Origin of the sequence: Pantoea sp. USHLN298 (genome assembly GCF_037149395.1) — a bacterium.
Lineage (GTDB): Bacteria > Pseudomonadota > Gammaproteobacteria > Enterobacterales > Enterobacteriaceae > Pantoea > Pantoea astica.
Map to the genome: position 1 here is coordinate 628,057 of NZ_JBBCRO010000002.1, position 56,053 is coordinate 684,109.

The window sequence follows — 56,053 nt, forward strand, 5'->3', positions numbered from 1 at the left end:
CTCGGGATTGCCGGCGCGCCCTTTATTGCGGAAAACGGCGCGGTGGTTGACATGAATGGGCAGCGGACCCGTCTGCCCGACACTACCCTGACCTACGACGCCCTGTGCGCCCGGCTGGCTGAACTGCAGACCACCTTCCGGTTTACCGGCTTCCACGATTTTTCCGATCCGGAGGTCTCATCGATGACCGGGCTGACGGAGTCGGAGGCCGCCCTGGCGCGGCAGCGTGACGCCTCTGAAGTCGTGGTTTGGCGTGACAGTGACGAGGCGTTTGATCGTTTTCGTCAGGCGCTGAGCGCGGATGGGCTGATGCTGGCGCAGGGCGGACGCTTCTGGCATGTGATGCCGGCAGGCAGCGGCAAAGGGGAAGCCGTACGCTGGCTACTGGCGCAGCAGCCCGAGGAAGGACGCACCACCATCGGATTAGGAGATGGCCCTAACGACGCGCCGATGCTCGACGCCGTCGATTATGCCGTTGTGATTAAAGGCTACAGTAAAACACCGGTCACCCTCAGCCGGACCGATCAGCAGCAGGTCTATCATACGGCGCACTATGGCCCTGAAGGCTGGCGTGAAGGGCTGGACTATTTTTTGACTCAACCTCAGTGAGCTGCCCACGGGCATTAAAAGGATGGTGCGATGAGTGACTTCTATCAGAATGGCGTAATCACCAATTTTCATAATCTCACCCACCGCAGCGTGGAATCGCTGGAAAAAGAGATGGTGCGATTTGCCCGCAAACGGAAAATGGGACTGATCCTGCCGTCGCTGTTTTCAGAATTAGAAGGGCCGGCGCTGACAAAAATTGTCGATGAACTGGCTAAAGTGCCTTATCTCGATGAGATTGTGATTGGGCTGGATCGCGCTGACCGCGATCAGTTTCTGTTTGCCCGCGAGTTCTTCTCGCGCCTGCCACAGCGGCATCGCATTTTGTGGAATGATGGCCCACGCCTGAAGGCAATCGACGCCGAACTGGATAAAGAGGGTTTATCGCCCACTCATCCGGGCAAAGGGCGCAACGTCTGGTTCTGTACCGGCTATACGCTCGCCTCTGACCGCACCAGCTGCGTCGCACTGCATGACTGCGATATCGTCACCTATGAGCGCGGTATGCTGGCGCGGCTGCTCTATCCGCTGGCGAACCCGGCGTTCCAGTACGAATTTTGTAAAGGCTTTTACGCCCGCGTTGCGGATGGCAAGCTGAATGGCCGCGTCGGTCGTCTGCTGGTCGGTCCGCTGCTGCGTTCGCTGCAGAAGGTCTATGGTCATTCAGAATATCTCGATTATCTCTCCAGCTTCCGCTATCCGCTCTCGGGTGAGTTCGCGATGCGTACCCATGTACTGAACGGGATAAAAATTCCCGGCGACTGGGGTCTGGAGATTGGTGTGCTGTCGGAGATCTATCGCAACTACACCACCCGTCAATCCTGTCAGGTGGAGATCGCGGATAACTATGACCATAAACATCAGCCGCTGGCGGAAGATGATGGTACCGGCGGGCTGAAGCGCATGAGCAGCGACATTGTGCAGTCACTGATGCGCAAGCTGGCGACGATGGGCGTGCCGCTGACCAGCGATTCGTTCCGGGTGCTCAAAGCCACCTACTATCGCAATGCGCTGGATATGATGGAGATCTACAACCATGAAGCCGCGATGAATGGCCTGAAGTTCGACCAGCACGTTGAAGAGGCGGCGGTGGAAATGTTTACTCAGTCGATTCTCGAAGCGGGACAGGCGTTTATTGAACGTCCTAATGATAAGCCGTTTATCCCGAGCTGGAGCCGCGTGCAGTCAGCGTTTCCGGACATTCTTCAGCGTATTTATCAGGCGGTGGAAGAGGACAACGACGGCAACGTCTGAGGCGAGCAGCGGCACAGGGAGCGTGCCGGATAGCGTTGAGTCAGGCGAAAGAGGATGGCAAAGCCGGGCCTGTCAGGTATCGGTACCTGCAGGCCTGCTGCCAGGCCATTTAGCTGGCCAGCTGCTGCGGGGAAGAGCGCGCGCTCAGCTCATCGCTGCGAAACGCTTCGCGACGCACCGCATAACCATCGTACCAGCGACACTCCACCATGCCACTGGCATAGCCGGTGACCACCATCGTCTGACCATCTTCTTTGTGCTGAACTTCTTCACTGATTGCAAAAACCATGTTGCGCCCTCCTCATTGACCTTGTGTGATTATTTTCTTTATAGCAGCCGAAAAGGGTTCCTGCCTGTTAAGGCACACAAATAAGCGGCAAATTCAGAATTAAGCAGTTGGATATGTTGAAAATAAAAAAAGCGGATAATAAATATTATCCGCTTTGAAGAGACGTTCAGGCTGAAGTCAGATTTTGCAGCCTTCGCAATCCGCTTCGTCGCTCAGATCATCCGGCACTTCGCTGGCCTTTTTCTCTGCTTTCGCTTCCGCCTGCTCAAGTTGCGCGTCGATATCAAATTCAAACATGTCGTCGTTCATCATCATTCTCCTGACCGTAATAACAGTGCGCTTTATACCGATTTCCCGCGCAGTTTGGCAATAAGGTTCACCACTAACAGCACGATCGACCCAATGATAAATCCGAGCACCAGATTGGCGCCGTTGCTCAGCAGCGTGGCGATCCAGCCGCTGAATCCGCTGCTGGCTTCCTCAATCAGATGATGCAGTGGCGCGATGCCGTGTACCACAATGCCGCCGCCCACCAGGAACATGGCAATGGTGCCCACCACCGACAGAATCTTCATCAGCCACGGCGCTGCCGCCAGCAGGACGCTGCCGATGCCCTGGGCGATGCGCGACGATTTCTCCCGCAGCCAGAAGCCCAGATCGTCAATTTTGACAATCGCCGCCACGATGCCATAAACACCCACGGTGACCAGAATCGCAATACCCGCCAGAATAATCACCTGGTTCAGCAGCGGCGACTCCGACACGATGCCCAGCGTGATCGCCACAATCTCCGCCGACAGAATAAAATCGGTGCGCACCGCGCCTTTGATTTTCTTCTTTTCAAACTCGGCGGCATCCTGGTTTGCCAGCGCATCGAGACGCTGCTGGCGCGCTTCCGGCGATTTATGCTGCTTGTCGTTTTGCAGGCTGTGCATCACCTTCTCTACCCCTTCGTAGCAGAGATAGGCCCCCCCGATCATCAGCAGCGGCGTAATCAGCCACGGGGCGAAGGCGGAGATAATCAGCGCCAGCGGCACCAGGATCAGTTTATTCAGAAATGACCCTTTGGCGACGCCCCACACCACCGGCAGCTCCCGGTTGGCTTTCACGCCGGTCACCTGCTGGGCATTCAGCGACAGATCGTCACCCAGTACACCAGCGGTCTTTTTCGCCGCCAATTTTCCCATGACGGAAATATCGTCCAGAAGTGTTGCAATATCATCAAGTAAAGTCAGTAAGCTGGTTCCCGCCAAAATCGTATCCTTAGTCTGGTTCGTTATGTTGACAACATGGGCAGCGCTCGATCTCCGTGACTGTCATCTCGGCGATGCCCTCACAATCCCACTCCACCCGTACCGCTTCGCCTGCCGTCCCTTCAGCGTGCAAATACTTACTGACCGGGCTTTCGGTCATGCCGGTAATCTCTTCCGTGGCGATCAGCCTGTCGCCCTGATAGACGCGCGCGGTCGCTTTGGTATTCACCATCCGCTCGTCGCGAAGCTGGTAAAGGCGTTTTACCGTCAGTTTAATGCTGCTCATGTCAGGCTCCTGGCCACGGAGAAAGCGCAGATCTAACCAATTATGTTGCTGATTAGCAAGGTTCACTCTGCGTGATAATGATGAATGCCCTGGTGGTCAATCTCGGCGCTCTGCGCCATTGCCAGCAGCCACTCTTCCAACCGCTCCAGCAGATCGTCATCCGCCAGCCGGAATTTCCCACGCAGCGCGCATTCCCAGATGATCAGCACCTTCCAGCCGCTCTCCTGTAGCTGACGGACATACCGCCGATCGCGTTCGACATTACTGTTGATCTTGCCGGTCCAGAATTCGGTACGGGTGGCAGGCAGCTTAAAAAGATAGCAGTGATGCCGATGCCAGAAGCAGCCATGAACAAAAATGATCGCCTGCTGCTCCAGCAGCACGAAGTCGGGCCGTCCCGGCAGATTCTTATCCTGTACCCGATAGCTGAATCCGCGATCCTTCAGCAACAGCGCCACACGCTGCTCAATAGCAGTATCCTGTGCGCGAATGGCACGCATATTTTTGCTGCGTATTTCGCTGGAGTGAACGTCAGCCATAAACTCTCCTTTTTTGCTGGTCCTTCAACTTTAGCCTGCGCCACGAAAAGCGAAAGCCGCGAAGCGGCGCTATCAGATTGCTGCGGTAAAAATCTGGCTGCCGCGCAATCTGCATAGCGGCACACGCCGCCAATTTCCTCGCTGCGCCAGGAGTGATAGCATAGGCGCCTCACTGTTAAGGAAAAACGCATGCACCCCGCCGCCATCGCTGAACCACACTCCGCTGCCCTTTCCTCTTCTGAGGCGTCTCAACTGTTACAGCAAGTGCTCTCCATCTATTCGGTCCGGGATATCACCACCCGTTTGCAACAGGCCGGTTTTCTCAGCTGGACGCCTGCCCTGCTCAACCGGGTACGCCAGGGCAAAAGCGCGCTGCCGCCGCTGTGTGATGCAGAGCTGGCACTGTTGCAGGCGCTGCTGCCCAACCGGCCAGCCCATTATGATGCGCCTGAGTTTCGCTTTATCGATCTGTTCGCGGGCATTGGCGGCATTCGTAAAGGCTTTGACGCCATCGGCGGCAAATGCGTCTTTACCAGCGAGTGGAACAAGGAAGCGGTCCGCACCTACAAGGCCAATCACTACAGCGATCCGCTGGAGCATCACTTTAACACCGATATTCGCCAGGTGACGCAGCCGGAAGGCTTGAGCGATGACGCGGATATCTATCGCGCCATTGATGCGGCGATCCCCGACCATCAGGTTCTGCTGGCGGGCTTTCCCTGTCAGCCGTTTTCGCTGGCGGGCGTCAGTAAGAAAAATGCCTTAGGCCGCGCCCACGGCTTTGAATGTCAGGTTCAGGGCACCTTATTTTTCGATGTGGCCCGCATTCTGGCGGCGAAAAAGCCGCCGTTCTTCGTGCTGGAAAATGTGAAGAACCTCAAGAGCCACGATAAGGGCCGGACCTTCGCCATCATTATGGAGACGCTGGATGAGCTGGGCTATGAAGTGGCCGATGCCGCCGCCAGCAGCCCGGATGCGAAAGTGATCGATGCCCGTCATTTTCTGCCGCAGCATCGCGAACGCATTGTGCTGGTCGGCATTCGCCGTGACATTAAAGGCTGTCAGGATTTTACTCTGCGCGATATCAAAAAGTTTTTCCCGCCGGTGGTGCCGAGCCTGCAAAGCCTGCTGGAGCAGCAGCCGGATGAAAAATATATTCTGTCACCGGTGCTGTGGCGCTATCTCTACCAGTACGCCAAAAAACACAAGGCCAAAGGCAACGGCTTTGGATTCGGGCTGAACGATCCGCGTAATCCGGCGTGCTGCGTGCGAACCCTTTCGGCGCGTTACTACAAGGATGGATCGGAAATCCTGATCGATCGCGGCTGGGACAGCGCGCTGGGCGAAGCGGAGTTTCACAATGCGGCCAATATGGCACGCCGTCCGCGCCGTCTCTCCCCGCGCGAGTGCGCCCGCCTGATGGGCTTCGACGTGCCGGGCAGTGAGCCGTTCCGCATTCCGGTATCGGATACGCAAGCCTATAAGCAGTTCGGTAACTCGGTGGTGGTACCGGTTTTTGCCGCGGTCGCTCAGCTGCTGCTGCCCCATATTCGTCAGTTACGCGCGGATTAAGCTGCGCGGTTTAGGTTAAGAAAACCGATTCTGCTGTTCTCCCGCGATCCGGCGGGATTGTCACAAAGATGTCACGCAAGCCCTTGATACTGCCGTTTTTCTTTTTTCGGGTTGCGTGATGTCACTGCTTACTCTGCTGCCGCTCAGCGGCGCTAAACGCCGGTTTTCCCCTCGTCTGCCTGGCTGGCTTACCAGCCTGCGCGGCCAATTCATCCTGTTTGTGACGCTGTTCTGCCTGTTGCAATCGGCCGGCATCCTGCTGCTGACGGCCCAGGTCAGCCAGGCGCAGGTCAACCTGACGCACTCGCAGGCCCTGCGTGAGCGACTGGCGCTGCTGGATCGCGCCCGTATCGAACTGCTCACCGCCAGCGATAACAGCCACCGCGCCGGCATCTATCTGATGCAGGATCAGCTGAGCGGCTCGGTCGACAGCTGGAAAAGCCTGGCGGAGAGCGCGAACGCTTCGCTGCGCGAGGCCGAACAGCTGTTCAGCCGCTATCAGGCGGCCCCGCAGAGTGCGCTGCAACAGAGTTTCACCCTGTTAACGCAGGGGCTGGACGAGCAGCTAAAAGGCCTGGCCGCCAGCCAGATCGACGCCTTTTTTATGGTGCCGATGCAGGCCTATCAACAGCAGTTTAACGATGCCTGGTTTCAGGCGATCAGCGAGGCGAACCGCCAGCTGGCGGCCGTCAATCACCGTTCACTCTCAACCTTAACTGAAACCCGTAATGCCTCACTGCTGGTGACCGGGCTACTGTTCGGGCTGCTGATCGCGGGCGGAGCCTTGCTGGTGCGGGGCGTCATTACGCCGCTGCAGCAGGCCAGCCGTCAGCTCCAGGCTATCGCCACCGGCGATTTGAGAGTCTCTGACGCGCCAGCCCGGCGGCAGTCGCGTGAGACGCAGCAGCTGTTTCACGCTATGGATGAGATGCGCCTGGGTCTGCACCACATCATTCATGAAATTGATCGGGTGGCGGCCAGCGTGACCTCGGCGGCTGGCGAGATGCAGCACTATAATCAGCAGGCCCGTGAGCAGCACCAGGCACAAAATGCCAGCTTCAGTCATCTGTCACAGCGTCTGCATCGGGTTTCGGAAGAGGTGGAAAACAGCACCCGTTTTTCACTGCAGGCTACCGATCAGGCGCAATCCGCCGATCGTCTGATGCAGCAGTGCGCCGGTCAGGTCGATCAGATGGAAAGTCAGATGCGGCAGATCGTGCAGGCGTCGGGCGATATTGCCGGAATTGTCGATTTGCTGGATAGCCTGTCGCTGCAAACGCGGCTGCTGGCGCTGAACGCCGCTATAGAATCGGCCCATGCGGGTGTCTATGGCCGCAGCTTCTCCGTGGTGGCGAAGGAAATTGGACTGCTGTCGAATAAAAGCGGTGATTCGACCCGCCAGATTGACCAGTTGATCCAGCATACCCGACAACATGTGGATAGCGGATTCAGCAAAGTGAAGTCGCTGGAAGCGCTGTTCGGGCAGATTGGCGAGGCGGTCAGCGCGGTCGTCACCCGGCTAAATGAGCTGCAACACAACGCCAGCGCGCAAAGCGCGCGGGTATCACATATTGCCGCCGAGGTGCTGGCGCTGAATGAACAATTACAGACCAATGAAGGATTGAGTGCGCAGCAGCGCAGCGCGGCAGATGCGCTGCACCAGCAGGCCAGCCGGCTGGCACAGACGGTGCAGCAGTTCCGTCACGGTGATCTGACGCAATAAAACAAAAAACCCGTCAGGCGACGGGTTTAGTTTTACTTCTTCTTCTTGCCCTGCTTCTTCAGCAGCAGGCGAATTTGCTTCACTTCCGCACTGGTCAGCCCCTCTGATGACGCTTCGGGTGACGCCTCGGTCAGATCCTGATTATCAATGGCCGGATGCGGATGCGTTTCCAGACTGGCCTGCAAACGCTGCACAATTTCCTGGCTCATCGAAATCTGGTTCTCCAGCGCCAGCTGTTTAATATTTTCTTTCAGTGCGGGATCAATTTTAATCGTCAAATTAACGGTTTCGGTCATCGTGCTGCTCCTTTTTGTTATTGCTTCCACGCTACCGGATGACCGTTTCGATTAACATACTGTCACAAAAATTTAATATTCGGCCCGAAGCGGCGTAAAGTCCCGCAGCACGCCCTCGTCCATCCCGGTCAGATTGCCCTGTAACTCCGCATAGAGCTTGGCCATATAGCGCACCAGGAAGTCCGCATTGTGTTCAGCCAGCATCCGTCCGGTATCGGTGTGCATGGTTTCCGGCAGACGCAGCAACTTCTTCTGGAAGTGATCCAGCGTCCATTTCACATCATTCAGTTCACGATCTTTGCCCAGCGGATCGACGCTGTCGAACAGCGGACGATTCAGCGCCCCGGCGGTATAGAACACCCGCGCCAGCCCAATGGCACCCAGTGACTCCAGCCGGTCAGCATCCTGGACGATTTTTGCTTCCAGCGTCTGCGGCGGAATGCCGGCGCTGAAGCTGTGGGTTTTTACCGCGTGCATTACTGCTTCGGTCAAATCCTCAGGAAAATCGAGGAAGTCCTGCTGCAATATGCGCTGCGTTTCGGTGGCGGCATAAGTCGAAGCCAGATGGCGTTCAGGATGGTTTTTCGGCAGGTTAACCACATCGTGAAAATAGCAGGCGGTTAATACCACCAGCGGATTGGCGGCAGTGCCGGTCATGATGCGCTGTGCGCTCATCCAGACGCGGCGTAAATGCGCAATATCGTGTGCGCCATCATCATGGACCCAGTTGGCCTGAAACCAGCTTTCATAGCGAGATTGCCAGAGTGTGAGTGACATTATTTATCTCCCTGTAGTGATCGATGCGCAAACTTTGGTCGCGAACGCTGCGCAACAGCAAGACATCATAGCGAATGGCTAATGACACTTTTCTTACCGTGCTGAGGAAAAGAGCGGCGCTGCCAGGGATTTCCGGCAGGAAAATGAGATCTGGATCATTTTTATAGCACCTCTGATACAAAATAACCGCAATTTAAGCACTTTTCGGTCTTTCCTCAGCGGATGGCGGCTAAGCGCATTAGTTTAATGTGTGTAATGTTTGCTCCAGCAGAAAAATTTTCCAACGGGCCGATTTCAGGCGACCAGATTCCCGAAATAACTGTAAAACTGTCAATAATGACAGGTGAACAATTCTGAAAAGGTTCCTATTTTTACCGTTATAACGTACTGTAACCGGGCTGTTCAGCGCTTTATCTGACCAGCGTGATAAGCTTTGGTGCGGTTTTTGCATTTTGCTGGTTTTTAACACGAAAAGCGGCCATTTTCGCCTTCAGACCCACCGACAAATTATTAAGCAAAATGATTTATACCCTTTATGATAATCCCCTGAGGTGAGCAAGGGGATGTTTACAGCAGTAACCGGGTTCTACTAATAAAAAGAGGTAATCCATGAAAGAACGGCCGATTCTTTTTTCCGAACAGCGTGTTCGTGCCCTGTTGGTTGGCCAGCAAACGCAAACCCGGCGCATTATGAAAACTCAGGCTTTCGGACCGGGACAGGATCATCACGAAGGTGTGCATGCTTTCGATGTGAGTGCTAACCATCTGCATGGCTACAAAATGATGTCGATGACTGATATCAGTTATCACTGTCCGTATGGCAAACCCGGCGATGTGCTGTGGGTGCGTGAAACCTGGCGTGGTCCAATGGTGCCCGAGAACGATCTGGCAGAATATGAGCGCGATCCAACGCCCTTTCGTCAGCCAGCCTATTGCCAGTATCGGGCGGACAGTAACGAACTGGGTCAGCATGTGATGAGCAGCCCGGAAGCGGAACAGTTTGGCTGGCAGACCGCCATCCACATGCCCCGCTGGGCCAGCCGTATCAACCTGGAAATTACCGGAGTGCGGGCAGAGAAGATTCAGGACATCAGTGAAGATGACATTATGGCGGAAGGCGTTCAGACCGATTCGCACTTCCTCAATAACTTCTTCACTATGAACGTTAACTCAGAATCGCCGAAAGAAGCCTACCGCAAAGCCTGGGAAAAACAGTATGGCGCGACCAGCTGGGAAGTGAACCCGTGGGTCTGGGTGATAGAGTTTCAGCGCATCGAGCGTAAATAAGCTGTCAGCCCTGCGCTTTGCGGGCTGAATCACAGACAACGGCTGCGCTAACGGGTTGAATAGACAGCCTTAAGCCCTGCAGCCAGATTAATGGTGCCAGCATGCTGTTTTGGATGCTGGCATTTTTGTATCTGGCGCGCCAGGATAGCGAGATAGTCCGGTTCTGTGCGGGAGTGATGATGTTTAAATGGCCCTGGAAATCGCATAACGACTCGACGCTGGCCGCGCTGCCGTGGCAGGCAGGTCTGGCACAGCCGATTTTCACCCTGCTCAGTGAGGAGGAGCAGCAGGCGCTGGTGCAGCTGGCACAGCGCTTCCTGCAACAGAAAAAGCTGGTGCCGCTCGATAACGTTCAGCTTGATGAGTTGCGCAGCGTCCGCATCGCCCTGCTGTTCTCTCTGCCGGTGCTGAAACTGGGTCTGGAGTGGCTGGATGGTTTTCACGATGTGCTGATCTATCCGGAGCCGTTTGAGGTTGACGATCACTGGCAGGACGAAGATGGACTGGTACACAGCGCCGCCGCAGTGCATGCGGGTCAGAGCTGGACTCAGGGGCCGGTGGTGCTGAACTGGCTCGATATTCAGGACTCGTTTGATCTCTCCGGCTACAACCTGGTGATTCACGAAGTGGCGCATAAGCTCGATGCCCGCGGCGGCGGCTACACCAGCGGGATTCCGGTGATGCCGTTGCGTGACGTCGCCAGCTGGGAGAAAGATCTGCGGGCAGCGATGGCGGCGATCGAAAGCGAAGTCGAGCTGGTGGGCGAACAGGCGGCAAGCATTGATCCTTATGCCGCCAGCGATCCGGCCGAATGTTTTGCCGTGCTGTCGGAGTACTTCTTCACCGCGCCGGACCTGCTGGCCGAGCGCTTTCCGGCGATGTATCAGCATCTTCGCCAGTTTTACCAGCAGGACCCGCTCACGCGGATCGCGACGCTGTCGGCGCAAACTGCTTAAATCGCGATCGCTTTGCGCTAAAGCTAGCCAGTTGAATGATAATGTATTTTTTGCTGTTGACACCTTAGGGCGACGCCGTTAATATTCGCCTCGTTCCAACGATTCCTCTGTAGTTCAGTCGGTAGAACGGCGGACTGTTAATCCGTATGTCACTGGTTCGAGTCCAGTCAGAGGAGCCAGATTTAAAGAAGCCTGCTTTCGAGCAGGCTTTTTGCTTTTCAGAGGAGCGCTTTCAGACGCATTCTCATCTCCATTCTCAGTCATCTATACCTTCAGCATTGCTTTAATTCCCGCCAGCACGTCACTCTCTTTACCCTCAGATGCCCGTTCCCTGCGCTCACTGTGGCAGATTTTCGATTTGATGGAGCCCGCCCGGCGATTTATGCCCACTGGAAACAGAGGTCACGCGCCCACAGCAAAGCGGACCGGAAACTGATTTTCCAGCCCGCTGCGAATAGCTTCACCAGATTACTCAGGAATGTGTAACACCTGACCCACCACGATCTTGTCCGGGCTGCTTAACAATTCTTTGTTGGCCTCGAAGATCTTCATATATTTTGATGCGTCATTGTAATACTGCTTAGCGATCGCGCTTAACGTATCGCCTGACTTCACAGTATAAGTACGCTGATCCGACGATTCCGGCGATTCCGGTGTTTTTTTATTTTCAACATTATTATCTACAGCATGTAACAACTCGCCACCAATATTTTTTATGCTATCCAAAATGCTCATGGTTGACCCTCTTACGTTTGTGGAATGTTTACTTAGCCTGATTGCCAGGGACCTTTAACGCAGCGTACGATACGCTTGCTTTTACGCTAACAATTAAACCAACGCTAAACGCTGCGATTATAAAACTGAGAAAGGAAGAGAATAGATGGGCATATTGTCATGGGTTATATTTGGTCTGATTGCGGGTATTATTGCCAGATGCATTATGCCCGGCAAAGAACATATGGGCATTTTCATGACCATCATTCTTGGCGTCGTCGGTGCTCTGATTGGCGGGGTAATCAGTACAGCGCTGGGCTTTGGTAAGGTCAGTGGTTTCAATCTCTACAGTATTGCCATCGCGACAGCGGGCTCGATTGTCGTGCTCTTTGTGATGCATAAAATCAGGGCCTGTAAGCAGTCCTGAATCGTTTAAATTTAAAGGTAATAAAATGAGTTTACTGGAAAAAGTGCTGGGAATGTGTGGCCTGAATAGTCAAACCAGTCAGGAAGTCAAAGGTGTGCTGGAGTGGGTTGAGCAGCAAGGTGGCCTGCACGCCATCGTCAGCCATATCCAGAACGGCGATTTTAATGCGGTGGTAAACTCCTGGCTGGGTGATGAACAGAATATTGCTGTCAGCAGCGATATTGTGGAAAAAATGATTCATTCAGAGGCCATTCAGCAATTAGCCGAACGGATGGGTATTAATACTCAGGATGCGCTTAACCTGCTGGTGAAATATTTACCTCAACTGGTTGATAAAGCCTCCTCTGCGGGTTCACTGGAAAAGAATGCCGATCTCAGCGCCCTGGTCAGTCAGTTAATGCACTAAGCCGTCATCAATAAAAAGATAAAAGCCTGCTATTTAAGTATTGGGCTTTTATCTTTTAGATTAGTCAGGATAAATTAGGACGATTGCTGGCAAGCTCTTTTAAACGTTGATGGAAACTATTGAGATATTCCTGTAGAAAATAGCACAAACAGACTTTACAGCCTCACTTATATCCCCTGCCAGATAAACTCTAAAAACAATCGTCATCACGCGATTAAATGAAAGTGATTAAAATTATCTGAGTCACTCCCCTGTATCAGGAAATTATATTTAATCATTTTGCGGAACCAGCACAAGACACCCCTGCTCAATTTTCACCGTAATAATGCTTCCGGTATCAAATCCTGCCTCACGCAGCCATTTTCCGCTCAGATGTATTGCAGGTGTAGTGCAATCACCGCGTTTAGGCAGATAGCCGATGGTATAGCGACGTTGTGTTTTAGATGGCGCGCCTTCAGATGAGAAGTGGCATTGATCGAGGTTCGTGGTCATGGGGATGTCTCCAGTATGCTTTTAAACCGCACCCTGAGGTGCCCTCGCCCAGCCCACCATAGAGGTGAAGCGAGACGTACGACAATAATACATTGTCGCCAGCATGCTTAACCGGAGTTCCAATTCCGTCGCCTGATTTTGCAGGCGCTGAAAAAGAATAGGTCGATTAACGCTGGACGACAACAGGCAGAACTGGAACACAACTCGCAGATATTAAACGAAGTTTCCTGACATGCCTATCAGAGCTCTCTATCCTGTATTCATCGGAGAAATGATGTCCACACCCCATCCTGGCCCAAACGTAAAAAGGCCCGCGCAAAATGGCGGGCCTTTAATCCGTTAACGCACAACAGGGATTATTTTTCATGGTAGCGATGCAGTGCCGGATAATACTCCATGCCGTAAAGCTGGCTGAGGGGAAACAGCAGTTCAATGTTGATATCGCGTTCTGCCTCAGTCGCCGCAGATCCACTCAGCAGTTGTTCAAACCAGGCTTTCAGTTTCTGTTTCATCGTACGCGCTCCGTATCGGTTGATAAGACGAGTAAACCCGTTCAGGCGCGTAAACTGAACCAAAAATTTCTGCACTGCTATGCCAGAAATTAACTATGCGATCCGCCCTGCACGACCTCTGCGGGCAGCAAAGCGAACCGCATGGTCTTATCCGGCGATCAGCGTCACCCAGTTAGCGCCCTTGCCGACCGGCGCTTCAGCGACCCGTTTCAGTTCGCCACTGACCGGATCAATCGCGTAACTGCCAATCACCGCACTCTTCTCGCCGCTGGCAATCAGCCATTTCCCGCTGGCATCAATCGCAATGCTGCGCGGCTGCTTCTCGACCCGCCAGCTGCCTATCAGCGTCAGCTCGCCCGAGGCGGGATCGACCCGGTAGCCGCTCACCGTGCTGGAGGTCCTTTCGGTCACGTAGAGAAAGCGGCCATTCGGGGTAATTTTGATGTCCGCCGCCCAGATACGTGGCGTTGGATCGCTGTAACCTGCCGGACGCTGCTCACCGTGCTGCAGACCATATTTTCCGGCCACCGCATTCGGCCAGCGTTTCAGCTCCGTCAGCGATCCATCGGCCGCGCGCCTGAACTGGGTTACGGTGCCGCTCATCTCCGCCAGGTTATAGAGAAAGCGATTATCCGGCGAGATCACCGAATGGCGCGCACCGCTGTTCTTCTCGCCCTGGACAAAACCCTTGCCCAGCGGAGTGATCACACCGTTGTCGGCGAAGGAGTATTCCAGCACCCGATCGGCACCGAGGTTACCGACATAAAGCGAATGATTGCTGACGTCGGTGATCACCGAGTGGGCGTGCGGCCCGGTTTTGACCCGACCGGTCACCTGCGGCGTCACCACGCCCTGTGCGTCGATGCGGTTGCTGGTGACGATATCACTGTCATACGAGGCGGCGAGCAGATAGCGCCCGCTTCTGTCGGTGGTGATCCACGGAAAACTGGCTTCAACCGGCGTTACCGCCAGCCGCTGCAGGTCGCCATGCTGTCCCGTCACCCGCCAGCTGATGATGGAATAAGGCGGACTGCGCAGCGCGCCATACAGCCGCTTGCCATCCGGACTGGCCGCCAGCGGCATTATCTTTTTACCGGCTGGCGTGTCGCCGCGCCACTGCAAACTGCCGGTGGTGTCGTTGAGTTGATAGCGGGAAACGGTTCCGGAGTCGGCGTTCGAGACATAAACATAGCTTGTCGCCCACAGCGGGCTACTGCACAGCAGCGGCAGCAAGGCCAGCGCCGGTTTGAGACGGATCATAGGGTCACCTTCACTCTTATTATTAGCTGCTTCAGTTGGCAGGCGTTTAACGCTAACGGCAGAAATGCCGGCTGGCTTTGTGCAACTGACTGAAGATTGAGCCGGAAGCCTGGAGATGTGACGGGGATGGGGTTTTTGACGGTAGTGCAGCACGCCGTAACGCCTTCCCCGGCTAAAGGGAAGGCGTTTTGCGCGGCGCTAGCCTGATTTGGCGATCATCCGGCGGTAGTTATTCAGCCATTTGCCGCTGTTAAGTCGCCACCAGAAAAAGACGCCGCGCACCGTCCAGTCGAGGAACATCCCCAGCCAGACGCCGATGACGCCCATGCCCAGCTCAATACCGAGCAGATAACCGGCGACCACGCGCGCGCCCCACATGCTGAACATCGAGACGTACATGGTGTAACGCGCATCGCGCGCACCTTTCAGACCGGCGGGCAGCACCCAGGAGGCGGCCCACAGCGGCATAAACAGCGCGTTAAGCCAGATCAGCTGCTTCGTGACGTTAATCACTTCCGGGTCGCTGGTGTAAAACCGCGCCAGCAAACCGGCCAGCGGCACCGTCAGCAGCGCCATCGCGGTCAGACAAAGCGTCGCCAGCCAGAAGACATGCCGCACCTGACGCTCCGCCTGAAACACCTGATTTCGTCCTAAGCGGGTCCCGGTAATGATGGTTGACGCCGATCCCAGCGCATTGCCCGGCAGGTTAATCAGCGAGGCGATGGAGAAGGCGATGAAGTTACCGGCGATCTCGCTGGTACCCATCCCGGCGACGAACACCTGGGTGAGTAATTTGCCGCCGTTGAACAGCACCGACTCGATGCTGGCCGGCACGCCGATACCCAGCACCTCCATCAGAATGCTGCTGTTCCAGCGCCGGAAATAGCTCGACAGAGTAATCTTCAGCGAGGCGTTGAACCCAATCATCAGTACGTAGATCACCGCAATTGCGCCGATATAGCGGGTGATGGTCAGCCCGAGCCCGGCACCGATAAACCCTAAACCGTCCCACGAGAAGCAGCCATAAATCAGTACGCTACTGATGATGATATTGAGTATGTTCATCCCGCCGTTAATCAGCATCGGAATTTTGGTATTGCCTGCGCCGCGCAGTGCGCCGCTGCCAATCAGGGTGATGGCCGCCGCCGGATAGCTCCAGGCCGAGGTTTGCAGATAGCTCAGCGCCAGCGCTTTCACTTTGGGATCGGCGGCACCGGCTATCGCATCAATGATCAGATGGCCCCAGAACTCGATCGCGATCACCAGCACAAAGGCCAGTATCGTCATCATCCCCAGCGACTGACGCGTGGCGGCGCGGGCGCGCTTGCCGTTGCGTTTCGCCAGGCTGAACGCCACCACCACCGTGGTACCGAGGTCGATGGCGGCAAAGAATGAGATGATCACCATATTGAAGCTGTCTGCCAGGCCCACGCCCGCCATCGCCTCTTTACCCAGCCAGCTGACCAGGAAGGTGCTCAACACGCCCATCAATAACACACAGGCGTTCTCAAAAAAGATAGGCACGGCTAATGGCGATATTTCACGCCAGTAGAGCGTGCGGTAAGCGCGACGTTTTGGATACCACGCCGTGCGCTTGATCGCCTGCATCACTGCTACGCCAGGATTTTGCAAAGGATTACCAAATCAGAAGAGACTGGACAGGAGATCTAATGATGATAGTGGGCAGAGAAATATGCAAAGTCTTTCCTGCCCAAATTAATCATCGTTACAAACTTTTTAGCCCAACGACGGCAGGCACTGCTGCGCCGCCCAGATAAGCGCTGCGAACTTCTTCATTGTTCAGCAGTTCTGCGCCACTGCCGCTTAAACGAATTTCACCATTGACCATCACATAACCCCGATTGGCCAGCTTCAGCGCGTGGCGCGCGTTCTGCTCCACCAGAAAAAGCGTCATTCCCTGCGCCGTCAGTTCGCGCAGAATAGTGAAGATTTGCTTAACAACCAGAGGTGCCAGACCGAGGCTCGGTTCATCAAGCAGCAGCAGCGCGGGCCGGCTCATCAGCGCACGCGCAATCGCCAGCATCTGCTGTTCCCCGCCGGACAAGGTCATGGCACGCTGACGCCGACGCTCCAGCAGACGAGGAAACAGGCTGTACATCCGCGCCAGATCCTCTTTCTGATAACGATTGCCGATGGCGATGGTGCCCATCTGCAGATTCTCTTCCACGGTCATGTCCGCAAAGATCCGGCGGCCCTCCGGTGCCTGAGCGATGCCGTTGGCGGCAATAAAATGGGTCGACTTCTGACTGATGGGCTGGCCGCGAAACAGAATCTCGCCGCTGGCGATACGCGGCTGACCAAAGATGGACATCAGCAGGCTCGATTTCCCGGCACCGTTGGCACCAATCAGCGCGACCGTTTCACCGGCGTTAACCGTCAGCGAAACATTTTTCAGCGCCTGTAGCGGACCATAAAAGAGATCGACGGCCTCAAACTGCAACAGTGGTTCCGCCATCATTTACTCCTCTTCGTCACTGCCAAGATAGGCAGCGATGACCCGCGCATCCTGGCGAATCTGCTGCGGCGTGCCTTCGGCGATAACCTCGCCGTGATCCAGCACCACGATGCGATCGGAGATACTCATCACCATCGGCATATCATGTTCAATCAGCAGCACGCTGATGCGGTGATCGGCCCGCAGGCGATGCAGAATAGCGCTGAGCGCCTCCGTTTCCACCGGGTTCAGTCCGGCGGCGGGCTCATCCAGACAGATCAGCTCCGGCTGGGTACACATGGCGCGCGCAATTTCCAGCCGTCGCTGCTGACCATACGACAGCGTACCCGCCAGCCGGTTGGCGGTGGTGGCGAGGTCCACCGTTTCCAGCCAGTAGAACGCCCGGTCGAGCGCGCGGTTTTCCGCCGCCCGGTAGCTTCGGGTATTGAATACCCCTGCCAGCAGGTTGCGGTTCACCAGCATGTGCTGCGCCACCAGCAGGTTCTCAATCACTGACATCTCACGAAACAGCCGGATATTCTGAAAGGTACGCGCCAGCCCGGCGCGATTAACCAGATGCGCGCCGCCAAACATCTTGTACCAGAGACGGGAGCCGAGTTGCGCCGGATGCAACCAGTCGCTGGCATGGATTTTTTCGCCCAGCACCTGAATCACATCGGTAGAGCGCTGGTTGGCGTTGAGCTGTATCCGCCCGCCGCTGGCGCGATAAAAGCCGGTCAGACAGTTGAAGACGGTGGTTTTACCCGCCCCGTTCGGCCCGATTAACGCCGTGACTGACCCGCGTTCAACCCGGAGGCTGACCTCGTTGAGCGCCCGGATACCGCCAAAGCGCATCATCAGTTTTTCAACCTGCAAAATCGCATCACTCATGGCGGGCTCCCTGGCGCAGCGGGACGCCGACACGGCTGGTGCGCACCAGCCCGCGCGGTCGCCAGATCATCATCAGCACCATCAACATGCCAAACAGCAGCACGCGATATTCGGCAAAACTGCGCAGCAGTTCCGGTGCCACGGTCAGCACAAACGCCGCCAGCACCACGCCCAGCGTTGATCCCATGCCGCCCAGCACCACAATCGCCAGGATCAGCGCGGACTCAAAGAAGGTGAATGAGGTGGGATTGACGAATCCCTGATAGCTGGCAAAGAAGACGCCAGCAATCCCGGCGGTTGAGGCCCCGAGCATAAAAGCCGACAGCTTAACCAGCACATGATTCAGCCCCATCGCCCGGCAGGCGATCTCATCTTCCCGTAACGCTTCCCAGGCCCGGCCAACCGGCATACGCGTCAGGCGATGCTTGATAAACAGCACCAGCAGCACGACCAGCACCAGCACGGTGTAGATAAAGATAAACTTCATGTTGGGGTTGTAGCTGAGGTGGAAAAACTCGTGGAACGGCACGCCACCTTCGCGCGCACGGCGGCCAAACTCCAGCCCAAGAAAGGTCGGAGATGGCACCGAGACGCCATTCGGCCCGCCGGTAAACGACAGCCAGTTATTCAGCACCAGCCGGATAATTTCCCCGAAGCCAAGCGTCACAATCGCCAGATAGTCACCGTGCATTCGCAGCACCGGAAACCCCAGCAGCGCCCCGGCGCAGGCCGCCATCAGCGCAGCAATCGGCAACATGCTCCAGAATCCCAGCCCAAGATACTGGTAGCCCAACGCCAGGCCATACGCGCCGATGGCATAAAATGCCACGTAACCGAGGTCCAGTAATCCGGCCAGCCCCACCACAATGTTCAGACCGAGGCCAAGCAGCACATAGATCAGCCCCAGAATCGCCACTGTCAGCAGGTATTTGGTTGAAAACAGCGGGAACAGGCAGGCGGCGATCAACAGCAGCGGGAGTATCCAGCGCAGCCGGGAACGGTAACCCGGTTCACGTACGTAAACGCCGCCGCCCTCGCCGTCAAAGGTGCGCAGCAGCGCCTGACCACGGCGGGTTTGCAGAAACAGGCTGAACAGCAGACGACCCGCCATCACGATGCCCACCAGCACCGCCACCCGCAGCGGTTGTAACCGGAACTGATAGCCTTCCAGCACAATGCCAACGATCGGGCCAAAGACGATCAGTGCAATTAACCCGGCCAGCACCGTTTCCCGCAGCGCCTCAGCCACATTCACTCCCTGACGGGTTTGATTCATTGCAGCGCCCTCATACTTTTGCCACCAGCGGGCGGCCCAGCAACCCCTGCGGGCGGAAGATTAAGATCACCACCAGCAGCGCAAAGGAGAAGACATCTTTATAATCGGAGTTCACCAGCCCGGCGAACTGCGCCTCTGCCACGCCCAGCAGCAGGCCGCCGAGCATCGCGCCCGGCAGCGAACCTATCCCGCCCAGCACCGCGGCGGTGAAGGCTTTGATGCCGATAATGAACCCGGCGTAAAAATCGAAGGTGCCGTAATTCATCGTCACCAGCACGCCAGCCAGACCGGCCATCGACGCGCCAATCATAAACACCAGTGAAATCACCCGATCGGTATTAATCCCGAGGATCGCCGCCATCCGTCGATCCTGCTGTACCGCCCGGCAAATGCGCCCCAGCCGGGTATACTGGATGATCCAGGTCAGCAGCGCCATGCCGCAGGCGGCCGCGATTAAGATAAAGACTTTGGTCCAGGTGATCTGCACCACGCCGCTTTCCAGCTCCAGCCGCAACACGCCGGTTAACAAGGTGGGGACGCCTTGCTGGTTAGGTCCCTGGCTAAGCTGCACATAGTTTTGCAGGATCAGTGACATGCCGATGGCGGAGATCAAGGGTGCCAGCCGCGTGGAGTTGCGCAGCGGACGATAGGCGATGCGTTCGATGGTCCAGCCATAGACGGCGGTAATGACGATGGTGAACAGCAGCGTACCGAAAATCAGCAGCGGAAAAGAGTGAATACCAAACGCGGAGAGCAGCGCCAGACCAATGGCGCACAGATAGGCAGACAGCATATAGACTTCGCCGTGGGCGAAGTTGATCATGCCGATTATGCCGTAAACCATGGTGTAGCCAATCGCGATCAGGCCGTAAACGGCGCCCAGCGTCAGGCCATTCACCATTTGCTGTAAAAAGAAGGCATCCATAGCAGAAGTCTCACTGCGGGAGCCAGTGATACCGGCTCCGGAAAAGTCGTGCCTGAGTGATGCGCTTGCATCCCCCGGCTGTCGTCCGACGGTTTCAGGCTGCAATCGCGGGGATTACAGCCTGGCGGTTTACTCAGAGCTGATGATATTTCCCTTTATCATCCCATTGATAAACCACGTAATCAGAGACTTTTAAATCCCCTTTGCTATCCCAGGATTTTTTGCCCATCACGGTATCCACGCTGTTGGCCTTCAGCCATTCGCTGGCTTTTTCATTGTCCTTACCGGCCCCTTTGTAGGCCGCGGCAATGGCCTGAATCGAGGCATAGGCGTAAAGGGTATAGCCTTCAGGTTCGAAGCCCCCGGCGCGGAACTTTTCAATCACCGCTTTGCCATCGGCTATCTGGCGTGGATCGTTGCCAAAGGTCATATAGACCCCTTTGGTGTATTGCGGTCCGCCGGCGGCGGTCACCATCTCTTCCGTCACGATACAGTCGCCGGAGAAGAAGTCCGCTTTCACGCCCTGCTCACGCATCTGACGCACCAGCGGTCCCGCTTCGGGATGACAGCCGCCGAAGTAGACCACATCCGGTTTGAGCTGGCCGATCTTGGTCACCAGCGCGTTAAAATCTTTCTCGCCGCGCGACAAGCCTTCATACATCGCTTCCTTCACGCCGCGTTTTTCCAGTGCCGCTTTGGTGGCATCCGCCAGCCCCTGGCCGTAGGTATCTTTATCGTGGATCACCACGACTTTCTTCGCCTTGAGTTTGTCGATGATGTAATTCGCGGCAATAGCACCCTGCTGATCGTCACGGCCACACATCCGGAACATCGTCTTCATGCCGCGCTCGGTGATCTGCGGATTGGTGGAGCCTGGCGTAATTGCCAGCACGCCCGCTTCGTCATACACCTCTGAAGCGGGCATGGTGGAGGAAGAACAGAAGTGGCCAACCACGGCATTCACCTTGTCCTGATCCACCAGCCGGTTCGCGACCGACACCGCCTGCTTGGGCTCACAGGCATCATCGCCCTGAACCAGCACGATCTTCTCGCCGTTAATGCCGCCCGCCGCGTTGATATCCGCCGCGGCCTGCGAAGCACCTTTCCAGTACTGCGCACCATAGGTGGCGTTCGGACCCGAGAAAGGTCCGGCGACGCCAATTTTAATATCGGCGTGCGCCGATAAGGCGGTCATTAAACAGCCAGTCATCATCAGTTTGATAGGGAACTTGATCACTTTCACAGACATGCGGTCATCCTCAACAGGGTTAAGAGCCAATGCCAATCAGGAGAAATCAGTTTCTGAACAGAGCGTGGAGAGCGGTTTTCCGGGTACGGCCTGCGGTACCACAGAGGATCTAAGCAATAATCTCGCCATAATTTCTGCGGATAAGAAAATCATCTGCACGGCGGGCGAAGGTGACCGGCCACCAGATCAGCGAGTCACCGCTCACTAACAATAGAGCGACGCAGCCAACACACCAGCACCAGGTTGGTGCAAAATGCGGTCGATCACAGATTCTTCACCAATCTCTGCAACAAACCCGCTAAGCTTGGGCAAATTACGGTAACAAATGGAAGGAGAAACCATGCCGACACAACGGAAAAACCTGACCAGCCAGCAAGCGCTGGATGAACTTGAGCGCCTGTATGAGGGCGCGGTTGATGCGCTGCGCGCGGCAATCAAAGCCTTCACCGAAAACGGCACGCTGCCGGATGCAACCCAACGCGCAGAAGGGCTATTTGTTTACCCCGAGTTGCGCATCAGCTGGCACGGCGAAGGTCCTCAGCAGAACCGTACCCGCGCCTGGGGACGCTTTACCCACACCGGCAGCTACAGCACCACCATCACCCGTCCTGCGCTGCTGCGTCACTATATTGCTGAACAGTTGGCGATGCTGGAGAAGGAGTATCAGCTGGAGATCGATGTCGGTCCTTCCAGCCAGGAGATCCCTTATCCTTACGTGATTGACGGTTCCGATCTGTCGCTGGATCGCACCATGAGCGCCGGCATTGCCCGTCACTTCCCGACCACCGAACTGTCGCAGATTGGCGATGAGACCGCCGATGGCCTGTTCCATGCCGATGCAAAGTTTCCGCTGTCGCACTTCGACGCGCTGCGTACTGACTTCTCGCTGGCCCGTCTGCGTCACTACACCGGCACCTCGGTCGATCATTTCCAGCCGTTTGTGCTGTTCACTAACTACACCCGTTACGTCGATGAGTTTGTTCGCTGGGCGATTGAGCAGGTGCGCGATCCCAATACGCCGTATGACAGCCTGGCCTGCGCCGGCGACGTGGTGCTGACCGCTGAAACGGCTAACAGCGAGACGATGCTCTCTGATCTCGCCTGGAAAAAGCACCAGATGCCCGCCTGGCATCTCACCTCGCCGAACCGGCGCGGCATTACGCTGATCAATATCGGCGTCGGCCCGTCAAATGCCAAAACCATCTGCGATCATCTGGCGGTGATGCGTCCACACGCCTGGCTGATGATTGGGCACTGTGGTGGCTTGCGTGAGAGCCAGCGGATTGGCGATTATGTGCTAGCGCACGCCTATCTGCGTGACGATCATGTGCTCGACAGCGTGCTGCCGCCGGACATCCCGGTCCCGAGCATTGCGGAGGTGCAGCGCGCCTTGTATGACGCCACCAAGACGGTGAGCGGTATGCCAGGGGAAGAGGTGAAGCAGCGGCTGCGTACCGGCACCGTGGTCACCACCGACGACCGTAACTGGGAGCTGCGTTATTCAGCCTCGGCGCTGCGTTTCAACCTGAGCCGCGCGGTAGCGGTCGATATGGAGAGCGCCACCATTGCAGCTCAGGGTTATCGCTTCCGCGTTCCTTACGGCACCCTGCTCTGCGTGTCAGATAAGCCGCTGCACGGCGAGATCAAGCTGCCAGGCCAGGCGAATCGTTTTTATGAAGGCGCGATTTCGGAGCATTTGCAGATTGGGATTCATGCGGTGGAGTTGCTGCGTGCCGAAGGCGATAAGCTGCATTCGCGTAAGTTGCGGACGTTTAATGAGCCGCCTTTCCGGTAGGGGTTGGTTCGCCAGCTGGCTGGTGGGGGTTCGCTGCGCGAACGGGCTGGGAGAAGGTTTCGTTCGCCGGATGGCTGGTGGGGTTCGCTGCGCGAACGGGCTATGAGAAGGTTTCGTTCGCCGGATGGCTGCGGCAGTTTCAGCTTCGCCGCTGCCGGCGACCGACAAGGGGGCGCCAGTCGCCGCGCCCCCTTGACCCCGGGCTCCGGCCTGCTTCACCGCCGCTTCGCGGTCCCTTCGCTTCTTCCGGATTTCTTACGGACCGGCCGGGACGCGCCATCCCTGGCGCGGCCCCGCCTCTTCGCGACATCCCTGTCGCTCGTCCTGAAATCCCTCATCCGCTCAGCGCTTCAGACGGCCTCCCAACCCCTCGCTGTTATTTCTGTGTTTCCTGGTGAGTTCTTCGTCGCTGTATGTCTGAGCACAATGACTGTCGGTGCTGCTGTTTTTTTTCAGGGCCGTCAATAATCAGACGACATCAGGACAGACAGCAATCTGAGAATCCGCTGTCATGCAGATGCTGCGCAGGATGCAGCCGTGCGAAGCGCGCCTGACTATCAGGCTCAAACCATCAGCAGGCAGACAATATCAGGCCATAAAACAAAATAGCGGGTTTGCAGGCGGGGGTTTGCCAGAGGCGTCCGAAGCGCTGAGGAGTGAGCGGAGGCCAGGAAGAGCCGACAGGACGTCGGCGAAAGGACGGCCTCGCCAGGGACGGCGAGTCCGGACGGTCCGTCGGCCGCAGTGAGTGACGAAGGCACCGCGCGCAGCGTGGCGCGAAGGCAGCCGGACGCCGGGATTGTTAAGGGGCGGGCGGCCGCCCCTTGACGCGTCCGCCCGCTCCGGCAATCTGAAACTCCCCAGCGCCTGGCGGGCGAAACCTTACTCTGTGCCAGCCCGCTGCCAGGCGAAACCTGCTCAATGCCAGCCCACTGCCATGCGAAACCTGCCATGTCAGACCGCAGCCATGCGTAACCAGCCCCAGCCCGCCGCCAGGCGTAATCACCCAGTCATCAGCCAGCTCCGGACAGCATGAAAAATGTAAGAAATCACAGGCGGGGGTTTGCCAGAGGCGTCCGCAGCGCTGAGGAGTGAGCGGAGGCCAGGAAGAGCCGACAGGACGTCGGCGAAAGGACGGCCTCGCCAGGGACGGCGAGTCCGGACGGTCCGTCGGCCGCAGTGAGTGACGAAGGCACCGCGCGCAGCGTGGCGCGAAGGCAGCCGGACGCCGGGATTGTTAAGGGGCGGGCGTCCGCCCCTTGACGCGTCCGCCCGCTCCGGCAAACTGAACTCCCCAGTGCCTGGCGGGCGAAACCTCACTCTGTATCAGACCACCGCTAGCGTAACCTGCTCTCTCCCAGACCACACCTCAGCGCAATTACTCTGGAAAGTAACATTGTTAAATAATGACAGGTGAAAAAAGCCCATAACCTTTCGGCTATGGGCATAGTTTTTATTTTTTATAATTGCAGGCAATTTCCCTGGTGATTAGCCGCATTAATACTTTTATGATATTTTCTTTCTGTTATGAAGGTATGATTGCAGTACGGTATTTTATCTGCAGCGTGCTTTTTCAGTAGGGTTATTACGATGTAAGGTCAATTTAATGTAGGGTAATTTAAATGTAAGGATACGTTTATGAAAACAATTCCATTATCTGCCAGCTTGATCGAAATGTTTGAACACGATCCGATCGTTGGCTGGGCAGTTAAAGACAATAACTCCCGCTTTGTTTATGTCAATAACACGTTCAAAACCTGGCAAACCCTTTCAAATCGATATAACTATGAAGGCAGGAATATCAGTGAGATTCCCGTTCCCGTTGCCGAATTTTCAGAGCTGTTTAACCAGCAGGAAAGGGAAATAGAGCGCACGGGTCATCCAGTAAGGGCTATCACTACGCACATTCAGGGCAAAGAGAAAATCATGCAGCCCGCTTATAATGTTCAGGAACCGCTCTATGACGACGAGCATAACTGCATCGGCACCGTTATCAGCGTCAGGCACGTCAGAATCGTTACACCAACCTCGTTACTGGATGGAAAAATAATTCAGCATGCGACCTTCAAATCCCCCTCATCCGTATTTACCGAAAAAGAATGGGAGGTGGTATATCTGCTGGTCTGTGGAATGAACATCAAAGAAATAAGCAGTGTACTGGCAATTTCAATTGATGCCGTTAACGGCAGGCTCCGAAGCTGTTACCGAAAAACGGGTCTCAACTCCGTTTTTGCCCTGACTGACTATTGTCGCCAAAGCCAATTTGATAACTATATACCGGCGTTCTTTCTGAAGAAGGGACATATCATAATCAGAGGCTAAGCTGATGAATCAAGAACTCAATCATCTCGGATGCTATTTTGACCACTCCCTGTTTGGCTGGGCAATAAAGGACAGTGCTTCACGCTATGTTTATGGCAATAAACTTGCCTGCCTCTATTTCAACGTATCAGATGACACACTAGTAGGTTCCCTCGACACTGACCTGACGCCGGATATCGGCGATTATTATCGCCATATACGCCATGATGACAGAAAGATAGTGACCACTGGCCAGATGAGCCTTGTACTCAAAACGTTCGAGTATGGTAGGCGTAATAGGCTCAGATCATTTTTGGTGGAGAAACGCCCCTGGCCGTTCAGAGAGGGGGTTAATGGCATCATTTGTACTTACATGGAGATCAGCAATATTTACTTTTCTACCTTTCTGAAACCGAGCGGCAGGAAGCCTTTTGTTTTTACCCGACCAGCCAGTATTTTTACTGACAAAGAATGGGAAGTGATTCTGTTGCTGTTCTGTGGTGTAAAACAGCACAGCATGCCGGAGATTCTTGGCATCAGCCCGTCGGCCCTTCGCAACCGATTGACACGCTGCTACAACAAAAGCGGCGTAATCAATAATGCCGCACTGCAGCAGTACTGCTTCCTGAGAGGCTGGGACAACTACATTCCGCCATTTTTCCTCAGTAAAGGACATGTCCTGATTAACTGAAAGGTGGCTTACCTGATTTGTTCGCTGCGCGAACGGGCTGGGAGAAGGTTTCGTTCGCCGGCCGGCTGTGGCAGTTTCAGCTTCGCCGCTGCCGGCGACCGACAAGGGGCCGCCAGTCGCCGCGCCCCCTTGACCCCGGGCTCCGGCCTGCTTCACCGCCGCTTCGCGGTACCTTCGCTTCAGACGGCCTCCCTACCCCTCGCTGTTATTTTTTGTGTTTCCTGGTGAGTTCTTCGCCGCTGTATGTCTGAGCAGAATGACTGTCGATGCTGCTGGTTTTTCAGAGCCGTTGTTGTCAGAAAAAAGAAAACATCCAGCCCCAGCACGCCGCCAGGCATAACTACACAAACCACCAGACAGCACCGGACCATTAAAAAAACAGAGATACTTCAGGCGGAGGTTTGCCAGAGGCGTCCGAAGCGCTGAGGAGTGAGCGGAGGCCAGGAAGAGCCGACAGGACGTCGGCGAAAGGACGGCCTCGCCAGGGACGGCGAGTCCGGACGGTCCGTCGGCCGCAGTGAGTGACGAAGGCACCGCGCGCAGCGTGGCGCGAAGGCAGCCGGACGCCGGGATTGTTAAGGGGCGGGCGGCCGCCCCTTGACGCGTCCGCCCGCTCCGGCAAACTGAAACTCCCCAGCGCCTGGCGGGCGAAACCTTACTCAGTGCCAGCCCGCTGCCATGCGAAACCTTACTCTGTGTCAGCCCGCCGCTAGCGTAACCTGACCCCAGCCCGCAGCCATGCGAAACCAGCCCCAGCCCGCTGCTAAGCGAAACCTCCTTCAACCGCCGCCAGGCGAAACCTCCCCGATCAGGCGCTCAGCCACCCCAACTTAATCACAAACAGAATCGACAAAATCACCAGCGCCGCGTTGACCTCTTTAGTACGGCCACTCAGCAATTTCACCAGCGTCCAGGTAATAAAACCAAACGCGATGCCGTTGGCGATCGAATAGGTCAGTGGCATCGCCAGCGCGGTCACGGTGACCGGTGCGGCGGTGGTGATATCTTTCCAGTCAATCTCCGCCAGACCTGATGCCATCAGCACGGCGACAAACAGCAGCGCTGGCGCAGTCGCATAGACCGGCACGCTGGAGGCCAGCGGCGAGAAGAACAGCGCCAGCAGGAACAGTACCGCCACCACAATCGCCGTCAGACCGGTACGGCCGCCGGCGCTGACGCCCGCCGCAGATTCCACGTAACTGGTGGTGGTCGAGGTACCCAGCAGCGAACCAAATAACGCGGCCGCGCTGTCAGCGATCAGCGCCCGGCCCATTTTCGGCACGTTGCCCTGCTCATCCGCCAGACCGGCACGTTTGGTCACGCCCAGCAGCGTCCCGGTGTTGTCGAACACATCAACAAACAGGAAGGCAAAAATCACGCTCACCAGGCCAACGTTAAAGGCACCGGCAATGTCCAGCTGCATAAAGGTCGGGGCGATCGACGGCGGTGCGGAGAACACGCCGGCAAACGGTGACAGTCCAATGCCCATTGAAATAAAGGTCACCAGCAAAATGCCGATCAGCACTGCGCCGGTGACGCGACGCGCTTCCAGCACCACAATCACGATAAAGCCCAGCATCGCCAGCAGCGGCCCCGGCTTGGTCAGATCGCCAATCCCCACCAGCGTCGCCGGGTTATCGACCACAATCCCCGCCCCTTCCAGCGCAATCAGCGCCAGAAACAGCCCGATACCGGCACCAATCCCGGCACGCAGCGGCAGCGGAATGCTGGCAATAATCCATTCGCGGATTTTGAAGATCGACAGCGCAAAGAAGATCACCGCCGACAGGAAGACCGCGCCCAGCGCCACCTGCCAGGTGTAGCCCATGTGCAGCACCACCGTGTAGGTAAAGAAGGCGTTCAGCCCCATGCCCGGTGCCAGCGCAATCGGGTAGTTCGCAATCAGCCCCATCAGCACGCAGCCAATGGCCGCCGCCAGACAGGTGGCAACAAATACCGCCCCTTTGTCCATGCCGGTGGCGCCCAGAATGCTCGGGTTAACAAACAGGATGTAGGCCATCGCCAGGAAGGTGGTGATCCCGGCGATAATCTCGGTGCGAACCGTGGTGTTGTGTGCTTTGAGTTTGAATAATTTTTCTAACATCATCATCTCTCGATACAGGAGACGTCACGAATGTGCGTTCTCGCTTGCCAAAGGGGTTTGCATGCTGATTATTCTGTTCCCGGAACAGCGAAACGGGCTGCTGCATACTCGCGAGCCTGAATGGGGTAAAAAAACGTGTCTGGGCCCACTGCCCTAAGCAATTGCCATGCCATAAGCCGACGCAATCGATTACCTGGCGGGTCAATACACGGCTAAGACAATTCCGAACCAAAACAAGGCGCGATTATGGTGCAATGCACTGATTCTGCGCAATCGTTTTCCTGCGGCGACATCGGGGGTCAGAAAAACTCTGCGCCAGCGCACGATTCCGCACTCTGCCAGGCGAAGCTGGTCACGTTTCAGCAGGCTGAAACAGCAACCGTCATTAGCCTGTGTACACTCCAGAATTAACTCTTTCGTAACATTGAGGCCGCGCAATGAAGCCAGCAATTTTGGTGGTGGATGATGATCTTGCCGTCTGCGACGTGTTGCAGGACGCGCTAAGTGAACATGTGTTCAGTGTTTACAGCTGTCATCAGGGCAAAGAGGCCTTGGCGATGCTTCAGGATCACCCGGAGATCGGGCTGGTGATGCTGGATATGATGCTGCCGGATACCAATGGCCTGCTGGTGTTACAGCAGTTACAGCGCCAGCGGCCCGACGTGCTGGTGATCATGCTGACCGGGATGGGATCGGAAGCGGAGATGGTGGTCGGGCTGGAGATGGGCGCGGATGATTATATCGCCAAACCCTTTAACCCGAGAGTGGTGGTGGCGCGCGCCCGGGCTGCGCTGCGTCGCGGTGGTCGTCTGCTGCCTGCAGCCGAGGACCAGGCGGGCTGGCGCTTTAACGGCTGGCAACTTGACGATGCCCGCGCTCAGCTGTTTAACCCGCAACGCGAACTGATACCGCTCACCCAGGGTGAATATAGCCTGCTGCGGGCGCTGGTGCGTCATGCCCGCAAGGTGCTGACCCGCGATCAGCTGCTGGAGCTGACCCACAGCGAAACGCTCGACGTCTTTGATCGCACCATCGACGTACTGATCATGCGGCTGCGGCGTAAAATTGAAACTAACCCGCACCAGCCCAGCCTGATCCGCACCATTCGTGGCCTTGGCTATGTTTTTTCGGCCGATGTGGTCAAACCCGATGCCGTAACGCGTACCAGCCAGATCGCCTGAGTGACCGCGCCACGCCTGCCCTGCTCAGGGCAGCCAGTGCGCATAATCGTTGCACAGCAGCCAGCGCGGCGACTCATCCTCCTGCAGTGGATTGAAGCGCGCCAGCGGCGTCAGAAATACATTGTCGTTTTCGTCATCATTCGGCATCGATACCTCGCCCACCAGCACATCACCGAAGCCGCTTTCGCCCCAGAAACTGTGCCAGATGCCCGTTTCCAGCGTCACGCTTTCGCCCGGCGAGAGCCGTATCTGCGAACCGGCGGCGTGCGACTGGCGTATGCCGTCGAGCGACACCTGCACGGGCGAATGCGCCAGCCCGTCGCCATCGCGATTATGTAATTCGATAATCAGATTGCCGCCGCCGCGGTTGATAATGTCTTCCATTTTCTGCGGGTGATAGTGCATCGGCGTGCGCTGGCCTTCGCGCACGTGCATCACCTTTTCGGCATAGGGTTTGTGCCACGGCTGTCCGCCTGGCGATCCGTTACGCAGGGTAAACAGCGTCAGGCCGGTCTGCAGAAAGTCAGCCGCGCCAAAGCTGGTGACGTCCCAACCCAGCCGCAGCGCCAGAATTTCCTGCGCCTGCTGACGATCCTGAAGCTGCCACTGGCGCAGATCGTAATCCGCCCACGGTGGCAGATGCACATCCTGGCGGATGAAAAACTCGCGGGTCTGTTGCAGCGCGCGGTTCACTTCTGAACGTTGCATGAGCGTCCTCCTGCAGGCGGCACCCGGCGGTGCCGCCTGTGGCTTATTTCACCGTCCAGCCCTGATAGCTGCCGATGTTGTTACGATCGATCAGCTTCACCGGAATCAGCACCGGCTTATCGGGTGCCGGTTTGCCCTGCAGAATGTCATAGCCGATCTCCACCGCTTTGGCGGCCATCACCTGCGGGTCCTGCGCCGGGGTGGCGACGAACAGTGAGTTCTTCCGCTTCAGCGCCTCTTCACCGTCCGGCGATCCATCGACGCCGACAATAAAGAATTCGTTACGCTGCGCCTGTTTCGCCGCCAGATCGGCACCGATCGCCGTCGGATCGTTGATGGCGAATACCGCATCGATCTTCGGATTAGCCGATAGCAGGCCGGTCATCACTTCCAGCCCGCCTTCGCGACTGCCTTTGGCGTTCTGGTTGTAAGAGAGCAGCTTGATCTCCGGATGGCGCTTCAGTTCGGTCATACAGCCTTCAACGCGGTTCTGAACCGCAGAGACCGGCGGCCCGTTGATGATCACCACGTTGCCTTTGGCTTTCAGACGGTCAGAAATATATTTACAGGCCATCACCCCGGCTTCGGTGTTATCGGAGGTAATGGTGGCGTTGGCACCATCGGCCGCCACGTCAACCGCCACCACCACGATGCCAGCGTCCCGCGCCCGCTTCACCGCCGGGGCGATGCCTTTGGAGTCGGCGGCATTAAGGATAATCATGTCAACTTTCGCCGCGATAAAGTTATCAATCTGGCCGACCTGCTGACCGAGATCGTAGCCGCTGGAGACCAGCGTCACGTTGACCTTATCCCCCGCCAGTTCCCGCGCTTTCATCTCCGCACCCTTGGTGATCTGCACGAAAAATGGGTTAGCCAGATCGCCGACCGTCACGCCGATAGATTTGAGTTCTTTTGCCTGAGCCATGCCGGTACTGAACAGCGTCGCCGCCAGCAGTCCGGTTACAATCGGATTAAAACGCATAGACCTTCTCCTGCGGTTATCAAAGTGCCAACGACTAAATGGCGTTTTTTATGGTGGCGGCTGCGCGGCTGCGCGGCTGCGTCTCCGCCCTTCCAGCCTTAACTCACGTGATGGCGGGTGCGATATTTGTCGATCAGCACCGCAATAATGATCACCGCACCTTTGATCACCAGCTGCCAGAAATAGGAAACGCCCATCAGCGTCATGCCGTTATTCAGGGTGGCGATAATCAGCGCGCCAATCAGCGTGCCGGTAATGGTGCCGATGCCGCCAACGAAACTGGTGCCGCCGAGGATCACCGCGGCGATCGCATCCAGCTCATAGCCGACGCCGAGGTTACCGTTGGCGCTGTAGAGTCGCGAGGCGCTCATCAGCCCGCCCAGCCCCGACAGCAGGCCGCTCATGCCGTAGACAAAAATCAGCACCATACCGACCTTGATGCCGGTCAGGCGGGCCGCCTGCATGTTGCCGCCGACGGCATAAATATGTACCCCCAGCGTGGTGCGGCGCAGGATAAACCAGCAGATAGCGATGACGGCGAAAGCGATCACAATCAGCCACGGCACCGGCCCGAGATAGCCATTGCCGATCCATTCAAAGTTGATATCGGAGTTGATCACCGTGGTGCCGTCCGCCAGCAGATAGGCCGCCCCGCGCAGCGCGGTATAGGTGCCGAGCGTGACGATAAACGGCGGCAAACCGGCCCATGCCACCAGCACGCCGTTGAACAGCCCCATCACCAGTCCGGCCCCCAGCGCCATCGGAATGGTCATTGAGGCCAGCATCGGATCGAGCGAGGCCACCAGCGCCACCACGGCGGTGGTGCCCAGCATCGAGCCGACCGACAGATCGATGCCGCCGGTCAGGATGACAAAGGTCATGCCCGCCGCCAGCACGATATTGATGGAGGCCTGGCGGGTAATGTTCAGCAGGTTCGCTTCGGTGAAGAAGTTCGGCGTGACAAAGCCAAACACTGCCACGATCAGGATCAGAATCGGCAGGATACCGACGGTTTGCAGCAGATCGCCCATCAGCGCGCGTTTCAGCGTCGGGGCTTTGGTCCGGGCCAGTTGTGTCATGTTGGTATCCTTATACCTCGAGCGGTGACGCGCTGTGCGCACCGGTTGCCAGCGTCATAATGTTTTCCTGACTGATGTTGCTGCCTTCCAGCTCACCCACAATGGTGCCTTCGTGCATCACGTAAACGCGGTCGCTCATCCCGACCACCTCCGGCAGTTCGCTGGAGATCATTAAAATCGCCACGCCCTGCCGCGCCATCTGCTGCATCATGCGATAGATTTCGCTCTTCGCGCCGACATCCACCCCGCGCGTTGGCTCGTCGAGGATCAGAATGCGCGGACCAATGGCCACCCAGCGCGAGATCAGCAACTTCTGCTGATTGCCGCCGGAGAGACCGCCAGCCCGTACCTGGGCATGGGGCACCCGGATATTGAGTGAGGCGATCGCCTCGGTGGCAATCGACTGCCCTTTGCGACGGTCGAGCATCCCATAGCTGGCGTCGCGTTCCAGCGTAGCCATCACGATGTTCTCCTGTGCCGCCATCTCCAGAAACAGTCCCTGCTCCTTGCGGTTCTCGGTCAGAAAACCGATCCCCTGCGCAATCGCCTCGCGCGGTGAACGAATCCGTACCTTTTCGCCATCGATCCAGATCTCGCCATCTTTCGGTGGATGTACGCCAAAAATCAGCTGCGCCAGTTCGCTGCGCCCTGCGCCGACCAGTCCGGCCAGCGCCACAATTTCACCGGCCCGCACCGCCAGACTGCTGGGATGCACTTTGCCGCCGTCGGTAAGGTGATTGACCGCCAGCCGGATATCGCCCAGCGGTATGGTGCGGTCTTTGTTGAACAGGTCACTGAGCGGGCGACCCACCATCATCCGCACCAGTTCGCTGGCGTTGAGCTGGTCGCGGGTCAGGCTGCCGACATACTGGCCGTCGCGCAGCACGCTGACCCGATCGGAAAGCTCATAAACTTCGGCCATCCGGTGACTGATATAGATAATCGCCATCCCTTCGCTGCGCAGCCGTTTAATCAGCGCAAACAGCTGTTCGGTCTCGCGGTTGGAGAGCGCCGCGGTTGGCTCGTCCATCACCAGAATGCGGCTGTTACGCTGCAGCGCACGGGCGATTTCAACTTGCTGCTGCTCGGCAATGCTCAGTCGGCTGACCAAATCCCAGGCGCTGAACTGCGCGCCCAGCCGGTCGATCACCCGCTGCGCCTGCTCCGCCATCTGCCGCCGCTTTACCAGTCCGCCGGGCGCGATTTCGCTGCCGAGAAAGATGTTCTCCGCCACCGTCAGATTGGGTGCCAGATTGATCTCCTGGTAGATCAGGGTAATCCCGGCGGCCAGCGCCTCTTTGGGCCCCTTCAGCGCCCAGGGTTTACCCTCAATTAAAATTTCCCCACTGCTGGCGGTATAGGCACCGGCCAGAATCTTCATCAGCGTACTTTTACCGGCACCGTTCTCCCCCATCAGGGCGTGAACTTCGCCGGGATAAACGGTGAGATCGACCCCTTTCAGGGCATAAAAACTGCCGAAGCGCCGGGTGATTTCCCGCATTTCCAGTATCGGTGTGGCTGTCATCGGCCGGCTCCTGCTGATTATCAAGAGCCGCCAGTTAACCAACGCCAGATAAACGGAAAATGTCAGCGCCCGTTCATATTTGTCATAAACGCCCGGCTGCACGCTCCTATACTCGGCCCATCGTTGCAGTGAGGATGAGGTCGTGGGATGCAGCGCAGTTATCCGTGGCAGGCCGGGGCGCGAGGCCGCCTGTTGCTGTTCAATCTGCTGGTGGTGCTGGTCACGCTGATGGTGAGCGTGGTGGCGATCTTCGGCTTTCGTCATGCTGGCGCGATTCAGGAACAGGCGCAGGCGCAGACGCTGGCGGACATGAACGGCAGCCTGGCGCTGGCGCGCGATACCGCCAATGTGGCGACGGCGGCGGTGCGGTTGTCGCAGGTGGTCGGGGCGCTGGAGTACCAGAGTGAATCACAACGTCTGAAACAGAATCAGCAGGCGCTGCAGCACTCGCTAACGCTGCTGGCCAGTGCGCCACTGGCGGCGCGCCAGCCGGAACGTATTGCCCGCATCCGCGCCCGTAGCCTGATGCTGGAGCAGACCATCAACCAGTTATTGCTGACCGGCCATCAGCGTCACCTGCAACGCAACAACATGCTCAGCGACCTGTGGCAGGCGCAGCTATTGCTCAGCCATATTGACCAGCTGGTGCAACGTCAACGGCAGAGCCAGCCGGACGCCGCGCTGCGTCAGCAGACCGAGCGGCTGATCGGGATCGCCATCCGTACCCCGTCGCCCGTGGCGGTGATCGACCAGTTACAGCAGGTGATGACGCAGTGGCGTGCGGTGCCGTTGCAGGGCGTGACCAGCGTAAAAGTGCAGCGCCTGCTGGCGACCCAGCAGCGATTGCTGCCGCTGGCCGATGCGCTGGAACAGAGCGATCTGGCGATTGCCTATGCCACCTATCGCATCAAAGCGCTGGTAGCGATGCTGAATGAGGATATCAGTGCCTCGGTGCAGCAGGTGGCGCTACAGAGCGAGGCGCGGACCCTGGCGACCCACCGCGAGCTGGACTCAATCATCGGGTTTATTGCGCTGTTTGCGCTGCTGGCGCTGGCGATCACCGGTTACGCCGGTATCTATATCTATCGCAATCTCGGTTCAAGCCTGACGGCGATAGCCGGGGCGATGACCCGGCTGGCGCAGGGTGAACAGGACGTCAGCGTGCCGGGGCTGCAGCGGCGGGATGAGCTGGGCGAGCTGGCACGGGCATTTAACGTCTTCGCCCGTAACACCGCCTCACTGGCCCATACCTCGCGGCTGCTGAAAGAGAAGAGCAATCAGCTCGAATCAACCTTTCTGGCGATGCGCGACGGCTTTGCGCTGTTTGATAACGACGGTCAGCTGGTGGTGTGGAATGCGCAGTATGCCGAGCTGCTCGGTATCCCGTCGCGTGAACTGCATCGCGGCGTTCACTGGCAGCAGCTACTGGCGCCGCTGGCGGTGGATCTGCACGATCCCGGTGAACCGCAGGAGATCCGGCTGGCCGATGGCCGCACGCTGGAGCTGCGCTTCAGCCCGATTCCCCGGCGCGGCATGGTCAATACCGTGCTGGACCGGACCTCGCGTAAAACGCTGGAGGAGGCGCTGCAGCATAGCCAGAAGATGAAAGCGGTCGGTCAGCTGACCGGCGGGCTGGCACATGACTTCAACAATCTGCTGGCGGTGATCATCGGCAGCCTGGCGCTGACCGAAGGCCAGCTGACGCCCGGCCCGCTCGCCAGCCGGATTGAGCGGGCGCGCCAGGCGGCCGATCGCGCCGCCCAGCTGACCCAGCGCTTACTCGCCTTCTCACGTAAACAGGCGCTGTTTCCGCGCGCGGTGTCGGTGGTGACGCTGGTGGATAATCTGCAGGGGCTGTTGCAGCACTCGCTGCTGCCCGGTCAGCAACTGGTGATTGATGCGCAGCGTCCCGGCTGGCCCGCCTGGATCGATGCCAGCCAGCTGGAAAACGCCTTAATGAATCTGGTGGTCAACGCCCGGGATGCCATGCAGCAGCAGAGCGGCGAAATCCGCATCCGTATCTGGAATCAGCGGCGGCTGGAGCAGGATGAAAAACGTGACCGGGTCACAATTGAGGTGATTGACCACGGTTGCGGCATGTCGGCAGCGGTGCGCGAGCAGGTTTTTGAGCCGTTCTTTACCACCAAAGCCACCGGCAGCGGCAGCGGGCTGGGGTTGTCGATGGTCTATGGCTTCGTGCGTCAGTCCGGTGGTCAGATTGAACTGGAAACCGCGCCGGGCCAGGGGACCACGGTGCGGCTGCTGTTGCCGCGCGCCCCTGAGATGGCGGCCACCGCCCCGCTCCCGCCGGCCCAGCCGACGCCGCCCGACGCGGCCAACGATCGGCTGGTGCTGGTGCTGGATGATGAACCGGCGGTGCGCCAGACGCTGTGTGAGCATCTGCATCAGTTGGGTTATCTGACGCTGGAGTGCGGCGACGGTGAACAGGCGCTGGCGCTGCTGCGTCAGACGCCCGATATCGATCTGCTGATTAGCGATCTGATGCTGCCCGGCGAGATTAACGGTGCGGAAGTGATCCGCCAGGCGCAGCAGAACTGGCCGCAGCTGGCGACGCTGCTCATCAGTGGTCAGGATTTGCGTCACCAGCCGGTCACGTTACCGCTGTGCGAACGGCTGGCGAAGCCCTGGCAGCAGGCGCAACTGGTGCAGGCACTGCAACGTGCCTGGCAGCGCAGCGAACGGCTTAATCACGCCCGGCAGGCTGCCACAGCGGCACCGGTTTCCCGCTGATGTAGCGCTTGCGCAGGCGGCTGGAGAGCACATCCATCACCATGACCACCACCACCAGGATCAGCGTCAGGAACATCACCACGTCCCAGTTCCACAGCCGCATGTTCTCGGCGTAGACCAGCCCGACGCCACCGGCACCGACAAAGCCCAGCACTGCCGCCGATCGGGTATTGGATTCAATCTGATAGAGGCTGAGCGCCAGGAACTGCGGGAACGACTGGGTGAAGATGCCAAAACGGTGTTTCTGCAGGCTGTTCGCGCCAACCGCCCCCAGGCCGCGACTCGGCGAGCGCTCGACCGCTTCGTGGCCTTCGGCATAGAGTTTGCCCAGTAATCCGACATCCTGCAGGATAATCGCCAGTACCCCGGCCAGTGGCCCCATACCGACCGCCCGGACGAAGATCAGCCCCCAGATTGCCATGTCGATACCGCGCAGCAGGTCAAACAGCCGCCGCATCAGAAAGGCCACCGGTCGGGTCGCCCGGCTGTGCATCACGTTGCGCGCCGCCAGAAACGACAGCGGCAGCGCCAGCAGCGTGGCGGTCAGGGTGCCGGCAAACACAATGCCTAAGGTGATCCCGACCTGCGAGAAGTAATAGCCAAACGGCCAGTTGGCAAAATCCTGCCAGACAAACATCCGCAGAAAGTAACGCCCCAGTTGCTGACAGCCGTTCAGCAGGCGGGACACCTCAATGCCATAGACCGAAAAGAAGAACAGATAGTAGAGCAGCACCGCCAGCGCCAGCAGGCCGAGGCGACGCAGGTAACGCGGTTGCGCAGCAAACAGTTCGCGGTGCTGCGCTTTAAGATGAGTGATGTCCGGTACCACGCTGATCATGCGGTTTCTCCCACAACGCGACGGCGCAACTGGCCGGATAGCGTATCGAGCAGTGACACCACAATCAGGATCAGCAGCAGGGTGATGCTCACCTGGTCGTAGCGATCCAGTTTGATATTGGTCATCAGCTCCTGGCCGATGCCGCCCGCGCCCACCAGTCCAAGGATGGTTGAGGAGCGGAAATTAATCTCCAGCCGCATAAAGCTGTAAGAGAGAAAGATCGGTTTCACCTGCGGCCAGAAGGCGAAGCGCATCCGCTGCAGGGTGGTGGCGCCACAGGCCGCCAGGCCGCGCACCGGCTTGTCAGACGCCGATTCAATCGCCTCGTAAAACAGTTTGGTCAGGCTACCGACGGTATGCAGCGCCAGCGCCAGAAAGCCAGGGATCGCGCCGATGCCAAACGCCATCACAAACATCACCGCCCACGCCAGCTCCGGCATGGTACGCAGAAAGGCGACAAAGGCGCGAATCGCCAGTCGCAGGCTGGCGGGCGTACGGGTATTGTCGGCGGCAAAAAAGGCCAGCACCGCCGCCAGCGCTACCGCCAGCAGCGTCGCGGCCAGCGCCAGCTGCAGGGTTTCCCAGATCAGCGGCAGCTGGATCGGCAGGCGGTAGCCCCAGTAAGCCAGCGAGCCACTGGTTTTGCCGTCGGCAAACAGCAGCGGCAGATGCAGCACCGGCATGATTTCCCGCAGGTAGTCAAAGAAGTGCGGCAGCGACTGCCAGACGGTGAGCAGATTAAATTCCGCCACGTTGCCCGCCGCCAGATAGAGTGCGACCAGCAGCAGTGACCAGAGCAGCGTGTCGCGTTTCTGCTGGCGGCGGATGCGTTGGTAATAACGTTCGAATTCGGTCAAGGGGGGATCTCCGGGGCTGAAGCATCAGGACGCAGACGGACCTGCCGCGTCCCGCCTTCCCCGGACAGCCGGGGAAGGCAAGGTAGCCGTCACCGGGCGTTAGCCGCGGCTGCCTTTCATCAGGTCGCGCTTCATATCAATGATGTTCTGATAGTCAGCGACGGTGGCAGGGCCAATATGCTGCTCACCGCCAACCGCTTTGACGAAACAGGCGTGATCGTCTTTATCCAGCTTTTTAATCGCCGCCACCACTTTGGCTTTAAAATCCGCGGGCAGTTTGTTGCTGACCAGTACCGGACCGTTGGGGATCAGTGGCGACTGCCAGATAATGCGGATCTGCTTCATCAGATCCGGGTGGTCCATGCGGATCAGACGGCCAAACGCGCCGGAGGTATAGCCGCTGTTGTAATCGCCGACCAGCGAGGTCCAGGTCACCGCGCCGTCGAACTGGTTGTTCAGCACGCCGAGAATGTCCTGCTCATGGCCGCCGGAGAAGGTCACGCTGGAGAACGTGTTGTTGTACTTGTCGTCCACCGAGCCGCCAAATTCTTTCTTAAACGTCTGGTTCGGCATCAGGAAGCCGGAGGTCGAATCGGGATCGGCCATACCAAAGGATTTACCCTTCAGGTCTTCCAGTTTTTTATACGGGCTGTCCGCTTTAACGATCACCACCGAGTGATAGCCGCGTGACTGATCCTTGTCATCCACCACAATGCCGACCACATCGACCGCTTTCGGGTCCTGCAGGTAGACCGAAGCAAACGAGGCGGGTGACATGCTCAGCACCATATCGATTTTGCCGCCCAGCAGCCCCTGAATCACTCCGGAGTAGTCAGAGGCGTTACGCATCTGCGTATCCACACCCAGCTCTTTATCAAAGAAGGTTTTCACACACTGGTTATCACCAATCTGCTGGGTGGCGTTCTGTCCGCCCAGAATGCCGAGATTAAGTTGTTTCGGCGCATCCGCTGCGTTAACACCAAAAGCCATTACACCCGTCAGTAGCGCTAAAGAAGTCAGTTTCATTCGAGGTTGTTCTCTTGCCGTGGAAGTTAGTGGATCTGATTAAGTTCATCGCCGTACAGCTGGTGCAGCAGGCCGTCGGTAAGCTGCGACGGATGGCCATCGAACAGCACCACTCCACGCTGAATGCCGATCACCCGGGTGCAGTATTGCTTTACCAGTTCGATAGAGTGCAGGTTCACCATGACGCTGATGCCCTGCTCGCTCACCTGACGCAGCACGTCCATGATGCGTTTGGTATTTTTCGGATCGAGTGACGCCACCGGCTCATCGGCCAGCAGGATTTTCGGGTTCTGCATCAGCGCCCGGCAGATCGCCACGCGCTGCATCTGACCGCCCGACAGGTTTTCTGCCCGCTGCAGCGCCTGCGGCAGCATGTTCATCCACTGCAGCAGTTCAATGGCGTGAGCGCGGTCATGGTCGGAAAAGACTTTAAAGAAGGATTTCAGCGTGCTGGTCTGGCTCAGGCGACCCAGCAATACGTTGGTCAGCACATCCAGGCGCGGGACCAGACAGAAGTCCTGAAAGATCATGCCGCACTGGCTACGCCATTCACGCAGCTGGCGGCTGCTGAGCGCTACCACGTTGCGGTCCGCTTCGCCCTGATGCAGGCTGATAATTGCGCCGGAGCTGGCGGCAATGGTGCCGTTGAGCATATGCAGCAGGGTCGATTTCCCGGCCCCGGAGCGGCCAATTACCGCCACCAGTTCCCCGGCGTGCAGGTCAAAACTGACCTTATCCAGCACGGTGCTGTCGCCGTACGCTTTGCTCAGACTCTGCACCGACAACACTTTTTGTCCGCCGAGCGTGGCCGGTGGCAGGTCGTTATCGACCACCGTTTTCAGAAGTGCCTGTGCCATGTTGTTCTCCGTCGTCGCTGATTACGTTCTGCCGGTTATTAAGGCGTTGCGCCATGAAGGCGGGATGACAGCCAGATGATCAAACTGTGACAGGCCAGCCGGCACCGCATGACAGGATCAGACCATCGCGCGCGGGCTGAATCGCCTCGGGCAGCGGGTGATCGGCTAACCAGTTGTCCATCTCATGACTGAGGTGCGTTAACCAGGCCTGACGCGGCTGAAGCCGGTCGATGATCGCCAGCGCCAGATTAAGATCGTTGTGATTACGCGGGGCAGCCTGCGGCGGATCGTTGCAGTCGATCACCAGCTGATCGAGCGGCTGACCGCGCAGGAAATCTTCGGTGTCGGGCGGCAGGCCGCAGGTGTCACACAGCCAGGCCAGCCGGCTCCCCTGCCAGTCGAACAGGTAGCCGTGAGTCAGCCGTGAATGCTGTAGCGGCAGCGGCGTGACCTGCAGTTCACCAAAAGAGTGGGCGACAAACGGGGTTAAGGCGGGCCGGAAATCGAGCAGGCCAGGATGTTTAAACAGATCGTCACAGCCGCGCGTGTCGGGCGGCCCCCACACCGGAACAGACGCACCCTTGCCCCAGCGCAGCGCAAACAGGCCCTGTACGTGGTCCATGTGGTAATGCGTCAGCAGAATGCGGGTCAGCTCGCCAGGCCTGAACCGTGAAACCAGCAGCGGCAGACCGGCGTCGAGCAGAATCCGCTCGCTGCCCGCCTCAATCAGCGCACTGCAGGGCGCGCGATGATAACGCGAGTCCTGCTGCGCCCGCTGACAGGCGCGGCAGTCGCAGCCAAACAGCGGCGCGGCGGTGACGCCACCGGTGCCGAGAAAGGTCAGTTTCATTGATGCGCCTCCAGCAGCTGACGCAGTTGCCGGACCGTGCGGTCCAGCGCCCCGTCATTGTTGAGCAGCAGACAGCCGTCCGGCTGCGGCTGGGCGGCACGCGCCAGTCGCCGGGCGATCTCAGCCTCATCCTCCCGTCCGCGCTGGCGCAGCCGCGCCGCCAGTACCGACGGCGTCACCTGCAGACAGAGCGGCAGCAGCTGTGGTCCGAACCGCGCCTGTGCCTGCGCCAGATGCAGCCGCGAACCGTTGACCACTACGTTCTGACCGCGCTGCAGCCAGGCCTCAACTTCCGTGCCGATGCCGTAGTGAAAGCCGTGCGCCTGCCAGCTGACCGCGAACAGCCCCAGCGCGGCGCGGCGGGCGAACTCCGCCTCGCTCAGCGCCACATGGTTTTCGCCACCGGCATCGGCGGCGCGGGTGATGTAGCGATGGGCGATCAGCAGGCGGGCTGGCGGTGCCTCACGCAGCGCATTCAGCAGGCTATCCTTGCCCGATCCGGACGGCCCGATTAACCAGATAAGGCGCGTCATTAATAGACCTGCCGGCCTTTGCTCCAGACGTGCCGGACATGCGGATGACCGTGCGCGGTGTGCGCCAGCACCAGATCGGCACGGCAGCCTTCCGCAATCACCCCGCGATCCTCCAGCCCCAGCGCCCGCGCCGGATTACAGGTCACCAGTGCAATCGCCTGCGCCGTACCAAGGCTGTTGCGCTCATCTGCCGCCAGCTGGAATGCCGCATCCAGCAGGCTGGCCGGATAGTAATCAGACGACAGGATATTCAGCAAGCCGTGTGAGGCCAGCTCCCAGGCGGCGACGTTACCGGAGTGCGAGCCGCCGCGCACGATGTTTGGCGCGCCCATCAGCACCTGCATATTGCGATAGCGTGAAGCGCGAGCCGCCTCCAGCGTGGTCGGAAATTCAGCGATACGGCTGCCCGCCGCATGAGACTCCTCAACGTGCGCCGCGGTGGCGTCGTCGTGGCTGGCGATGGCGATACCATGCTCGCGGCACAGCGCGGCAATCGCCTGACGGTTAGGCTGCGACCACTCTGCCGCCAGGGTGAGCTGGTCATGCTCAAACCGATCCATCTCAGCGTCATTCAGCTGATATTTGCCCTGATAGTATTCGCGATATTTTTCCAGTGACGCGTACTGACGCTGGCCGGGTGAGTGATCCATCAGCGAGACCAGCGCCAGCTCCGGCGTCCCCATCAGCGCTTCAAACAGCGGCACGGTGGTCGGATGCGGCAACTCACAGCGCAGGTGCAGCAGATGTTCGGCCCGGTTCAGCCCTTTACGGTTACTGTCGCGGATTGCGTTGATCATCTTGCTGAGGTTCTCCAGCCGGTGCCCGCCGTCGCGCACGTCACCGACGCCAATCGCGTCCAGCACGGTGGTAATACCGCTGGAGACCATCAGCGCATCGTGGCTGCTCATCGCCGAGTGGGCGGGCCAGTCCACTTTAGGCCGTGGCGTAAAAAACTTGTCGAGGTTATCGGTGTGCAGCTCCACCAGCCCCGGCAGCAGCCAGGCGCCCTCACCGTCCAGCGCGCCCGGCTGCTGGCTGGCGGTTTCGCTGAAGCTGCTGATGCGATCGTCACGGAACTCCAGCGATCCGGCGACCACCTCGTTTTCCAGCACCAGTCGGACGTTATTAATGATCATGCTTGTGCTCCTGTGGCGATCGGCTGCATCAGGTGCAGCCGATCGGCTACCCGGTCGCGCACCGCTTCATCGTGGAAAATGCCGACAATAGCGGCACCGCGGGCGCGCGCCTGTTCAATCAGTCCGACCACCGCATCCCGGTTTACGCTGTCGAGTGAGGCGGTGGGTTCATCCAGCAGCAGCACCGGATAGTCGGCGATAAAGCCGCGCGCGATGTTGACCCGCTGCTGCTCACCGCCGGAAAAGGTCGACGGCGCCAGCGACCAGAGACGCTCCGGCACGTTAAGCCGGCTCAGCAGCTCACGGGCGCGCTTTTCACAGAAGGCACGCTCGACGCCGCGCTCCAGCAGCGGCTGCATCACAATCTCCAGCGTCGGCACCCGCGGGATCACCCGCAGAAACTGGCTGACCCAGCCGAGCGTGTCGCGGCGGATGGCGATGATCTGCCGCGCCGTCGCCTGCGCCATATCGATCGATTCGCCCTGATGCTGCAGCCGGATATGCCCGCTGTTGGGCTGGTAGTTGCCGTACAGGGCGCGCAGCAGAGTCGATTTACCGCTGCCGGAATGGCCGTGCAGCACCACACATTCCCCCTGATTCACCGTCAGGCTGGCGTTCTCTAATACCGGCAGCGCAGCACCGTTCTGGTTATGCAGCACAAAGGTTTTGCACAGATTCTCAACCTGCAACATAGGTGTGTGAGTCATCATTTAATTGAGCACCGAAGAGACCAGCAATTGCGTGTAAGGATGATGGGGATCGTCGAGCACCCGGTCGGTTAATCCGCTCTCCACCACCCGCCCCTGCTTCATCACCAGCAGGCGGTGCGCCAGCAGTCGCGCGACCCCGAGATCGTGGGTGACAATCACCACCGCCAGATTGAGTTCCCGCACCAGAGTGCGCAGCAGATCCAGCAGCCGCGCCTGTACCGACACATCCAGCCCGCCAGTAGGCTCATCCATAAACATCAGGCGCGGCTGGGTCACCAGATTGCGGGCAATCTGCAGGCGCTGCTGCATCCCGCCGGAAAAGGTGGTGGGCAGATCGTCGATACGGTTGGCGGCGATCTCTACCGCCTGCAGCCAGCGGCTGGCTTCGGCGCGGATGTCACCATAGTGGCGCTCGCCGACCGCCATCAGCCGTTCGCCGATATTGCCGCCGGCGCTGACCTGCGGCCGCAATCCGTCAAGCGGATGCTGATGCACCACGCCCCATTCGGTGCGCAGCAGGCGGCGGCGATCGCTTTCGCTCATCTGATAGAGATCGCGTCCCTGATAATGAATGCTGCCCTGCTGCGGCGTCAGACGTGCCGACAGGCTGTGCAGCAGTGTGGTTTTGCCGGAGCCGGACTCGCCGACGATGCCCAGCACTTCCCCCGGATAGAGGTCAAAACTGACCTGTTCAAAGCCTTTTCCCGGCGCATAAAGATGGGTGAGCTGGCTGACCGCAAGCAGCGGCTGATCACTGTGCATGTTGCTGTTCCTGCTGCTGATGGCAAAAGTCGGTGTCGGAGCAGACAAACATCCGCGTTCCCTGATCGTCCATCACCACCTCGTCGAGGTAGCTGTGGCGCGAACCGCACAGCGCACAGGGTTCATCCCACTGCTGAACGGTGAACGGATGGTCATCGAAGTCGAGGCTTTCCACTTTGGTATAGGGCGGTAAGGCGTAGATGCGCTTTTCGCGTCCGGCACCAAACAGTTGCAGCGCCGGCATCATGTTCATCTTGGGATTGTCGAATTTGGGGATCGGCGACGGGTCCATCACATAGCGATCGTTGACCTTCACCGGATAGGCGTAGGTGGTGGCGATGTGGCCGTAACGGGCAATATCTTCATACAGTTTGACCTGCATGACGCCGTACTCCTCCAGCGCGTGCATGGTGCGGGTCTCGGTCTCGCGCGGCTCAATAAAGCGCAGCGGTTCCGGGATCGGCACCTGGAAGATCAGAATCTGATCCTCTTCCAGCGGCGTTTCCGGAATGCGATGCCGGGTCTGGATTAGCGTGGCATCGGCGGTGCGTTCGGTGGTCGCTGCGCCGCTGACGCGCTGAAAGAAGCGACGAATTGAGACCGCATTGGTGGTGTCATCCGCACCCTGATCGATCACCTTCAGCACATCCTGATCGCCAATCACGCTGGCGGTGATCTGAATGCCGCCGGTGCCCCAGCCGTAAGGCATCGGCATTTCCCGTCCGGCAAACGGTACCTGATAGCCAGGGATCGCCACCGCTTTCAGGATGGCGCGACGGATGGTGCGTTTGGTCTGCTCATCCAGATAGCCGTTGTTATAACCGCTGAGTTCAGCCATGGTTGCGCTCCTGATGATCCTGTCGCAGGCGTTTCAGCAGTTCCAGTTCCGCCTGGAAATCGACGTAGTGCGGCAGTTTAAGATGGGAGACGAAGCCCGCGGCTTCGACGTTATCGGCGTGCGACAGCACAAACTCTTCATCCTGCGCCGGGCTGGTGATGCGTTCCTGCTGCTCACGGCTCTGCAGCGCCCGGTCAACCAGCGCCATCGACATCGCCTTGCGTTCGGCGCGGCCAAACACCAGGCCGTAGCCACGGGTAAAATGAGGCGCACTTTCATCGCTGTGGGCGAAGCCGTTAACCATTTCGCACTCGGTCAGCAGCAGTTCGCCAATCTCCAGCTCAAAGCCCAGCTCTTCCGGGCAGATAGTGACGCTGAGATAGCCGGTACGAATTTCACCGGCGAACGGATGGGTGCGGCCATAGCCGCGCTGGGTCGAGTAGCCGAGCGCCAGCAGAAAACCTTCATCGCCGCGTACCAGCTGCTGCAGACGTGCAGCGCGCGAGGCGGGAAAACTCATCGGCTCGCGAGTGATATCGACGGGTTCGCTGCCGTCATCCTCTTCACGCACCGCCAGCCCTTCGTCGCTCATCATGCTGAACATGTGCGGACAGGCCGTATCCAGCGCGCGATCGTCTCGTGGCGATGCCGGCGTTTCACCGTTGGCCAGCAGAGTAAAGTCGAGCAGACGGTGGCTGTAATCATAGGTCGGTCCCAGCACCTGGCCGCCCGGCAGATCTTTGTAGACCGCCGAGATACGCCGCTCGATACGCATTGATGCCGTCGCCAGCGGCTGGCTCTCGGCCAGGCGTGGCAGCGTGGTGCGATAGGCGCGCAGCAGGAAGATGGCCTCTACCAGGTCGCCGCTGGCCTGTTTAATCGCCAGCGCTGCCAGTTCAGGATCGTAGATCCCGCCTTCGGTCATCACCCGATCGACCGCCAGACCGAGTTGCTGAGCCACCTGATCGCAACCCAGCTCGGCGACATGCCGATCGCCGCGCCGCAGATCGGCCTGTAGCTGATGGGCGTTAGCAATTGCCTTTTCGCCCCCTTTCACCGCAACGTACATCAGCACACCTCCACAAGCGTGGTGCGCGGCACCGCCATCATCGCTTCGCCACAGGTAAAAATCAGATCGACGCCCTGCGGGAACGGATGTGGCCGGCTGCGCAAATAGGCCAGCACGCTTTCCGGCAATTGTGGCGCAATGGCGCGGGTTTCACGCAGGCCCGGTCCGGAGAGACGCAGCGTGAGACCGCCATTCAGCGACGGGACTTCAATAATCAGGGTGGTGCTCTTTTCCGGGGCCAGATTGTCACCGGCGGCAAAGTGGGCCGGATCGGGATGCGAGCTGGCATGACTGAGCGCGAAAGGCGCATCCTGCTGCGCGGTAATCGGCGCGCCGGTGTGGAAACGCAGGTTATTGCGCAGCTGTTCGTTGTCGATCTGCGCATCCAGCCATACCGGACTTTCCTGATCGACCAGCGTCAGTAACAGCGCGGTGGCGGCGGGCGACAGTGCACCCCAGCCCTGTTGCAGCGGCAGCGACACCATCACGCCCGGCTCGCTCATCGCTTTGAGGATGCGGCGGAATGCGCGCTGTGCATCCGCCACCGGATGGTTAAAACTTGCCAGTAAAGTCATCAGTTGTCTCCGCGTACCAGCGTAAAGAAATCCACTTTGCTGCTGGCGATTTCACGCGCGCGCAGCTGACGCTGCTCGTCACGCCATGCCGCCAGCGGGGTAATAATCTTCTCTTCTAACAACGCCCGGGTTTCCGGCTGCTGTAACAGGGCATCGATTAAGGCGCAGCGCTCGGCGTGGGCTTTATCACGTCCCAGCAGGTAGCTGTAACCCAGGGTGCCGTCGCTGAGCTGAACCACTGCGCGCGTCACCGTCGCATCGCCCATCACAAAGCGTTTACCGGTCGCGCCCATGCGCGCCTGCAGCCGGGTCAGGCCGATCTCTGCCGGACGGATCAGGGTGAAAACCGGCTGGAGGTTTAGCGCCTGCCAGTGCGCGTTAAGCTGTGCCGCGCTGCTGTGTGCCAGCACCGAAAGCCAGCGCTGGCGGGCCGTTTGCTGTTCCATTAGTGCTCCAGAGTCAGTTCAATCATGTCGCCACGCGTCAGGCTGACCGAGTATTCAGCCATTGCACCGTCGCGGGTTTTGTTCAGGGTACGCACGCAGAGCAGCGGCGAATGCAGCGCGATTTCCAGCTGCTTGCACTCTTTCGCCTGCGCCCGTCGGGTACTGATGCGGGTCTGGGTACGCACCAGCTGTTTGCCGGTGTGCTTGTCGAGGTAATCGTGCAGCGAACCGCTGTTAAAATGCTGCAACTGCGGCCACCAGCTGAGATCGGCGAGGAAGTGGTTGATGACACACAGCGGTACACCGTTAGCACGCCGCAGCGTGCGCAGGTGGATCACGTTATCGCCCTCGTTGACGCCCAGCGCGCTGGCAACGTCGTTGCTGGCGGGACGCAACACCGCCAGCAGCCGCTCGCTGGTCGGGTGACTGCCCTGCTCCATCAGGTTCTGGCTAAAGCGCGCCTGAGCGTGCAGCGGATAGTCGTAAGGCCGCATCAGCACCAGGATGCCGACGCCATGACGGCGTTGCAGCAGCCCTTTGTTCACCAGTTCATCTACCGCCCGGCGTAAGGTGTGGCGGTTAACTTCATAGTGATCGGCCAGCTGTTGTTCGGAAGGAAGATAGTCGCCACAGCGGTAGCGTTGCTGAAGCGCCTGTTCGAGTTGTGCAGCGACGGCCTGATAGACAGTGGTCGGATGTCTGGATAACTCCATCACGATGAAATCCTCACGGGTTACAGAGTGGGGACGCAGCGAAAGTCACTGCGGGATGGCATTACCTTGACCGGATCAGATGACAGAACCGTGACGGGGGAGTGAAGGAGAGGTGAATTTGGCTGTTAGCAGTGATCAGAATACCCTGTTCATAGAACAGACAGAAGGAGACGGCTGCCGGGTCGAATGGTCAGCAGGGAAGCGTGGACGATTCCCTTTTCTGCTCATGCAGAATCATGACGCTGCACAAGGCAGCCGTTGCAGTTCAGATAAATGGCCGGAATTTCTCTGCCTCTATGTTTGCCAGCATTGAAGCCTTCAGACTGGGAAAGTTTGTCAGGTACTTTCTGACAAGGTTGAACCCTGCGGTATATCCCACCCATTTCGGTAGATCCCTCGCCCCAAAAAACCATGCGTTATGGTCATAATCAGTGTGATGCCAGCTTTCACTGAGTTGCAGCGTGAAGGGCTGAACGGTGTCTGGGCTGAGGCTTTCCCAGGGCTCAGGCTTACCTTTAAAAAGCTCCAGAGAAAAATGACCAGCAAGCCCTTCAGAGACAATCGCTTCACCTAAAGTAGAGCCGTATCCCGGTCCGGCCCACCTCGCGGCATGATGTAGTTCATGAGCAAACATGCGTTCAAGCGAATGAGCATCATTTTTACAAAACAGGGCATTCTCATGATCGACGGTTATATAAATGATGCCGGGCTCAGGACAATATCCCAGATGCCCTTTCTCAGGAATGACATATGATCCGGCTTTTACAACAACATCCACAGAAGGGAGCGGCATAAAGCTATTAGCCAGCTGGTATGTCGCGTTCAGACAGCTTTGCAACCATTGAGCGTGAGCGGTTAGTTTGTTCTGCGCATTCAAAAGGTGAAGAGTCATTTGAGGCATTCTGTTTTCACTCAACAGCGTTAAGATATCCTGACCTTAACATACACAACTTTATGTCTGGATATCATTCTGGCACCATCAACATGCGCTTCTGCTGCAACCACGTCACCTCAAAACCTATCAACCATTAGCCTGACTGGATTAATCTCCTGTTGTCACCCCTTCATTCTTGCCGCACCAGCTCTTGCCTCCTCACCTTCACCACAAAAATCCCCATCCGCTTCACTGACTCTGAAGGTTTGTGTGAAAGTCCCGTTACCGTCTGCTAGCTTTTAAGCTGTACTCCTGCTTTTGAGAAAAACTAAAAAATGATTAACAGCCTTAAACTTTCTGGCGATTTCCGCCGCAGTTTCCTGCGTGAAGTGCTGGTGCCGCTGGTGGCGATTCTGCTGCTGACCTTTGGCGGCGCGGGCACGGCGCTGTTCATTGGCACCTCGCTGACCAACGTGGAGGCGCGGCAACAGCAACAGCGGATGATTGAAGCCTCGTTCACCCAGAGTCTGAACGAACATCTGCGCCAGTTGCGCAGTCTGTCACGCTGGCGGCCGCTTGAGCAGCGGCTGCTGGATGACGGTGCCGCCTCAGGCTGGCTGGATGAGAACATTGGCAACTGGCTGTTTGAGATGTTTGGCCATCAGCTGATCCTGGTGCTGGATCAGCAAAACCAGATCGTCAGGCTATGGCGTGACGGCCAACCGGTCGCGCCACGGCAGGCAGCCACGCTGGTCAACGACATCCTGAAAAATCCGCTGGTGCAGGAGAGTTCGCGCGAGGACAAAGCTGATTACGCCCGCTTAGCCGGTCGCACCACCGCGCTGGCGGTCGGCAATATTCAGCGTGACAGTGACGCCCAGCCACGCTTCCGGCTGGTCAGCCTGAAGTTCCTCGACGATGGCTATCTGACCAGCCTGGCCGAACGCAATCAGCTACAGGGACTCCATTTCTCCAACGGTAGCCCGCAGCCCGGCACCGGGGCGCGTTATCTGCTGATTGCGCAGTCTGGTGAGGCGGTCGGCTACCTCAACTGGGTGCCGTCACGCCCCGGCGCGCAGATGCTGCGCACTATCGGCCCGTCAACCGGCCTGGCGGTGCTGGCGATCTCCCTGCTCTGCCTGTATATGGTGCGCCGTCTCTGGACCTCGTCGATCAATCTGTCGCAGTCGATGCTGAAGCTCGGTGCCTCTGAGGCGCAGGCGCAGCATCTGGCGTTTCACGATGTGCTGACCGGGCTGCCCAATCGTGCGCTGGTCGAAGATCGTCTGACTCAGGCACTGGCGCTGGCGACGCGCCACGATCAGCGGGTGGCGCTGCTGCTGATCGATCTCGACCGCTTCAAAGCAATCAATGATACCTACGGTCATCACGCCGGCGACGAACTGATCGTTGCGGTGGCACAGCGTCTGAGCCGGATGGTGCGGGCAAGCGATACCGTTGGCCGGATCGGCGGCGACGAGTTTATCGTGGTGATGCCAGAAGTGGAGACGCTCTCTCAGGCTCAGGGTCTGGCGCAGCGCATCATCGACCAGCTCAGCCAGCCCTTTACGCTGTTTGGCAGTGAAGTCTGGAGCGGTGCCAGTATCGGCCTGGCGCTGGCACCTAAAGATGGCGTTGATCGGCTGGAGTTAATGCGCAAAGCGGACATTGCGCTGTATGAAGCCAAAAGTGGCGGACGCGGCAAATATCGCCAGTTCGAACGGGCGATGGATGAGTCAGTGCGCACCCGGCAAACCATCGCCGCCGATCTGCGCACTGCGCTGCAAAACCGTGAGGGCCTGGAAGTCTGGTATCAGCCGCTGATGGACATTGGCGGTCAGCAGATGGTTGGTGTCGAGGCGCTGCTGCGCTGGCATCATCCGATCCGTGGCCTGGTAGTGCCGGGTGAATTTATTGCGATTGCGGAAGAGACCGGGCTGATTATTCCGCTGGGTGAATGGGTGCTGACGGAAGCCTGTGCCACCCAGCAGCGTTTTCCCGACCTGATGGTGGCGGTCAACGTCTCACCGGTGCAGTTTCGCGCCACCGGCTTTGTAGAGCGGATGACTGACATTGTGCGGCAGCACGGCGGCGATCCGACGCGAATTGAACTGGAGATTACCGAAGGCGTATTGATCGACGATGAGCATGAAGCCCGCGCCATCATTGTTGCGCTGCGCGACGCTGGCTTCCGGATAGCGCTGGACGATTTTGGTACCGGCTACTCCAGCCTCAACTATCTCAGCCACTTCCCGGTCGATAAGATCAAAATTGACCGCTCATTTACCCAGTCGCTGGGCGTAGCGGATAACTCGGTGGCGATTATTGAATCGGTGGTGAAGCTGGGCCACGCGATGGGCCTGATGGTGACCGCCGAAGGCGTCGAGACGCCAGGCCAGATGACGGCGCTGGCGGATGCCGGGTGTAACCAGCTGCAGGGTTATCTGTTCAGTCATGCGGTTCCGGTCGATCAGCTTGCCAGCCTGATTGAGGCCAGCCCGCCGCGTGAGGCACGGCAGAGCTGAACGGCGGCAGACCACAGGCGTTATCCGCCAAGGCTATCCAGCAAGGCTGCCGAACTGGCAACCGCACCAAAAATTCCGCCCTGCATATGGATCATGCTCAGCGCCGCCTCATGATGTCGCCGCTCGGTGGCGGCGCAGCAGTCGGACAGCACCAGACATTCAAATCCGCGGTCGTTGGCCTCCCGCAGCGTGGTGTGCACGCAGACATCGGTGGTGATGCCGGTGAGGATCAAATTGCGGATGTGGCGGCTGCGCAGGATCAGCTCCAGATCGGTGGCGTAAAACGAGCCTTTGCCCGGTTTATCGATCACCACCTCGCCCGGCAACGGCGCCAGCTCCGGGATAATCTCCCAGCCGGGTTCGCCGCGCACCAGAATACGGCCGCACGGCCCGTCATCACCAATGCCCGCCTTCATCCGTCGCGAGCGCCAGTGCTTATTGGCCGGTAAGTCGCTGAGGTCCGGCCGGTGCCCTTCGCGGGTATGAATGATCGGAAACTGCCGGGCGCGCATCGCCGCCAGTACCTGCTGCAACGGCGCAATCGGGGCGCGGGTCAGCGCCACATCGTAGCCCATGGTATCGACATAGCCGCCGACGCCGCAGAAGTCAGTCTGCATATCAATCACCACCAGCGCGGTATCGGCCGGGCTGAAGCCACCGTCAAACGGCCAGGCGTAGGGGGTTGAATTGACGCTGTAATCAGGCATTTTTCTTCTCCATCACCGGTCGCGGCGCACGCACCCGGCTAATCAGGCTGTAACTGAGCGCGGCGGTCACCAGGCCGATCACCGCCTCACCCAACTGCGGAAAGGCCAGATGGGCGATAACTGCACACAGGCTTCCGATCGCCCAGGCCGCAAAGGCGGTAGCGCGAAAACGCTGCGACGGTCGCTGCTCGCTGATTTTCGCCATGAAAATCAGGTCAACAATCATCACTGCACCAAACGGCGGCACCACAATGCCCAGCAGGCTGAGCCAGTCCAGGAAGTAAGACCAGACGCCCGCCAGCGCCAGCGCCCCGCCGATCGCGCCCAGGATCAGCGTCCAGAGGCGCATTTTACTGCTGAACAGATGGCTGAAGCCCACCGCGCCGTTATACAGGCAGTGGGTGCAGACCGAGCCGAGGTTAATAAACACGAACAGACAGGCCACCACCGATAAAAAGGCGCTGTGCCCCATCAGCATCGGCAGAAAGTTGCCGCCGTTGGTCAGCGGATCGACCGCCGCGCCGACCGCAACGATGACCACACCAAACAGATAAGAGATGACGTTCGCCACCGGAAAGGCGGAAAACGCTGCGATCACCGCCGAACGGCCGTTTTTCGACCAGCGGGTAAAGTCGGCGGTCATGGTGCCGGAGTCGGCAAAGCCCGCCACCACCATGGTGACGGCGGTGCCCATACTCATCGCGCCCGCCGCACTGGCGCTGCCCTGCCAGTGAGTCACCGTGCTGAAGTCATGCTGCTGGCCTATCAGCCACAGCGCCACTCCGCCCAGCACCACAAACAGCGGCGCGGCGATCATCCCCAGCACCGACAGCGCACGCACCCCGAGAAAGGTAATGGCGGTATAAAGCACCATGGCAAAGGCGGTGACCGCCAGCGCATTCCAGCCAAAAGTCTGATTGATCACCGTGCCGGTCAGGCCGGTCTGGAAGGCGTACCAGCCAATCACCACCGTTGAGAGAAAACCGGAGACCAGAATGTAACCTTTGCTGCCAAAGGTGCGGCGCGCCTGTAAGGCAAAGTTCATCCCGGTGTTACCGGCGTACCAGCTCAGCGCGCCGACGTAGGCAAACAGCACCAGATTGCCGAGCAGAATGGCGATCAGCGCCGGCCAGAAGCCCAGGTGCCAGGTGATGATGCCGCCAAACAGCGCGTTGGTCAGGATCATCGGGAAACCGAACCAGACCGCCGAGACGGAGCGGGTGGAGTGGCGGTGCGACAGCGGCACCGGCTGATGTTCAAATTCCTGTTCTAATGCAGGCGCAGAAGCATTTTTCATTGGGCGATTCCAGGTTGAAGGTGGTTCCACGGCTGAATGCGCTCGAAAGCCGCGCTGGCAGCCAGCACTAAGGCATCATCAAGATGCCGTCCGACGATTTGCAGCCCCACCGGCAGGCCGCTGGCGGTGAACCCGGCGGGCACCGAGGCCGCAGGCTGGCCGGTGAAGTTGAACGGGAAGCAGAACGACAGCCAGTGATCGCTGCGGACCATGCGGCCATCAATGATTTCCGGTCCCTGCATACCGAGCGTAAACGGCGGCACCGCCAGCGTCGGCGTGATCAGCAGATCGTAGCGCTGCATAAAGCGCCACAGGCTGTTGCTGACCGCTTTGCGGGTGGTAATGGCGTCGGTAAAGGTTTCGGCCCGCCAGTCGCGTTGCAGCATGGCGACCAGGTGCGGCGACATCCGATCGCCCTGCTGTTCCATCATCCTGCGCATCCCACTGAGATCGCTTTCCATCGCCACCAGCGCACCAAAGGCCGCCGAAGGATCGCAAAATCCGGGATCGGCCAGCTCCAGCTCCGCACCGATCTCCTCAGCAAAACGCTGCGCGGCGGCACTGACCACAGCGCGCACCTCGGGATCGACCGCCACGTAACCAAAATCGGCGCTAAAGGCGATGCGCAGTTTTTCGACCGGCTGGCCGGGCGCGCCCAGCCAGTCAACGTCGCTGCAGGGAATGGAGTGGCGATCGCGCATATCCGGGCCCGCCATCAGCGACATCATCAGGGCGGCGTCGCGAACCGTGCGCGTCATCGGGCCAATGTGCTCCAGCGACTCCCAACTGGAGACGCCCGGATAGCGTTCATCGCGGCAGCCGGGCCACAGCGGCACGCGTCCCATTGAGGCTTTGAAACCATATATGCCGCAGTGCGCCGCCGGAATGCGCACCGAGCCGCCGCCATCACTGCCCAGCGCGATTGGACAGAGCCGCGCCGCCACTGCCGCGCCCGATCCGGCACTGGAGCCGCCAGGCGTCCTGGTCAGGTCCCACGGATTGCGCGGCGACGGGAACAGAGGATTGTGTCCGACACCGCTGTACCCAAACTCGGGCGCGGTGGTTTTTCCCAGCAGAATGGCGTCGGCGGCCAGCAGTCGCTCGACCGTAATATCATCGTCTTCAGGTATGAAATCCTGGTATGCCGCCGAACCGGAGGTGGTGCGGACGCTGGCGGTAGAGATCAAATCTTTCACCGCCAGCGGCACGCCCGCCAGCGCACCCAGCGTTTCACCCCGCGCCCGCCGCGCATCCAGCGCCTTCGCCTGTGCCAGCGCAAGGTCCGGCGTCGGAGTACAAAACGCCTGGATATCCGGTTCACGCCGTTCCATCCGCGTCAGCGCCGCCTGGGTCAGTTCGCTGGCCGAGACCTCACCACGGCGGACCAGTGCCGCCAGGGTGGTCGCATCTTCATCTAATAAGGAGTCAAACATGTGAACCTCGCCAAAAGTCTTCCCGATTACTAAGTGCAGAAAGGTGCAGGAAGCGTGCCAGTTAGCGGTGAACAGCGCGGTCTGAAACGGGGATGCCAGATGGAATACGGCCTGGGATACAAGATCGAATTCTTATGATGCCGGACGCGGGTCTCTGTTTATTTTTTCAGCACGATGATGACGCAGGCGTGCGCGATTACGGAGCGCATCACTGAAGTGAAGTGCGGCAAGAGTCGCAAAATGAGGTCGATACGCAGCAACAGCGGCGGTTACCCTGGAATGGGTATCCACATTTTTTATATGGATATTTGACGGAGCCGGGCAGGAGCAGAAGAATCGTTGCTTAAAGATTCACAGGCTGCATACAGGGATGACAAGTGCGCATAGAAGAAGAGATTTTTCTCGAAGATTACAACATCAGGCGAAAAAGGTTTATTTACGATCGCCGTGTTCATCACAGCTACGTGTTTGTTGCCGGTAATGAGACCTACACCGTCATCGTTGGCAATCTGCTGGATGAACAGACTTTTACCCGTATCGGATACCGGATGCCACAAGGCGTCTCCTTTCCGGTTAACGGCCTGGCGGAGGTCTGCTTTGACGTGTTCGATGGTCTGGGGTGCCTGGGCGATTTTCGCCATGTCAGCTTTGCCGGATTAGGTAGTGCTGTCGTTTTAAAAAGCGTAGTACTGGCGTTAATGGCACACAATGAACGTTTCTTTATTGGCGGGTTTGTTTTCCAGGCTGCGTCAGGAAAGATCGTTGACCGCAACCGTCCGACTCCCCTGGAGGAGATCTACGACGCCGTACTTGGGTTAAAAAATGAACTGCGCTACTATCCCCGAACAGGGTTGTCGGAAAAAGCGCCGCAACCTTTAATCCCGGACTGTTTCCGGGCTTATAAAGTCGTGACTACAGGGAGAGCTTGCTATGTCGTTTTACAATAAACACGATGAAATAACCCCTTTGGCTCCGGTCGAAACCCGGTATAAGGAGTTAAGAGCACTATTGATAGCTGAGTGGCTGGCCAATCCCGATCTGCCTGCCATTAAAGCCCAGTTAGCTCAGGCGAGAAAACGCTCCTCCTCTGCCCTGCTGCGCCGCAAGCTGCAAGAACTGAATGCGCGCGAAATGTAGAAAGCTAAGGTACGCGCTTAGTTCCTGAAGGCCCGATAAACGGGCCTTTCCTGTTTTTAACGACTTCAGGCTCACGCGCGCGCGGGCGGCTTTCTGCCACCCGCACAGTAATAAGTTCTACTCAGGAAAATCAGTCTCCACCGACGTCTGTTTCCACGCTTCAATCTGCGCCAGCCGCTCTTTGAGTTTGCTGGTTACCGCCTCATATCCCCATGCGCCCATCACCAGATGGCGTGGCGGATTATCATGCTCGGTAATTGCAATCATGGCCTGCGCCGCACGGGCAGGATCGCCTTTCTGGGTGCCGC

Annotated in this window: 56 protein-coding genes, 1 tRNA gene and 1 pseudogene (2 of these 58 running past the window's edge); 17 read left to right on the plus strand and 41 right to left on the minus strand. The window is 58.3% G+C overall.

All coding sequences use genetic code 11. The annotated features are described in order from the left end of the window. A protein-coding gene (locus WFK59_RS07685; RefSeq protein WP_336755506.1) for a mannosyl-3-phosphoglycerate phosphatase-related protein crosses the window boundary here: on the plus strand, positions 1-609 show its 3' portion. 180 nt of this gene lie to the left of the window's left edge; 609 of the gene's 789 nt are visible here — the last part of the coding sequence; the start codon falls outside the window, past its left edge; the stop codon is at positions 607-609. 30 nt (positions 610-639) lie between these two features. Next, entirely contained in the window at positions 640-1,860 is a 1,221-nt protein-coding gene (locus tag WFK59_RS07690) for a glycosyl transferase (protein ID WP_233987808.1), read from the plus strand. A gap of 109 nt (positions 1,861-1,969) precedes the next feature. Here the strand turns inward: WFK59_RS07690 and WFK59_RS07695 are convergent, their stop codons facing one another. From WFK59_RS07695 to WFK59_RS07715, 5 genes are all read right to left on the minus strand, one after another. After that, positions 1,970-2,149: a YodC family protein gene (locus WFK59_RS07695; RefSeq protein ID WP_233987807.1), complete on the minus strand. Its 180-nt coding sequence runs from the start codon at positions 2,147-2,149 to the stop codon at positions 1,970-1,972. A 177-nt stretch (positions 2,150-2,326) separates the two neighbouring features. Next, positions 2,327-2,458, minus strand: coding sequence for a hypothetical protein (locus tag WFK59_RS07700; RefSeq protein WP_255352405.1), 132 nt, complete (start codon positions 2,456-2,458; stop codon positions 2,327-2,329). 32 nt (positions 2,459-2,490) lie between these two features. Next, positions 2,491-3,402: a DUF808 domain-containing protein gene (locus tag WFK59_RS07705; protein WP_336755507.1), complete on the minus strand. Its 912-nt coding sequence runs from the start codon at positions 3,400-3,402 to the stop codon at positions 2,491-2,493. Positions 3,403-3,412: 10 nt separating this feature from the next. Next, the gene (locus tag WFK59_RS07710; protein ID WP_233987805.1) at positions 3,413-3,688 is read right to left on the minus strand and encodes a hypothetical protein; all 276 of its coding nucleotides are present in this window, start codon (positions 3,686-3,688) and stop codon (positions 3,413-3,415) included. Positions 3,689-3,750: 62 nt separating this feature from the next. Then, on the minus strand, positions 3,751-4,227 hold the full coding sequence (locus WFK59_RS07715; protein WP_233987804.1) for a very short patch repair endonuclease: 477 nt from the start codon (positions 4,225-4,227) through the stop codon (positions 3,751-3,753). A gap of 189 nt (positions 4,228-4,416) precedes the next feature. Here WFK59_RS07715 and dcm point away from each other — a divergent pair, with 189 nt between their 5' ends. Next, complete coding sequence (dcm, locus tag WFK59_RS07720; protein WP_336755508.1) at positions 4,417-5,799, plus strand: DNA (cytosine-5-)-methyltransferase; 1,383 nt, start codon at positions 4,417-4,419, stop codon at positions 5,797-5,799. 118 nt (positions 5,800-5,917) lie between these two features. After that, entirely contained in the window at positions 5,918-7,522 is a 1,605-nt protein-coding gene (locus WFK59_RS07725) for a methyl-accepting chemotaxis protein (RefSeq protein ID WP_336755509.1), read from the plus strand. Positions 7,523-7,554: 32 nt separating this feature from the next. Here the strand turns inward: WFK59_RS07725 and WFK59_RS07730 are convergent, their stop codons facing one another. Both WFK59_RS07730 and WFK59_RS07735 read right to left on the minus strand, forming a co-directional pair. Further along, entirely contained in the window at positions 7,555-7,818 is a 264-nt protein-coding gene (locus WFK59_RS07730; protein WP_233987801.1) for a hypothetical protein, read from the minus strand. Between the two features lie 72 nt (positions 7,819-7,890). Beyond that, positions 7,891-8,595: a phosphohydrolase gene (locus WFK59_RS07735; protein ID WP_336755510.1), complete on the minus strand. Its 705-nt coding sequence runs from the start codon at positions 8,593-8,595 to the stop codon at positions 7,891-7,893. 609 nt (positions 8,596-9,204) lie between these two features. On the opposite strand from WFK59_RS07735, the gene WFK59_RS07740 reads away from it, so the two are divergent. From WFK59_RS07740 to WFK59_RS07750, 3 genes are all read left to right on the plus strand, one after another. After that, entirely contained in the window at positions 9,205-9,882 is a 678-nt protein-coding gene (locus WFK59_RS07740) for a hypothetical protein (protein ID WP_094121706.1), read from the plus strand. Between the two features lie 179 nt (positions 9,883-10,061). Beyond that, positions 10,062-10,838: a DgsA anti-repressor MtfA gene (mtfA, locus tag WFK59_RS07745; RefSeq protein ID WP_233988158.1), complete on the plus strand. Its 777-nt coding sequence runs from the start codon at positions 10,062-10,064 to the stop codon at positions 10,836-10,838. 103 nt (positions 10,839-10,941) lie between these two features. Further along, positions 10,942-11,017 (plus strand) — tRNA-Asn (locus WFK59_RS07750). Between the two features lie 289 nt (positions 11,018-11,306). Here WFK59_RS07750 and WFK59_RS22080 read toward each other — a convergent pair. After that, positions 11,307-11,462, minus strand: a pseudogene (locus tag WFK59_RS22080) (LysM peptidoglycan-binding domain-containing protein); the annotation flags it as partial. A 256-nt stretch (positions 11,463-11,718) separates the two neighbouring features. Here WFK59_RS22080 and WFK59_RS07760 point away from each other — a divergent pair. Together WFK59_RS07760 and WFK59_RS07765 are read left to right on the plus strand one after the other, a co-directional pair. After that, positions 11,719-11,979 (plus strand): GlsB/YeaQ/YmgE family stress response membrane protein, encoded by a 261-nt coding sequence (locus WFK59_RS07760; protein ID WP_233987798.1) that lies wholly within the window; start codon positions 11,719-11,721, stop codon positions 11,977-11,979. Between the two features lie 25 nt (positions 11,980-12,004). Continuing rightward, on the plus strand, positions 12,005-12,385 hold the full coding sequence (locus WFK59_RS07765) for a YidB family protein (RefSeq protein WP_233987797.1): 381 nt from the start codon (positions 12,005-12,007) through the stop codon (positions 12,383-12,385). Positions 12,386-12,655: 270 nt separating this feature from the next. Here WFK59_RS07765 and WFK59_RS07770 read toward each other — a convergent pair whose 3' ends face one another. The 9 genes from WFK59_RS07770 to WFK59_RS07810 form a co-directional block, all read right to left on the minus strand. Then, positions 12,656-12,877, minus strand: a complete 222-nt coding sequence (locus WFK59_RS07770) for a SymE family type I addiction module toxin (RefSeq protein ID WP_233987796.1) — start codon at positions 12,875-12,877, stop codon at positions 12,656-12,658. A gap of 356 nt (positions 12,878-13,233) precedes the next feature. Then, entirely contained in the window at positions 13,234-13,389 is a 156-nt protein-coding gene (locus tag WFK59_RS07775) for a hypothetical protein (RefSeq protein WP_233987795.1), read from the minus strand. A gap of 147 nt (positions 13,390-13,536) precedes the next feature. Continuing rightward, on the minus strand, positions 13,537-14,649 hold the full coding sequence (locus WFK59_RS07780; protein ID WP_336755512.1) for a lactonase family protein: 1,113 nt from the start codon (positions 14,647-14,649) through the stop codon (positions 13,537-13,539). A gap of 198 nt (positions 14,650-14,847) precedes the next feature. Further along, positions 14,848-16,257, minus strand: a complete 1,410-nt coding sequence (locus WFK59_RS07785; protein ID WP_233987793.1) for an EmmdR/YeeO family multidrug/toxin efflux MATE transporter — start codon at positions 16,255-16,257, stop codon at positions 14,848-14,850. Positions 16,258-16,375: 118 nt separating this feature from the next. After that, positions 16,376-17,125, minus strand: coding sequence for an ABC transporter ATP-binding protein (locus tag WFK59_RS07790; protein WP_233988157.1), 750 nt, complete (start codon positions 17,123-17,125; stop codon positions 16,376-16,378). A gap of 3 nt (positions 17,126-17,128) precedes the next feature. After that, positions 17,129-17,995, minus strand: a complete 867-nt coding sequence (locus WFK59_RS07795; RefSeq protein ID WP_233987792.1) for an ABC transporter ATP-binding protein — start codon at positions 17,993-17,995, stop codon at positions 17,129-17,131. Next, positions 17,988-19,271: a high-affinity branched-chain amino acid ABC transporter permease LivM gene (gene livM / locus WFK59_RS07800; protein WP_233987791.1), complete on the minus strand. Its 1,284-nt coding sequence runs from the start codon at positions 19,269-19,271 to the stop codon at positions 17,988-17,990. The genes WFK59_RS07795 and livM overlap by 8 nt, the downstream gene beginning before the upstream one ends. A 10-nt stretch (positions 19,272-19,281) precedes the next feature. Next, complete coding sequence (locus WFK59_RS07805) at positions 19,282-20,196, minus strand: ABC transporter permease subunit (RefSeq protein ID WP_233987790.1); 915 nt, start codon at positions 20,194-20,196, stop codon at positions 19,282-19,284. Positions 20,197-20,329: 133 nt separating this feature from the next. After that, entirely contained in the window at positions 20,330-21,409 is a 1,080-nt protein-coding gene (locus WFK59_RS07810; RefSeq protein WP_409520464.1) for a branched-chain amino acid ABC transporter substrate-binding protein, read from the minus strand. Positions 21,410-21,785: 376 nt separating this feature from the next. Between WFK59_RS07810 and WFK59_RS07815 the strand changes: the two genes are divergently transcribed. The 3 genes from WFK59_RS07815 (at position 21,786) to WFK59_RS07825 (ending at position 26,232) form a co-directional block, all read left to right on the plus strand. Then, positions 21,786-23,240, plus strand: a complete 1,455-nt coding sequence (locus tag WFK59_RS07815) for an AMP nucleosidase (protein ID WP_233987788.1) — start codon at positions 21,786-21,788, stop codon at positions 23,238-23,240. 1,638 nt (positions 23,241-24,878) lie between these two features. Further along, a complete protein-coding gene (locus WFK59_RS07820) occupies positions 24,879-25,562 on the plus strand; it encodes a helix-turn-helix transcriptional regulator (RefSeq protein ID WP_336755513.1) in 684 nt (227 codons plus the stop codon). Between the two features lie 4 nt (positions 25,563-25,566). Next, a complete protein-coding gene (locus WFK59_RS07825) occupies positions 25,567-26,232 on the plus strand; it encodes a PAS domain-containing protein (protein WP_336755514.1) in 666 nt (221 codons plus the stop codon). A gap of 808 nt (positions 26,233-27,040) precedes the next feature. On the opposite strand, the gene WFK59_RS07830 is transcribed toward WFK59_RS07825, so the two are convergent. Beyond that, positions 27,041-28,339, minus strand: a complete 1,299-nt coding sequence (locus tag WFK59_RS07830; protein WP_218833860.1) for an NCS2 family permease — start codon at positions 28,337-28,339, stop codon at positions 27,041-27,043. Between the two features lie 434 nt (positions 28,340-28,773). On the opposite strand from WFK59_RS07830, the gene WFK59_RS07835 reads away from it, so the two are divergent. Further along, the gene (locus WFK59_RS07835) at positions 28,774-29,517 is read left to right on the plus strand and encodes a response regulator (RefSeq protein WP_233987787.1); all 744 of its coding nucleotides are present in this window, start codon (positions 28,774-28,776) and stop codon (positions 29,515-29,517) included. A 24-nt stretch (positions 29,518-29,541) separates the two neighbouring features. On the opposite strand, the gene WFK59_RS07840 is transcribed toward WFK59_RS07835, so the two are convergent. From WFK59_RS07840 to WFK59_RS07855, 4 genes are all read right to left on the minus strand, one after another. Beyond that, positions 29,542-30,225 carry a D-lyxose/D-mannose isomerase gene (locus tag WFK59_RS07840; RefSeq protein ID WP_336755515.1) on the minus strand — a complete coding sequence of 228 codons (684 nt, stop codon included), beginning with the start codon at positions 30,223-30,225 and terminating at the stop codon, positions 29,542-29,544. Between the two features lie 43 nt (positions 30,226-30,268). Then, positions 30,269-31,207: an ABC transporter substrate-binding protein gene (locus tag WFK59_RS07845; RefSeq protein WP_233987785.1), complete on the minus strand. Its 939-nt coding sequence runs from the start codon at positions 31,205-31,207 to the stop codon at positions 30,269-30,271. Between the two features lie 98 nt (positions 31,208-31,305). Next, positions 31,306-32,286: an ABC transporter permease subunit gene (locus tag WFK59_RS07850; protein ID WP_031378037.1), complete on the minus strand. Its 981-nt coding sequence runs from the start codon at positions 32,284-32,286 to the stop codon at positions 31,306-31,308. A gap of 10 nt (positions 32,287-32,296) precedes the next feature. Further along, positions 32,297-33,811 carry a sugar ABC transporter ATP-binding protein gene (locus WFK59_RS07855; RefSeq protein ID WP_233987784.1) on the minus strand — a complete coding sequence of 505 codons (1,515 nt, stop codon included), beginning with the start codon at positions 33,809-33,811 and terminating at the stop codon, positions 32,297-32,299. Positions 33,812-33,958: 147 nt separating this feature from the next. On the opposite strand from WFK59_RS07855, the gene WFK59_RS07860 reads away from it, so the two are divergent. Next, positions 33,959-36,562: an ATP-binding protein gene (locus WFK59_RS07860; RefSeq protein WP_336755516.1), complete on the plus strand. Its 2,604-nt coding sequence runs from the start codon at positions 33,959-33,961 to the stop codon at positions 36,560-36,562. Here the strand turns inward: WFK59_RS07860 and phnE (WFK59_RS07865) are convergent. From phnE (WFK59_RS07865) to WFK59_RS07935, 15 genes are all read right to left on the minus strand, one after another. Next, complete coding sequence (phnE, locus tag WFK59_RS07865; RefSeq protein ID WP_233987782.1) at positions 36,516-37,400, minus strand: phosphonate ABC transporter, permease protein PhnE; 885 nt, start codon at positions 37,398-37,400, stop codon at positions 36,516-36,518. The genes WFK59_RS07860 and phnE (WFK59_RS07865) overlap by 47 nt on opposite strands. Next, entirely contained in the window at positions 37,397-38,257 is an 861-nt protein-coding gene (gene phnE, locus WFK59_RS07870; RefSeq protein WP_233987781.1) for a phosphonate ABC transporter, permease protein PhnE, read from the minus strand. The genes phnE (WFK59_RS07865) and phnE (WFK59_RS07870) overlap by 4 nt, the downstream gene beginning before the upstream one ends. Positions 38,258-38,356: 99 nt before the next feature. Continuing rightward, complete coding sequence (phnD, locus tag WFK59_RS07875) at positions 38,357-39,283, minus strand: phosphonate ABC transporter substrate-binding protein (RefSeq protein WP_233987780.1); 927 nt, start codon at positions 39,281-39,283, stop codon at positions 38,357-38,359. A gap of 26 nt (positions 39,284-39,309) precedes the next feature. Continuing rightward, the gene (phnC, locus tag WFK59_RS07880) at positions 39,310-40,140 is read right to left on the minus strand and encodes a phosphonate ABC transporter ATP-binding protein (RefSeq protein WP_233987779.1); all 831 of its coding nucleotides are present in this window, start codon (positions 40,138-40,140) and stop codon (positions 39,310-39,312) included. 79 nt (positions 40,141-40,219) lie between these two features. Then, positions 40,220-40,990 carry a phosphonate metabolism protein PhnP gene (gene phnP / locus WFK59_RS07885; protein WP_336755517.1) on the minus strand — a complete coding sequence of 257 codons (771 nt, stop codon included), beginning with the start codon at positions 40,988-40,990 and terminating at the stop codon, positions 40,220-40,222. Continuing rightward, positions 40,987-41,523 (minus strand): ribose 1,5-bisphosphokinase, encoded by a 537-nt coding sequence (gene phnN, locus WFK59_RS07890; RefSeq protein ID WP_233987777.1) that lies wholly within the window; start codon positions 41,521-41,523, stop codon positions 40,987-40,989. Before phnN ends, phnP begins: the two co-directional genes overlap by 4 nt. Continuing rightward, complete coding sequence (gene phnM / locus WFK59_RS07895; RefSeq protein ID WP_233987776.1) at positions 41,523-42,659, minus strand: alpha-D-ribose 1-methylphosphonate 5-triphosphate diphosphatase; 1,137 nt, start codon at positions 42,657-42,659, stop codon at positions 41,523-41,525. The genes phnN and phnM overlap by 1 nt, the downstream gene beginning before the upstream one ends. Continuing rightward, entirely contained in the window at positions 42,656-43,369 is a 714-nt protein-coding gene (phnL, locus tag WFK59_RS07900) for a phosphonate C-P lyase system protein PhnL (RefSeq protein ID WP_233987775.1), read from the minus strand. The genes phnM and phnL overlap by 4 nt, the downstream gene beginning before the upstream one ends. After that, positions 43,370-44,131: a phosphonate C-P lyase system protein PhnK gene (phnK, locus tag WFK59_RS07905; protein ID WP_094121880.1), complete on the minus strand. Its 762-nt coding sequence runs from the start codon at positions 44,129-44,131 to the stop codon at positions 43,370-43,372. Then, on the minus strand, positions 44,121-44,969 hold the full coding sequence (locus WFK59_RS07910; RefSeq protein WP_336755518.1) for an alpha-D-ribose 1-methylphosphonate 5-phosphate C-P-lyase PhnJ: 849 nt from the start codon (positions 44,967-44,969) through the stop codon (positions 44,121-44,123). The genes phnK and WFK59_RS07910 overlap by 11 nt, the downstream gene beginning before the upstream one ends. Then, the gene (locus WFK59_RS07915; RefSeq protein WP_336755519.1) at positions 44,962-46,038 is read right to left on the minus strand and encodes a carbon-phosphorus lyase complex subunit PhnI; all 1,077 of its coding nucleotides are present in this window, start codon (positions 46,036-46,038) and stop codon (positions 44,962-44,964) included. Before WFK59_RS07915 ends, WFK59_RS07910 begins: the two co-directional genes overlap by 8 nt. Next, positions 46,038-46,613 carry a phosphonate C-P lyase system protein PhnH gene (gene phnH, locus WFK59_RS07920; protein ID WP_031377906.1) on the minus strand — a complete coding sequence of 192 codons (576 nt, stop codon included), beginning with the start codon at positions 46,611-46,613 and terminating at the stop codon, positions 46,038-46,040. Before phnH ends, WFK59_RS07915 begins: the two co-directional genes overlap by 1 nt. Next, the gene (gene phnG, locus WFK59_RS07925) at positions 46,613-47,059 is read right to left on the minus strand and encodes a phosphonate C-P lyase system protein PhnG (RefSeq protein WP_094121883.1); all 447 of its coding nucleotides are present in this window, start codon (positions 47,057-47,059) and stop codon (positions 46,613-46,615) included. The genes phnH and phnG overlap by 1 nt, the downstream gene beginning before the upstream one ends. Then, positions 47,059-47,772, minus strand: coding sequence for a phosphonate metabolism transcriptional regulator PhnF (phnF, locus tag WFK59_RS07930; protein ID WP_233987772.1), 714 nt, complete (start codon positions 47,770-47,772; stop codon positions 47,059-47,061). Before phnF ends, phnG begins: the two co-directional genes overlap by 1 nt. Before the next feature lie 265 nt (positions 47,773-48,037). Further along, a complete protein-coding gene (locus WFK59_RS07935) occupies positions 48,038-48,664 on the minus strand; it encodes a DUF2268 domain-containing putative Zn-dependent protease (protein ID WP_336755520.1) in 627 nt (208 codons plus the stop codon). A gap of 317 nt (positions 48,665-48,981) precedes the next feature. Between WFK59_RS07935 and WFK59_RS07940 the strand changes: the two genes are divergently transcribed. After that, a complete protein-coding gene (locus tag WFK59_RS07940) occupies positions 48,982-51,171 on the plus strand; it encodes a putative bifunctional diguanylate cyclase/phosphodiesterase (protein ID WP_336755521.1) in 2,190 nt (729 codons plus the stop codon). A gap of 20 nt (positions 51,172-51,191) precedes the next feature. Here the strand turns inward: WFK59_RS07940 and biuH are convergent, their stop codons facing one another. Genes biuH through WFK59_RS07955 form a run of 3 tightly spaced genes read right to left on the minus strand, consistent with a single transcriptional unit; the run spans position 51,192 to position 54,608 of the window. Beyond that, positions 51,192-51,878 carry a biuret amidohydrolase gene (gene biuH / locus WFK59_RS07945; RefSeq protein ID WP_233987769.1) on the minus strand — a complete coding sequence of 229 codons (687 nt, stop codon included), beginning with the start codon at positions 51,876-51,878 and terminating at the stop codon, positions 51,192-51,194. Then, entirely contained in the window at positions 51,871-53,175 is a 1,305-nt protein-coding gene (locus WFK59_RS07950; RefSeq protein WP_233987768.1) for a purine-cytosine permease family protein, read from the minus strand. Before WFK59_RS07950 ends, biuH begins: the two co-directional genes overlap by 8 nt. Beyond that, entirely contained in the window at positions 53,172-54,608 is a 1,437-nt protein-coding gene (locus WFK59_RS07955; protein WP_336755522.1) for an amidase, read from the minus strand. The genes WFK59_RS07950 and WFK59_RS07955 overlap by 4 nt, the downstream gene beginning before the upstream one ends. A gap of 377 nt (positions 54,609-54,985) precedes the next feature. Between WFK59_RS07955 and WFK59_RS07960 the strand changes: the two genes are divergently transcribed. Together WFK59_RS07960 and WFK59_RS07965 are read left to right on the plus strand one after the other, a co-directional pair. Beyond that, on the plus strand, positions 54,986-55,555 hold the full coding sequence (locus WFK59_RS07960) for a hypothetical protein (RefSeq protein ID WP_336755523.1): 570 nt from the start codon (positions 54,986-54,988) through the stop codon (positions 55,553-55,555). Then, positions 55,539-55,745, plus strand: a complete 207-nt coding sequence (locus tag WFK59_RS07965; protein WP_233987765.1) for a hypothetical protein — start codon at positions 55,539-55,541, stop codon at positions 55,743-55,745. The genes WFK59_RS07960 and WFK59_RS07965 overlap by 17 nt, the downstream gene beginning before the upstream one ends. Before the next feature lie 117 nt (positions 55,746-55,862). Here the strand turns inward: WFK59_RS07965 and WFK59_RS07970 are convergent, their stop codons facing one another. After that, positions 55,863-56,053: the end of an oxidoreductase gene (locus tag WFK59_RS07970; RefSeq protein WP_336755524.1), read on the minus strand. 652 nt of this gene lie beyond the right edge of the window; only the last 191 of its 843 coding nucleotides appear in the window; its start codon lies off the right edge, out of view — the gene reads right to left on this strand; its stop codon occupies positions 55,863-55,865.

Excerpts from the sequence above, each read along its gene's own strand:
- WFK59_RS07760 (WP_233987798.1), top strand. The coding sequence starts at position 11,719 with ATGGGCATATTGTCATGGGTTATATTTGGTCTGATTGCGGGTATTATT.
- WFK59_RS07840 (WP_336755515.1), bottom strand. The coding sequence starts at position 30,225 with ATGCAACGTTCAGAAGTGAACCGCGCGCTGCAACAGACCCGCGAGTTT.
- phnL (WP_233987775.1), bottom strand. The coding sequence starts at position 43,369 with ATGATGACTCACACACCTATGTTGCAGGTTGAGAATCTGTGCAAAACC.
- WFK59_RS07835 (WP_233987787.1), top strand. The coding sequence starts at position 28,774 with ATGAAGCCAGCAATTTTGGTGGTGGATGATGATCTTGCCGTCTGCGAC.
- phnD (WP_233987780.1), bottom strand. The coding sequence starts at position 39,283 with ATGAAACTGACTTCTTTAGCGCTACTGACGGGTGTAATGGCTTTTGGT.
- WFK59_RS07690 (WP_233987808.1), top strand. The coding sequence starts at position 640 with ATGAGTGACTTCTATCAGAATGGCGTAATCACCAATTTTCATAATCTC.
- mtfA (WP_233988158.1), top strand. The coding sequence starts at position 10,062 with ATGTTTAAATGGCCCTGGAAATCGCATAACGACTCGACGCTGGCCGCG.
- WFK59_RS07830 (WP_218833860.1), bottom strand. The coding sequence starts at position 28,339 with ATGATGTTAGAAAAATTATTCAAACTCAAAGCACACAACACCACGGTT.
- phnE (WP_233987782.1), bottom strand. The coding sequence starts at position 37,400 with ATGATCAGCGTGGTACCGGACATCACTCATCTTAAAGCGCAGCACCGC.
- phnH (WP_031377906.1), bottom strand. The coding sequence starts at position 46,613 with ATGACTTTACTGGCAAGTTTTAACCATCCGGTGGCGGATGCACAGCGC.
- WFK59_RS07965 (WP_233987765.1), top strand. The coding sequence starts at position 55,539 with ATGTCGTTTTACAATAAACACGATGAAATAACCCCTTTGGCTCCGGTC.
- WFK59_RS07730 (WP_233987801.1), bottom strand. The coding sequence starts at position 7,818 with ATGACCGAAACCGTTAATTTGACGATTAAAATTGATCCCGCACTGAAA.
- WFK59_RS07805 (WP_233987790.1), bottom strand. The coding sequence starts at position 20,196 with ATGGATGCCTTCTTTTTACAGCAAATGGTGAATGGCCTGACGCTGGGC.
- WFK59_RS07860 (WP_336755516.1), top strand. The coding sequence starts at position 33,959 with ATGCAGCGCAGTTATCCGTGGCAGGCCGGGGCGCGAGGCCGCCTGTTG.
- WFK59_RS07725 (WP_336755509.1), top strand. The coding sequence starts at position 5,918 with ATGTCACTGCTTACTCTGCTGCCGCTCAGCGGCGCTAAACGCCGGTTT.
- biuH (WP_233987769.1), bottom strand. The coding sequence starts at position 51,878 with ATGCCTGATTACAGCGTCAATTCAACCCCCTACGCCTGGCCGTTTGAC.
- phnK (WP_094121880.1), bottom strand. The coding sequence starts at position 44,131 with ATGCACAGTGATCAGCCGCTGCTTGCGGTCAGCCAGCTCACCCATCTT.
- WFK59_RS07700 (WP_255352405.1), bottom strand. The coding sequence starts at position 2,458 with ATGAACGACGACATGTTTGAATTTGATATCGACGCGCAACTTGAGCAG.
- WFK59_RS07780 (WP_336755512.1), bottom strand. The coding sequence starts at position 14,649 with ATGATCCGTCTCAAACCGGCGCTGGCCTTGCTGCCGCTGCTGTGCAGT.
- WFK59_RS07845 (WP_233987785.1), bottom strand. The coding sequence starts at position 31,207 with ATGCGTTTTAATCCGATTGTAACCGGACTGCTGGCGGCGACGCTGTTC.
- WFK59_RS07825 (WP_336755514.1), top strand. The coding sequence starts at position 25,567 with ATGAATCAAGAACTCAATCATCTCGGATGCTATTTTGACCACTCCCTG.
- phnN (WP_233987777.1), bottom strand. The coding sequence starts at position 41,523 with ATGACGCGCCTTATCTGGTTAATCGGGCCGTCCGGATCGGGCAAGGAT.
- WFK59_RS07695 (WP_233987807.1), bottom strand. The coding sequence starts at position 2,149 with ATGGTTTTTGCAATCAGTGAAGAAGTTCAGCACAAAGAAGATGGTCAG.
- phnF (WP_233987772.1), bottom strand. The coding sequence starts at position 47,772 with ATGGAGTTATCCAGACATCCGACCACTGTCTATCAGGCCGTCGCTGCA.
- WFK59_RS07915 (WP_336755519.1), bottom strand. The coding sequence starts at position 46,038 with ATGTACGTTGCGGTGAAAGGGGGCGAAAAGGCAATTGCTAACGCCCAT.
- WFK59_RS07815 (WP_233987788.1), top strand. The coding sequence starts at position 21,786 with ATGCCGACACAACGGAAAAACCTGACCAGCCAGCAAGCGCTGGATGAA.
- WFK59_RS07765 (WP_233987797.1), top strand. The coding sequence starts at position 12,005 with ATGAGTTTACTGGAAAAAGTGCTGGGAATGTGTGGCCTGAATAGTCAA.
- WFK59_RS07735 (WP_336755510.1), bottom strand. The coding sequence starts at position 8,595 with ATGTCACTCACACTCTGGCAATCTCGCTATGAAAGCTGGTTTCAGGCC.
- WFK59_RS07790 (WP_233988157.1), bottom strand. The coding sequence starts at position 17,125 with ATGGCGGAACCACTGTTGCAGTTTGAGGCCGTCGATCTCTTTTATGGT.
- WFK59_RS07935 (WP_336755520.1), bottom strand. The coding sequence starts at position 48,664 with ATGACTCTTCACCTTTTGAATGCGCAGAACAAACTAACCGCTCACGCT.
- phnM (WP_233987776.1), bottom strand. The coding sequence starts at position 42,659 with ATGATCATTAATAACGTCCGACTGGTGCTGGAAAACGAGGTGGTCGCC.
- WFK59_RS07810 (WP_409520464.1), bottom strand. The coding sequence starts at position 21,409 with ATGATGACTGGCTGTTTAATGACCGCCTTATCGGCGCACGCCGATATT.
- WFK59_RS07795 (WP_233987792.1), bottom strand. The coding sequence starts at position 17,995 with ATGAGTGATGCGATTTTGCAGGTTGAAAAACTGATGATGCGCTTTGGC.
- WFK59_RS07855 (WP_233987784.1), bottom strand. The coding sequence starts at position 33,811 with ATGACAGCCACACCGATACTGGAAATGCGGGAAATCACCCGGCGCTTC.
- WFK59_RS07740 (WP_094121706.1), top strand. The coding sequence starts at position 9,205 with ATGAAAGAACGGCCGATTCTTTTTTCCGAACAGCGTGTTCGTGCCCTG.
- WFK59_RS07940 (WP_336755521.1), top strand. The coding sequence starts at position 48,982 with ATGATTAACAGCCTTAAACTTTCTGGCGATTTCCGCCGCAGTTTCCTG.
- WFK59_RS07950 (WP_233987768.1), bottom strand. The coding sequence starts at position 53,175 with ATGAAAAATGCTTCTGCGCCTGCATTAGAACAGGAATTTGAACATCAG.
- WFK59_RS07820 (WP_336755513.1), top strand. The coding sequence starts at position 24,879 with ATGAAAACAATTCCATTATCTGCCAGCTTGATCGAAATGTTTGAACAC.
- phnG (WP_094121883.1), bottom strand. The coding sequence starts at position 47,059 with ATGGAACAGCAAACGGCCCGCCAGCGCTGGCTTTCGGTGCTGGCACAC.
- WFK59_RS07785 (WP_233987793.1), bottom strand. The coding sequence starts at position 16,257 with ATGCAGGCGATCAAGCGCACGGCGTGGTATCCAAAACGTCGCGCTTAC.
- livM (WP_233987791.1), bottom strand. The coding sequence starts at position 19,271 with ATGAATCAAACCCGTCAGGGAGTGAATGTGGCTGAGGCGCTGCGGGAA.
- dcm (WP_336755508.1), top strand. The coding sequence starts at position 4,417 with ATGCACCCCGCCGCCATCGCTGAACCACACTCCGCTGCCCTTTCCTCT.
- WFK59_RS07770 (WP_233987796.1), bottom strand. The coding sequence starts at position 12,877 with ATGACCACGAACCTCGATCAATGCCACTTCTCATCTGAAGGCGCGCCA.
- phnC (WP_233987779.1), bottom strand. The coding sequence starts at position 40,140 with ATGGCACAGGCACTTCTGAAAACGGTGGTCGATAACGACCTGCCACCG.
- WFK59_RS07775 (WP_233987795.1), bottom strand. The coding sequence starts at position 13,389 with ATGAAACAGAAACTGAAAGCCTGGTTTGAACAACTGCTGAGTGGATCT.
- WFK59_RS07715 (WP_233987804.1), bottom strand. The coding sequence starts at position 4,227 with ATGGCTGACGTTCACTCCAGCGAAATACGCAGCAAAAATATGCGTGCC.
- phnP (WP_336755517.1), bottom strand. The coding sequence starts at position 40,990 with ATGAAACTGACCTTTCTCGGCACCGGTGGCGTCACCGCCGCGCCGCTG.
- WFK59_RS07850 (WP_031378037.1), bottom strand. The coding sequence starts at position 32,286 with ATGACACAACTGGCCCGGACCAAAGCCCCGACGCTGAAACGCGCGCTG.
- WFK59_RS07710 (WP_233987805.1), bottom strand. The coding sequence starts at position 3,688 with ATGAGCAGCATTAAACTGACGGTAAAACGCCTTTACCAGCTTCGCGAC.
- WFK59_RS07955 (WP_336755522.1), bottom strand. The coding sequence starts at position 54,608 with ATGTTTGACTCCTTATTAGATGAAGATGCGACCACCCTGGCGGCACTG.
- WFK59_RS07910 (WP_336755518.1), bottom strand. The coding sequence starts at position 44,969 with ATGGCTGAACTCAGCGGTTATAACAACGGCTATCTGGATGAGCAGACC.